This is a genomic window from Vibrio sonorensis, from assembly GCF_001854765.1.
GTDB lineage: Bacteria > Pseudomonadota > Gammaproteobacteria > Enterobacterales > Vibrionaceae > Vibrio > Vibrio sonorensis.
Genome location: NZ_LJJE01000124.1, coordinates 1 through 57,671, shown reverse-complemented (window position 1 = coordinate 57,671; position 57,671 = coordinate 1). Strand labels below are relative to the sequence as shown.

56 protein-coding genes and 6 pseudogenes (1 of these 62 running past the window's edge) are annotated in these 57,671 nt (G+C 44.2%); 28 read left to right on the top strand and 34 right to left on the bottom strand.

Annotated elements, in window-relative coordinates; genetic code table 11:
• The 8 genes and pseudogenes from BLO31_RS22030 to cobA all read left to right on the top strand — a co-directional run.
• Window positions 1–648, top strand: partial view of a TetR/AcrR family transcriptional regulator gene (locus BLO31_RS22030; RefSeq protein WP_070972007.1) — the 3' portion only. It extends 66 nt beyond the left edge of the window; only the last 648 of its 714 coding nucleotides appear in the window; its start codon lies beyond the left edge, outside the window; the stop codon is at window positions 646–648.
• Between the two features lie 2 nt (window positions 649–650).
• Window positions 651–1,907, top strand: a complete 1,257-nt coding sequence (locus BLO31_RS22025) for an ABC1 kinase family protein (protein ID WP_070972005.1) — start codon at window positions 651–653, stop codon at window positions 1,905–1,907.
• Window positions 1,904–2,287, top strand: a complete 384-nt coding sequence (locus BLO31_RS22020) for a hypothetical protein (protein ID WP_245688553.1) — start codon at window positions 1,904–1,906, stop codon at window positions 2,285–2,287. Before BLO31_RS22025 ends, BLO31_RS22020 begins: the two co-directional genes overlap by 4 nt.
• A 26-nt stretch (window positions 2,288–2,313) precedes the next feature.
• Window positions 2,314–2,676, top strand: a complete 363-nt coding sequence (locus tag BLO31_RS22015) for a hypothetical protein (protein WP_070972003.1) — start codon at window positions 2,314–2,316, stop codon at window positions 2,674–2,676.
• A 367-nt stretch (window positions 2,677–3,043) separates the two neighbouring features.
• Window positions 3,044–5,598 (top strand): annotated as a pseudogene (gene nirB / locus BLO31_RS22010) (nitrite reductase large subunit NirB).
• Between the two features lie 14 nt (window positions 5,599–5,612).
• Window positions 5,613–5,936: a nitrite reductase small subunit NirD gene (gene nirD / locus BLO31_RS22005; RefSeq protein ID WP_070972001.1), complete on the top strand. Its 324-nt coding sequence runs from the start codon at window positions 5,613–5,615 to the stop codon at window positions 5,934–5,936.
• A 100-nt stretch (window positions 5,937–6,036) separates the two neighbouring features.
• On the top strand, window positions 6,037–6,882 hold the full coding sequence (locus tag BLO31_RS22000; RefSeq protein ID WP_070971998.1) for a formate/nitrite transporter family protein: 846 nt from the start codon (window positions 6,037–6,039) through the stop codon (window positions 6,880–6,882).
• A gap of 108 nt (window positions 6,883–6,990) precedes the next feature.
• Window positions 6,991–7,746 (top strand): uroporphyrinogen-III C-methyltransferase, encoded by a 756-nt coding sequence (gene cobA / locus BLO31_RS21995; RefSeq protein ID WP_070971995.1) that lies wholly within the window; start codon window positions 6,991–6,993, stop codon window positions 7,744–7,746.
• 77 nt (window positions 7,747–7,823) lie between these two features.
• Here the strand turns inward: cobA and BLO31_RS21990 are convergent, their stop codons facing one another.
• The 5 genes from BLO31_RS21990 to nikA are packed head-to-tail and all read right to left on the bottom strand — an operon-like array spanning window position 7,824 to window position 12,758.
• Window positions 7,824–8,648 carry an ATP-binding cassette domain-containing protein gene (locus BLO31_RS21990; RefSeq protein WP_084659991.1) on the bottom strand — a complete coding sequence of 275 codons (825 nt, stop codon included), beginning with the start codon at window positions 8,646–8,648 and terminating at the stop codon, window positions 7,824–7,826.
• On the bottom strand, window positions 8,641–9,399 hold the full coding sequence (locus BLO31_RS21985) for an ATP-binding cassette domain-containing protein (protein WP_070971992.1): 759 nt from the start codon (window positions 9,397–9,399) through the stop codon (window positions 8,641–8,643). The genes BLO31_RS21990 and BLO31_RS21985 overlap by 8 nt, the downstream gene beginning before the upstream one ends.
• Complete coding sequence (gene nikC, locus BLO31_RS21980; RefSeq protein WP_070971989.1) at window positions 9,399–10,223, bottom strand: nickel ABC transporter permease subunit NikC; 825 nt, start codon at window positions 10,221–10,223, stop codon at window positions 9,399–9,401. Before nikC ends, BLO31_RS21985 begins: the two co-directional genes overlap by 1 nt.
• Window positions 10,214–11,158 carry a nickel ABC transporter permease subunit NikB gene (gene nikB, locus BLO31_RS21975; RefSeq protein WP_070971986.1) on the bottom strand — a complete coding sequence of 315 codons (945 nt, stop codon included), beginning with the start codon at window positions 11,156–11,158 and terminating at the stop codon, window positions 10,214–10,216. Before nikB ends, nikC begins: the two co-directional genes overlap by 10 nt.
• Before the next feature lie 46 nt (window positions 11,159–11,204).
• On the bottom strand, window positions 11,205–12,758 hold the full coding sequence (gene nikA, locus BLO31_RS21970; RefSeq protein ID WP_070971983.1) for a nickel ABC transporter substrate-binding protein: 1,554 nt from the start codon (window positions 12,756–12,758) through the stop codon (window positions 11,205–11,207).
• Window positions 12,759–13,030: 272 nt separating this feature from the next.
• Between nikA and BLO31_RS21965 the strand changes: the two genes are divergently transcribed.
• On the top strand, window positions 13,031–13,660 hold the full coding sequence (locus BLO31_RS21965) for a LysE family translocator (RefSeq protein WP_070972179.1): 630 nt from the start codon (window positions 13,031–13,033) through the stop codon (window positions 13,658–13,660).
• Here BLO31_RS21965 and BLO31_RS21960 read toward each other — a convergent pair.
• Window positions 13,657–14,523: an AraC family transcriptional regulator gene (locus BLO31_RS21960; protein WP_070971980.1), complete on the bottom strand. Its 867-nt coding sequence runs from the start codon at window positions 14,521–14,523 to the stop codon at window positions 13,657–13,659. The two genes, BLO31_RS21965 and BLO31_RS21960, sit on opposite strands and share 4 nt — an antisense overlap.
• Before the next feature lie 139 nt (window positions 14,524–14,662).
• On the opposite strand from BLO31_RS21960, the gene nrtS reads away from it, so the two are divergent.
• Both nrtS and BLO31_RS21950 read left to right on the top strand, forming a co-directional pair.
• Entirely contained in the window at window positions 14,663–14,905 is a 243-nt protein-coding gene (gene nrtS / locus BLO31_RS23355; protein ID WP_084659990.1) for a nitrate/nitrite transporter NrtS, read from the top strand.
• A gap of 9 nt (window positions 14,906–14,914) precedes the next feature.
• Entirely contained in the window at window positions 14,915–15,823 is a 909-nt protein-coding gene (locus tag BLO31_RS21950) for a methyl-accepting chemotaxis protein (protein ID WP_070971975.1), read from the top strand.
• 636 nt (window positions 15,824–16,459) lie between these two features.
• Here BLO31_RS21950 and BLO31_RS21945 read toward each other — a convergent pair.
• From BLO31_RS21945 to BLO31_RS21935, 3 genes are all read right to left on the bottom strand, one after another.
• Window positions 16,460–16,876: a VOC family protein gene (locus BLO31_RS21945; RefSeq protein WP_070971972.1), complete on the bottom strand. Its 417-nt coding sequence runs from the start codon at window positions 16,874–16,876 to the stop codon at window positions 16,460–16,462.
• Between the two features lie 187 nt (window positions 16,877–17,063).
• A complete protein-coding gene (locus tag BLO31_RS21940; protein WP_070971969.1) occupies window positions 17,064–18,287 on the bottom strand; it encodes an HlyD family secretion protein in 1,224 nt (407 codons plus the stop codon).
• Complete coding sequence (locus BLO31_RS21935; RefSeq protein ID WP_070971966.1) at window positions 18,284–18,625, bottom strand: DUF3302 domain-containing protein; 342 nt, start codon at window positions 18,623–18,625, stop codon at window positions 18,284–18,286. Before BLO31_RS21935 ends, BLO31_RS21940 begins: the two co-directional genes overlap by 4 nt.
• A 108-nt stretch (window positions 18,626–18,733) precedes the next feature.
• On the opposite strand from BLO31_RS21935, the gene BLO31_RS21930 reads away from it, so the two are divergent.
• A complete protein-coding gene (locus BLO31_RS21930; protein WP_084659989.1) occupies window positions 18,734–19,723 on the top strand; it encodes an AraC family transcriptional regulator in 990 nt (329 codons plus the stop codon).
• Between the two features lie 158 nt (window positions 19,724–19,881).
• A pseudogene (locus tag BLO31_RS21925) lies at window positions 19,882–20,495 on the top strand (LysE family translocator).
• Window positions 20,496–20,617: 122 nt separating this feature from the next.
• Here BLO31_RS21925 and sbmA read toward each other — a convergent pair.
• From sbmA to yjeH, 3 genes are all read right to left on the bottom strand, one after another.
• Window positions 20,618–21,727 (bottom strand): peptide antibiotic transporter SbmA, encoded by a 1,110-nt coding sequence (sbmA, locus tag BLO31_RS21920; RefSeq protein ID WP_217495156.1) that lies wholly within the window; start codon window positions 21,725–21,727, stop codon window positions 20,618–20,620.
• Window positions 21,679–21,876, bottom strand: a complete 198-nt coding sequence (locus tag BLO31_RS24150) for a hypothetical protein (protein ID WP_217495155.1) — start codon at window positions 21,874–21,876, stop codon at window positions 21,679–21,681. Before BLO31_RS24150 ends, sbmA begins: the two co-directional genes overlap by 49 nt.
• A gap of 223 nt (window positions 21,877–22,099) precedes the next feature.
• On the bottom strand, window positions 22,100–23,359 hold the full coding sequence (gene yjeH / locus BLO31_RS21915) for an L-methionine/branched-chain amino acid transporter (RefSeq protein ID WP_070971959.1): 1,260 nt from the start codon (window positions 23,357–23,359) through the stop codon (window positions 22,100–22,102).
• A 302-nt stretch (window positions 23,360–23,661) separates the two neighbouring features.
• Here yjeH and BLO31_RS21910 point away from each other — a divergent pair, with 302 nt between their 5' ends.
• The 7 genes and pseudogenes from BLO31_RS21910 to yddG all read left to right on the top strand — a co-directional run bounded on the left by BLO31_RS21910 (window position 23,662) and on the right by yddG (window position 28,955).
• Entirely contained in the window at window positions 23,662–24,111 is a 450-nt protein-coding gene (locus tag BLO31_RS21910; RefSeq protein WP_070971956.1) for an Lrp/AsnC family transcriptional regulator, read from the top strand.
• Between the two features lie 21 nt (window positions 24,112–24,132).
• On the top strand, window positions 24,133–25,092 hold the full coding sequence (locus BLO31_RS21905; RefSeq protein ID WP_070971954.1) for a LysR family transcriptional regulator: 960 nt from the start codon (window positions 24,133–24,135) through the stop codon (window positions 25,090–25,092).
• A gap of 47 nt (window positions 25,093–25,139) precedes the next feature.
• The gene (locus tag BLO31_RS21900; protein WP_070971951.1) at window positions 25,140–25,754 is read left to right on the top strand and encodes a LysE family translocator; all 615 of its coding nucleotides are present in this window, start codon (window positions 25,140–25,142) and stop codon (window positions 25,752–25,754) included.
• A gap of 4 nt (window positions 25,755–25,758) precedes the next feature.
• Window positions 25,759–26,744, top strand: a pseudogene (locus BLO31_RS21895) (Gfo/Idh/MocA family protein).
• Window positions 26,745–26,760: 16 nt separating this feature from the next.
• Complete coding sequence (locus BLO31_RS21890; RefSeq protein ID WP_070971948.1) at window positions 26,761–27,159, top strand: OsmC family protein; 399 nt, start codon at window positions 26,761–26,763, stop codon at window positions 27,157–27,159.
• Between the two features lie 143 nt (window positions 27,160–27,302).
• Entirely contained in the window at window positions 27,303–27,905 is a 603-nt protein-coding gene (locus tag BLO31_RS21885) for a hypothetical protein (protein WP_070971945.1), read from the top strand.
• Window positions 27,906–28,101: 196 nt separating this feature from the next.
• Window positions 28,102–28,955, top strand: a pseudogene (yddG, locus tag BLO31_RS21880) (aromatic amino acid DMT transporter YddG).
• Window positions 28,956–28,957: 2 nt separating this feature from the next.
• Here yddG and BLO31_RS21875 read toward each other — a convergent pair.
• Window positions 28,958–29,422: a L,D-transpeptidase family protein gene (locus BLO31_RS21875; protein WP_070972176.1), complete on the bottom strand. Its 465-nt coding sequence runs from the start codon at window positions 29,420–29,422 to the stop codon at window positions 28,958–28,960.
• Between the two features lie 290 nt (window positions 29,423–29,712).
• Between BLO31_RS21875 and BLO31_RS21870 the strand changes: the two are divergent.
• Both BLO31_RS21870 and BLO31_RS21865 read left to right on the top strand, forming a co-directional pair.
• Window positions 29,713–31,844, top strand: a pseudogene (locus BLO31_RS21870) (sensor domain-containing diguanylate cyclase).
• Window positions 31,845–32,157: 313 nt separating this feature from the next.
• Window positions 32,158–32,634, top strand: coding sequence for a DUF2059 domain-containing protein (locus BLO31_RS21865; protein WP_245688561.1), 477 nt, complete (start codon window positions 32,158–32,160; stop codon window positions 32,632–32,634).
• 148 nt (window positions 32,635–32,782) lie between these two features.
• Here the strand turns inward: BLO31_RS21865 and BLO31_RS21860 are convergent, their stop codons facing one another.
• From BLO31_RS21860 to BLO31_RS21830, 10 genes are all read right to left on the bottom strand, one after another.
• Window positions 32,783–33,034, bottom strand: a complete 252-nt coding sequence (locus BLO31_RS21860; protein WP_070971940.1) for a hypothetical protein — start codon at window positions 33,032–33,034, stop codon at window positions 32,783–32,785.
• 330 nt (window positions 33,035–33,364) lie between these two features.
• Entirely contained in the window at window positions 33,365–33,532 is a 168-nt protein-coding gene (locus BLO31_RS23955; RefSeq protein WP_175443273.1) for a hypothetical protein, read from the bottom strand.
• Window positions 33,533–33,582: 50 nt separating this feature from the next.
• Window positions 33,583–34,029 (bottom strand): hypothetical protein, encoded by a 447-nt coding sequence (locus tag BLO31_RS23350; RefSeq protein WP_084659988.1) that lies wholly within the window; start codon window positions 34,027–34,029, stop codon window positions 33,583–33,585.
• A gap of 47 nt (window positions 34,030–34,076) precedes the next feature.
• The gene (locus tag BLO31_RS23345) at window positions 34,077–34,667 is read right to left on the bottom strand and encodes a BatD family protein (protein WP_175443272.1); all 591 of its coding nucleotides are present in this window, start codon (window positions 34,665–34,667) and stop codon (window positions 34,077–34,079) included.
• The gene (locus BLO31_RS23340; protein WP_175443271.1) at window positions 34,637–35,185 is read right to left on the bottom strand and encodes a BatD family protein; all 549 of its coding nucleotides are present in this window, start codon (window positions 35,183–35,185) and stop codon (window positions 34,637–34,639) included. The genes BLO31_RS23345 and BLO31_RS23340 overlap by 31 nt, the downstream gene beginning before the upstream one ends.
• Window positions 35,186–35,193: 8 nt before the next feature.
• Window positions 35,194–37,014 carry a vWA domain-containing protein gene (locus tag BLO31_RS21850; RefSeq protein ID WP_070971937.1) on the bottom strand — a complete coding sequence of 607 codons (1,821 nt, stop codon included), beginning with the start codon at window positions 37,012–37,014 and terminating at the stop codon, window positions 35,194–35,196.
• Window positions 37,007–37,975, bottom strand: a complete 969-nt coding sequence (locus BLO31_RS21845; RefSeq protein WP_070971934.1) for a vWA domain-containing protein — start codon at window positions 37,973–37,975, stop codon at window positions 37,007–37,009. The genes BLO31_RS21850 and BLO31_RS21845 overlap by 8 nt, the downstream gene beginning before the upstream one ends.
• Window positions 37,968–38,444 carry a DUF4381 domain-containing protein gene (locus tag BLO31_RS21840; protein WP_070971930.1) on the bottom strand — a complete coding sequence of 159 codons (477 nt, stop codon included), beginning with the start codon at window positions 38,442–38,444 and terminating at the stop codon, window positions 37,968–37,970. Before BLO31_RS21840 ends, BLO31_RS21845 begins: the two co-directional genes overlap by 8 nt.
• Window positions 38,437–39,378 carry a DUF58 domain-containing protein gene (locus BLO31_RS21835; protein ID WP_070971927.1) on the bottom strand — a complete coding sequence of 314 codons (942 nt, stop codon included), beginning with the start codon at window positions 39,376–39,378 and terminating at the stop codon, window positions 38,437–38,439. Before BLO31_RS21835 ends, BLO31_RS21840 begins: the two co-directional genes overlap by 8 nt.
• A gap of 9 nt (window positions 39,379–39,387) precedes the next feature.
• Window positions 39,388–40,344 (bottom strand): AAA family ATPase, encoded by a 957-nt coding sequence (locus BLO31_RS21830; RefSeq protein WP_070971924.1) that lies wholly within the window; start codon window positions 40,342–40,344, stop codon window positions 39,388–39,390.
• Window positions 40,345–40,739: 395 nt separating this feature from the next.
• On the opposite strand from BLO31_RS21830, the gene BLO31_RS21825 reads away from it, so the two are divergent.
• From BLO31_RS21825 to BLO31_RS21815, 3 genes are all read left to right on the top strand, one after another.
• Window positions 40,740–40,940 (top strand): restriction endonuclease subunit S domain-containing protein, encoded by a 201-nt coding sequence (locus BLO31_RS21825; RefSeq protein ID WP_070971921.1) that lies wholly within the window; start codon window positions 40,740–40,742, stop codon window positions 40,938–40,940.
• Window positions 40,941–41,423: 483 nt separating this feature from the next.
• Window positions 41,424–41,612 carry a type II toxin-antitoxin system HicA family toxin gene (locus tag BLO31_RS21820; protein WP_245688552.1) on the top strand — a complete coding sequence of 63 codons (189 nt, stop codon included), beginning with the start codon at window positions 41,424–41,426 and terminating at the stop codon, window positions 41,610–41,612.
• A gap of 52 nt (window positions 41,613–41,664) precedes the next feature.
• Window positions 41,665–42,081, top strand: a complete 417-nt coding sequence (locus BLO31_RS21815) for a type II toxin-antitoxin system HicB family antitoxin (protein ID WP_070971918.1) — start codon at window positions 41,665–41,667, stop codon at window positions 42,079–42,081.
• 191 nt (window positions 42,082–42,272) lie between these two features.
• Here the strand turns inward: BLO31_RS21815 and BLO31_RS21810 are convergent, their stop codons facing one another.
• From BLO31_RS21810 to BLO31_RS21790, 5 genes are all read right to left on the bottom strand, one after another.
• Window positions 42,273–42,974 carry an ArsR/SmtB family transcription factor gene (locus BLO31_RS21810; RefSeq protein WP_245688551.1) on the bottom strand — a complete coding sequence of 234 codons (702 nt, stop codon included), beginning with the start codon at window positions 42,972–42,974 and terminating at the stop codon, window positions 42,273–42,275.
• Window positions 42,967–43,359 (bottom strand): amino acid-binding protein, encoded by a 393-nt coding sequence (locus BLO31_RS21805; protein ID WP_070971912.1) that lies wholly within the window; start codon window positions 43,357–43,359, stop codon window positions 42,967–42,969. The genes BLO31_RS21810 and BLO31_RS21805 overlap by 8 nt, the downstream gene beginning before the upstream one ends.
• A 9-nt stretch (window positions 43,360–43,368) precedes the next feature.
• Window positions 43,369–43,674: an antibiotic biosynthesis monooxygenase family protein gene (locus tag BLO31_RS21800; protein ID WP_070971909.1), complete on the bottom strand. Its 306-nt coding sequence runs from the start codon at window positions 43,672–43,674 to the stop codon at window positions 43,369–43,371.
• Window positions 43,675–43,813: 139 nt separating this feature from the next.
• On the bottom strand, window positions 43,814–44,593 hold the full coding sequence (locus BLO31_RS21795) for an ion transporter (protein WP_070972169.1): 780 nt from the start codon (window positions 44,591–44,593) through the stop codon (window positions 43,814–43,816).
• A gap of 373 nt (window positions 44,594–44,966) precedes the next feature.
• Entirely contained in the window at window positions 44,967–46,202 is a 1,236-nt protein-coding gene (locus tag BLO31_RS21790) for a GGDEF domain-containing protein (protein WP_070971906.1), read from the bottom strand.
• A 299-nt stretch (window positions 46,203–46,501) separates the two neighbouring features.
• On the opposite strand from BLO31_RS21790, the gene yghU reads away from it, so the two are divergent.
• Window positions 46,502–47,359: a glutathione-dependent disulfide-bond oxidoreductase gene (gene yghU, locus BLO31_RS21785; protein ID WP_070971904.1), complete on the top strand. Its 858-nt coding sequence runs from the start codon at window positions 46,502–46,504 to the stop codon at window positions 47,357–47,359.
• Between the two features lie 192 nt (window positions 47,360–47,551).
• Here the strand turns inward: yghU and BLO31_RS21780 are convergent, their stop codons facing one another.
• From BLO31_RS21780 to BLO31_RS21755, 6 genes are all read right to left on the bottom strand, one after another.
• The gene (locus BLO31_RS21780) at window positions 47,552–47,842 is read right to left on the bottom strand and encodes a ribosomal maturation YjgA family protein (protein WP_245688560.1); all 291 of its coding nucleotides are present in this window, start codon (window positions 47,840–47,842) and stop codon (window positions 47,552–47,554) included.
• A 123-nt stretch (window positions 47,843–47,965) separates the two neighbouring features.
• Window positions 47,966–49,312, bottom strand: coding sequence for a cell envelope integrity protein CreD (gene creD / locus BLO31_RS21775; protein WP_070971901.1), 1,347 nt, complete (start codon window positions 49,310–49,312; stop codon window positions 47,966–47,968).
• Between the two features lie 74 nt (window positions 49,313–49,386).
• The gene (gene creC / locus BLO31_RS21770; RefSeq protein WP_070971898.1) at window positions 49,387–50,829 is read right to left on the bottom strand and encodes a two-component system sensor histidine kinase CreC; all 1,443 of its coding nucleotides are present in this window, start codon (window positions 50,827–50,829) and stop codon (window positions 49,387–49,389) included.
• On the bottom strand, window positions 50,826–51,521 hold the full coding sequence (locus BLO31_RS21765; RefSeq protein ID WP_070971895.1) for a response regulator: 696 nt from the start codon (window positions 51,519–51,521) through the stop codon (window positions 50,826–50,828). The genes creC and BLO31_RS21765 overlap by 4 nt, the downstream gene beginning before the upstream one ends.
• A 222-nt stretch (window positions 51,522–51,743) precedes the next feature.
• Window positions 51,744–52,772, bottom strand: a complete 1,029-nt coding sequence (pyrC, locus tag BLO31_RS21760; RefSeq protein WP_070971892.1) for a dihydroorotase — start codon at window positions 52,770–52,772, stop codon at window positions 51,744–51,746.
• 153 nt (window positions 52,773–52,925) lie between these two features.
• Entirely contained in the window at window positions 52,926–53,090 is a 165-nt protein-coding gene (locus BLO31_RS21755; protein WP_070971890.1) for a YqaE/Pmp3 family membrane protein, read from the bottom strand.
• Between the two features lie 268 nt (window positions 53,091–53,358).
• Between BLO31_RS21755 and BLO31_RS21750 the strand changes: the two are divergent.
• Together BLO31_RS21750 and BLO31_RS21745 are read left to right on the top strand one after the other, a co-directional pair.
• Window positions 53,359–55,178: pseudogene (locus tag BLO31_RS21750) on the top strand (MOSC N-terminal beta barrel domain-containing protein).
• A gap of 1,320 nt (window positions 55,179–56,498) precedes the next feature.
• A partial coding sequence (locus tag BLO31_RS21745; protein ID WP_217495154.1) for a hypothetical protein occupies window positions 56,499–57,671 on the top strand: 1,173 nt, incomplete at its 3' end.

The window sequence follows — 57,671 nt, the reverse complement described above, 5'->3', positions numbered from 1 at the left end:
TCAGACAAGGGATATCAAAAGGTGTCCATGCGCATGATTGCCAAAGCCGCGGAAGTTGGTGATGCAACCATTTACAACTACTTCACCAATAAAGACAAAATCTTAGTTGGTTATTTTGAGCAAGTTTTTGATGAAACGTTGAGTGAAGTCGAACAGATAGATGAGTTTGAGCACTTCTCTTTGCAAGAGAAAGTACAATGTCTGCTAGAGACCAACTTGACAATCTTACTTGCGCATAGAGAGTTTGTTGAAGAAGCCGTCGAAATTGCCTTTATGACGCCTTCGCTACGCTCAAAAGCGATTTCGGGGTTCAGGCAGAAAACCATTGATACGTTTTCTGAGTATTTAGATCACGCAGTTCAAAAAGATGAAATCGAGCCACAAGCAGGAAGTGGTTTTATTGAAACACTTTTTTGGGACTACTACTTGGGCGTAGTCATCTACTGGTTAAAAGACGATTCGGAAGACTTTACCCAAACCACTCAACTCATTGATTTAAGTACCGCTTTGATTGTAACTGTTATGGAAAGCGGAGTGATTAACCGAGCTGGTGATATGCTCACTTTCTTATTCCGCCATCACATGTTCTCAGGTTTCGATTATATGACAAGGGCCCTGACCTCAGTTCGAAAAATCAGTAGGAGATAGGTATGGCTGATATTCCGGTTACCAAGCTAGCACGCAGTGGTGTGATCGCCAAAACCTTGGTTAAAGCGAGCGGGAAAAGCTTAAAAAAGAAACTGAGCGGTCGCCACAATCAAGTGTTAGATGGAGAGATGGGACAACTGATCTTTGAAGCGCTCTCCAAATTAAAAGGTGCAGGTTTGAAAGTGGCGCAAATGTTGAGCAACGAGCACGCCTATCTACCGCCGGATTTTAGAAAGCAGCTAGCAAAGTCTTGTTATCAAGCGCCGGGGATCAATCGAGCGCTGGTAAGAAAGATAATCATCAGTCAGCTAGGGGACAAGCCAGAGAAAGTGTTTGACCGTTTTGATAGCCAACCCTTTGCCGCTGCAAGCCTTGGACAAGTGCATAAAGCGATAAGTAAAGATGGCGAGGAACTAGCGGTCAAGATTCAATACCCGGGCATCGCTCAGACGATAGAAAGCGATCTTGGCATCCTAAAGCAACTGCTAAAAGTTGTTCCTAAGCAATACGAAATTGCTGATACCCTTCCTGAAATTGAATCCCGCTTGCTAGAAGAAGTGGATTACGTTCACGAAATCAAATCTTGCCAATATTTCGATAAGTTAGGTTTAACAGAGATTGGTGTTCAGCGCGTGTTACCTGAGCTTAGCTCCAAGACGGTATTGGTGTCAGAACTGGTCGAGGGAAAACACTTAGATAAATGGTTAGAAAGCAATCCATCCCAACAAGCTCGTAACCAAGTTTGTCAGTCACTGATCGATTTGTTTGTAGAGTCGCTAAAACAAGGCTACCACTTACACGCCGATCCGAACATAGGCAACTTTATCATTGACGATAACAACAAGGTGACACTGATTGATTTCGGCTGTGTTCAACCTGCTAATACCGAAGCTCAGCAGCGTTATCTATCAATGCTCAAGGCGTTTAGAGATAAAGACCTAGAAAAAATTCACCACTACTACAATCACTTCTATTTTCCTGAATCAAACGAATATTGGAGTACCACAACGGATGAGTTGTTTAGCCAGTTCGTGACTTGGAAATCGAGCTTGCTGCAGCAAGTAGGCTTCGACTTTTCGGAGCACGATGAGTACATAGTGCAAGGAATGGAGCTGGCCTATAAAGCTTTCCACGGAGAAAAAGTGCCATTCCGCATAGATCAAAACATCCTCTTTATTGAAAGAGTGCTGTTTGGCTATTTGCAAATATGTCAGACGGCAAAGGCTAAAGTGACGTTTAATTTGGAGGAAAAACTATGACAATAATCAACGGGTGGTGGTTTGTTGCGGGCTTACTTTGTACTTTTACCGCTTTTGTTCACTTGCTTGCAGGGCAAAAAACAATTGTTGAACCTTTTTTAGAAGTGTCGATGGACAAAGGTGTAAAGGGTGTTTTGTTTGCCTGTTGGCACATGGTAAGCATCACGCTGTTTGTCTACGCATTGGCATTGTTATGGGCTGGCTTTGAACCGTTGAATCTAACGCTTATTGGCTTGATTTCAGTCCAGTTTGTACTTTCTGCTCTCACTTTTGTGGCCGTTTGCCGATATTTGTTCCCTCATAAACATTGGTTTGTTTTACCACAATCCATATTGCTAATGCCGATTGGTGTATTGGGGCTAATAGGTTGTCTAGTTTGATTTAACGCCATGCTAAGGAGTGGTTTATGAATGTGTTTAAATGGGTGTGCTTGCTTACCGCGCTACTGTTTGCCTATTTGTTCTCACTGTTATTGTTCTCTCCAGACGCTTTCTTGGCCGATGTAGGGTTAGAAAGCACACTTGAGGCTAACTTTATTGCCAAGAGAACATCAATTTTTATGTTGGGAATGGGGTTACTCTGTCTCTCTGGTATAGGTATCAAAGACAGCTATGGAAAAAGCAGTTTGTCCATGATTATGGTTATTGTCATGCTAGGTTTGGCAATTCTAGGTTTTTACGAGTGGAATAGAGGTGTCGTCAATGAGGGTATCTTTGTAGCTGTAGTAACAGAACTTGTATTGCTGTCGCCTATTTGGGGCTTTTTGTGAAGAACCAAACCATTTGGGTGAGAAAGACCGTCTAAACCCCATAGCCAATGAGAAGGTAACTTGCACTCCACACCGCAGAACACTTCATAGCTTTCCTATGCGTTCCTACTTTCGCTTACAACAGGAAAATATCGTTTTGCGGCCTTGTTCTCACACTTTTCAGGTTATTAATGATGTGATTAATAACATTTCAATAATTAAAGAATGATTAATCCAAGTGTGTAACAAATTTTCAACTTTAACACGAATATCCCCGCGATCTACCCCTTTAGGGTAGTTTATATCTGTAATTGATTTACATCATAAACTCTTTTTCTTTCACAATTAACAATTGGCTCAGATAAGAACCTAACCCTTAGGAAGTATTATGAGCAAGTTGAAGCTGGTCGTTATTGGTAACGGTATGGTAGGACACCGTTACATTGAAGACCTAGTTGAAAAAACAGATGTCTCTCAATATGAGATTACTGTTTTTTGTGAAGAACCAAGAGTCGCCTACGACCGCGTCCACCTCTCCTCTTACTTTTCCCATCACACTGCCGACGAACTGTCACTAGTAAAAGAAGGTTTCTACCAGAAGCATGACATCAATATGCTCATTGGTGAGCGCGCAATCAATGTGAATCGAGAAAAGCACACGGTTTATTCAAGCTCTGGTCGCGAAATTCAATACGACAAACTGATCATGGCGACTGGCTCATATCCTTTTGTTCCTCCTATTAAGGGCCGAGAAAGCAAAGACTGCTTTGTATACAGAACCATTGAAGACCTCAAAGCGATTGAAGCTAGCGCCAAGAAGAGCAAAATAGGTGTGGTTATCGGTGGTGGTCTATTAGGCCTAGAAGCGGCAGGTGCACTAAAAGCTCTGGGTGTGGAAACTCATGTGGTTGAGTTTGCACCAAAACTAATGGCAGAACAGCTTGACCAAGCCGGCGGTAATCAACTCCGCGAAAAAATAGAAAGCATGGGTGTACGAGTTCACACCAGTAAAAACACACTTGAGATTGCACCAGAGGGTACAAATGCACGCAATGTCATGCGTTTCGCAGATGGAACTGAACTAGAGACGGACTTTATTGTTTTCTCTGCTGGTATTCGCCCACAAGACAAACTGGCTCGTCAAATGGAGCTAGAAGTTGCCCCTCGCGGTGGTATTGCGATCAATAATCACTGCCAAACTTCAGACCAAGACATTTACGCGATTGGTGAATGTGCGTCATGGAATGAAACCTTCTATGGGTTGGTAGCGCCAGGCTATAAAATGGCAACCGTTGCGTCGATCACTTGTTGGGTAATGACAGCCAATTTGAAGGCGCGGACATGTCTGCAAAGCTCAAATTGCTCGGCGTTAAAGTGGGCTCGATTGGCGATGCAAACGGGCGCACTCCAGGTTGCAAAAACTACGTTTATCAAAATCAAGAACTGGAAGTATACAAACGCTTAATTGTCTCTCAAGACAACAAAAAACTGCTTGGCGCAGTGATGGTTGGCGATACTTCTGACTATGGTGATCTTCTTCAGCTAATGCTGAATGAAATCGATTTACCTGAACATCCCGATGCATTGATTCTTCCGGCCCACGCAGGCGCTGAAAAACCAACGTTAGGAGCCGATTCTTTGCCAGAAAGTGCAGTAGTCTGCTCTTGCTTTGATGTGACCAAAGGAAAAATTGCAGAAGCAGTTGCGCAAGGTCACCACACTATTGGTGATATTAAAGCGGTTACTGGCGCTGGGACAGGTTGTGGTGGTTGTATTCCACTGGTGACATCAGTACTCAATGCAGAGCTTGCAAAAGCAGGCGTTGAAGTGAAAAACGATGTGTGTGACCACTTCCCGTACTCCCGTCAGGAGTTGTTCCACCTGATCCGTATTGAAGAGATCAAAACGTTCGAAGAACTGCTAGACAAGTATGGTTCAGGATATGGTTGTGAGGTGTGTAAACCTCTGGTCGGTTCTATACTCGCTTCTTGCTGGGGTGAGCATATCCTTAAGCCGCAGTTGGTTAAGCTGCATGACACCAACGACAACTTCTTGGGTAACATTCAAAAAGACGGTACTTACTCAGTAATTCCTAGAATGCCGGGTGGCGAAGTCACACCTCAAGCTCTAAAAGTACTTGCTGAAGTTGCAGATGAATACAAGCTATACACTAAGGTGACGGGCGCTCAACGCATCGGTTTGTTTGGTGCGCAAAAAGACGATTTACCCGCGATTTGGAAAAAATTGATCGCAGTGGGGTACGAAACAGGTCAGGCCTATGCCAAAGCACTTCGCATGGCAAAAACGTGTGTCGGCTCGACTTGGTGTCGCTATGGCGTACAAGATTCGGTAGGGCTAGGTGTCCTGATGGAGAATCGTTACAAAGGCATTCGAACGCCTCATAAAATGAAGTTTGGTGTGTCGGGTTGTACTCGCGAATGTGCAGAAGCTCAGGGCAAAGATTTAGGTATTATTGCGACTGATGCGGGCTGGAATATGTACGTATGTGGTAATGGTGGTATGAAACCTCGCCATGCCGATTTACTAGCAAGCGATCTAGACCAAGAAACGCTAATCAAATATATCGACCGCTTTATGATGTTCTACATTCGCACGGCTGCGCCACTGCAACGCACGTCAGTTTGGATGGAAAACATGGAAGGTGGCGTGGACTACTTAAGAGAAGTGATTGTCGAAGACAAGCTTGGAATCAATGACCAGCTAGAAGCAGATGTTGCTAAGTTAGTAGAAGAGTTCCAATGTGAATGGACTGAGACGGTTAACGACGAAAGTCAGCACAAGCGCTTCTCTCACTTTATTAACTCTAATGAGCGCGATGACAACGTTCAGTTCGTCAATGAACGCGCGCAACACCGTCCGGCGAAGTTTTCTGAAAAACACCCAGAAGCCAAGGGTGACATCCTTCATGTTGAGTTAGTGTAGAGAGGAACTGAGCAATGACATTTAACACAATCTGTAATATCGACGACATCATCCCGGGTACTGGCGTATGTGCTCTGCTAGAAGGCGAGCAAGTAGCGGTTTTTCGACCAAACAAAGAAGAGTCGGTATTTGCTATCAGCAACATGGACCCCTTCTATCAATCGAACGTGTTATCGAGAGGCTTGATCGTCGAACACCAAGATGAGTTATGGGTAGCAAGCCCGCTCAAAAAGCAAAGATTCAATTTGAAGACAGGTGTCTGTTTGGAAGACGAGCAGTTTAGCATCAAGGCGTATCAAACTAGAGTGATCTCTGGCGAGGTTCAGATCTCAGCGTAAGAGATTGAATAGCTTAAAGGCTTGCTGTCTGTATAGGCAGCGAACCTTTCACTATTCGATTTCAACTTTTTAATTTCCACTTTTGAATAGGGACACATTTATGTCTGCATTAAAGCCTGTAGAGTTCGTTCAAACCATGATTGACATCGGTGAAGCGAAAACGAAAACCAGCACACGCGATTTGCTTTTGCGCGGTACAATGGCAGGGATCATCCTTTCGTTGGCTGTTGTTGTGGCCATCACTACTATCGTTCAAACCGGTATCGGTATCGTGGGCGCACTGGTGTTCCCAGTTGGTTTTGTCATTCTAAGCCTAATGGGTTACGACCTAGTAACTGGTGTTTTTGGTCTGGCTCCGCTAGCCAAATTTGAAAACCGTCCGGGTATTACTTGGGGTCGAATTTTCCGCTGTTGGGGACTTGTCGGTTTGGGTAACTTAATCGGTTCGTTAATTGTGGCATTTCTTGTAGCAGTTTCGTTAACCAACAACTTTTCTATCGAACCCAATGCAGTTGTAAACAAGTTTATTGCCGTGACCACAGCCCGCACTGTCGGCTTTGAAAACCTTGGTATGGATGGATGGATCACCTGTTTCGTACGCGGTATTTTCTGTAACTTAATGGTGTGTTTAGCGGTGATTGGCAATATGACCTCAAAAAGTGTATCGGGCAAAGTTGCCGCGATGTGGTTGCCAATCTTTATCTTCTTCGCCCTAGTGTTTGAACATACAGTTGTGAACATGTTCCTGTTCCCACTTGGTATGATTTTAGGTGCTGACTTTGGCCTAGCGACATATTTAAACTACAACCTTGTACCAACCATTTTGGGTAACATTGTTGGTGGTTTGGTGTTCACTTGCATTCCTCTATACCTCACTCACGTAAAAACAGCGCCTTCTATTGATGTAGAAGAAGAAATTGACGCGCAGCCTGTGTTATCTAAGTAAGCAGTTTATCGCCCCATTGCTATCGATGGGGCTCTTCTCTTGGCTATAACAAGTCAGTTTTAGAAAGAATGACTCGTTATATCTAATTTACACTTCATAGGCGTTGTTATGAGCACTCAAGATCTCTCGCAAAATAGGCTCGGTTTTGTTTCTTTGGTAGGGGCTGGCCCCGGCGACCCTGACCTATTAACTGTCAAAGGGCATCGAGTGATACAACAAGCCGAAGTAGTGGTTTACGACCGTTTGGTTTCTGAAGAAATCCTAGCCTTAGCCGCAAAAGATGCCGAGATGATCTACGTTGGTAAGAAACTCGACTATCACTGCGTTCCCCAAGACCAAATCAACCAGCTCTTAGTAGAAAAGGCCAAACAAGGAAAAAATGTCGTGCGCTTAAAGGGTGGCGATTCGTTTATTTTTGGTCGAGGAGGGGAAGAGCTTGAAGAACTTGCCGATAACGGAATTCGTTTTGAAGTGGTTCCCGGTATAACGGCTGCAGCAGGCGCAACCGCTTATGCGGGCATTCCATTGACGCATAGAGATCACGCGCAAAGTGTACAGTTTATTACAGGACACGTGCAAAAAGACGGCCGTGAAATTGAGTGGCGCGCTCTGGCGCAATCAAACAACACTTTGGTTTTTTATATGGGTTTGAAACAGAGCGGTTATATCCGAGACAGACTGTTAGAAACAGGTTTGGATGAAAACATGTCTTGCGCCATTATCGAAAATGGCACGCGTAAAGAGCAGAGAGTGTTTACAGGCCCACTCAAAGATTTGGCGGCTATGGCAAAAGACGCCGTAAGTCCTTCACTCATTGTTGTCGGCAATGTCACCTCTTTACACGACAAACTGAAGTGGTTTTAACGTGAAAAAGCCTCCTATATTCCCTCATTATGGGGGAGAGAGAAATATAAGAGGCTTAAAGTAATACCGCTGTTAGATTAAGCGACCTGAGATTCGGCCTCTTGTTTTACTTCGGGTTTCTTGGGTCTGGCAGGTAAAATCGCAGCATTTAACGTTTTACCCATTTCACTTTGCCAAGGTTCACTGGCATTTGCTTGACGATTTTCGACGATCTTTCCACTGTCGAGTACGATGACGCGCTGACAGAAAAGGTCAACTAACCTCAAGTCATGAGTGACCAGTAGGAAGGAAGTACCAGACTCTTTTTGAATCGATTTCAACAAGGCGATCATTTGCTGTTGCAAGACTAGATCTAAGCTTGATAAAGACTCATCCAGCGCGATTAACTTAGGTTTTGCCGCTAATGCTCTGGCGATACCGACACGTTGCAGTTGTCCACCACTAAGCTGTCCAGCTTTTCGATTGAGCACCTTTTCATCCAATCCCACTTGCTTAAGTAGTAAAGTCGCTTCGTCGAGAATTTGTGTCTTTGAAAGTTTTCTCAAATAGCGAAGGGGTTCGGAGAGTATTTGAAGGATGCTCTGCCTTGGGTTAACCGCAGCAATGGCATCTTGAAACACCAGTTGCACGTTGCCGTGATAATCCACCCAGTCCTCGTCTTTAAAATCGCGCAAGGATTTGCCTTGCCAAATGATATCTCCGCTGGTTGGCGTTTCTAAGCCAAGCATAAGTCGACAAAGAGTACTTTTACCACTGCCGCTTGCGCCTACTAAAGCGACGGATTCACCTTCAGAAATTGTCAGGTTGATATCGCTAAGAACTTGCTTGAGCTTTTGCTTTCGCAACATGCCTTGGCCGCCATAAACCATTTGCAAATTGTTTACTGAAATAAAATCAGCCATTAGTCGCCTCCTTATAGAGTGACAGATGTGCATCGAGCAAAGATTGAGTGACAGGGTGCTGAGGATCGCTAAAGATAGAGTGAACGTCACCGCGCTCAACAATTCGCCCTTCAGACATGACAGCAACTTCGTCTGCTAGACGTGCCACAACGCCAAAGTCGTGAGTAACTAAAAGCACGCCCAAGTTTCTTTCTTTACTGATGGCTTCAATACGCGAGAGAATATGAGATTGCACCACTAAATCAAGATCCGTAGTGGGTTCGTCTGCGACTAGGAAGGGGGCGCCAGTGACAAGTGCAAGAGCGATCATCATGCGCTGAAGCATACCGCCACTCATCTGAAACGGATAGTAATCCAGCAAATCATCGCACTCTTCAAGGCCTGCGTCTTCCATTGCCTTAATTAGATCGGCGCGCTTGTACTCCTTCCCACTGGCTAACATGGTTTCTAAACCGTGCTTTTGCATGGTTTGCAGTGGATTAAATGCACTGGATGGATTTTGCATAATACAGCTAACGGTCTTACCGCGAAGGGCTTTTGCCTCAATTGGTTCGCCATTGAGCAACATTTCACCTTTGGCTTTTAAACCTGCTGGAAGCAGATCAAAAATCGAAGAGCAGGTGACAGATTTACCACTACCACTGGCACCGACAAGAGCCAGAGTTTTTCCCGCTTCTACTGTGAGATTGATATCGCTAACCAAAATCTGTTCGCGAACAGAAACTTCTAGATTTTTAATGTCGAGTCTCATTAGTTGTGCTCCAGATTAGGGTCAAGTTTGTCGCGAAGAGCATCGCCGAGAAGGTTAAATGCCATAACACTGATTAAGATGGCTAACCCCGGCCAAATGACAAGCATTGGGTTGGTCCAGATAAATTGGCGGGCGTCATTGATCATTACTCCCCATTCTGGTGTTGGCGATTCAACCCCTAAACCTAGGAAACTCAGACCGGAAACGTGCAGCATAACGTGGCCGATATCCAGAGTGGCAAGTACCATCAGCTGTACTAAGATGTTGGGCAGAATGTGAACGCGAAATCTGACCGTTGCAGGGGCTCCGGCTAGTCGAGACGCTCGTAGATAATCACTATGTCTGATAGACAAGACTAAGCTGCGAGAAATACGCGCATACCATGCCCAGTGCGTGACTGCGATAGCGATGATGACGTTGGTCATACCCGTACCGAGTAAGGCCACCATAAAGAGCGCCAATACCACAGTAGGGAAGGTCATAAAGACGTCACAAGTACGCATTATCACTTGATCGACACGTCCACCGACAAAGCCCGCTAAGCCGCCCAATCCAACACCGATAACAAGCATTAAAGAGAGTGTGGCGAACACGGCTCCCAAGGATACTGACGTGGCACTCACTAAACGAGAGAACATATCGCGACCAAGGTGATCAGTGCCCAACCAATGCTCGGCACTCATCCCTTGTAAGCGCTGGCTAAGGTCGATGGCGTTAGGGTCATAGGGACTAATCCAAGGAGAAAACAGCGCGACAGCAATAAGGATAATTAGAAAAAATCCACCAATAAGTGCGCTAATTGAGTAACGGTTGATTATTGACATTCTGCGGCCTCCAGTCGAATACGAGGATCAAGCCATGCATAAAGAATATCGATCACCAAGTTACACAGGATAAAAATTGTCGTCATCATAAGTGTGAAACATTGAATAATAGGGTAGTCGTTGTTACTGATTGCTGTGATGGCGTAACGACCGACACCCGGCCAACTAAAGATGCTTTCAACAACCAGCGAACCGCCGATAAGTTCGCCAATGTGCATACCAGCAGCGGTAACAATAGGAAGTAGACTGTTGCGCAAAACGTGGTTGCGTTCCACTTTACGGGCTTTGATACCCCGTATTAACGCATATCGCACATGTCGTTGCCCCTGAACTTCTAACATGCTCGCTCTTAATAAACGGGCATTGATACACAGCGACATAAAGGCGATGGCCACTGCGGGTAAAAGCATGTGGCTAAGTCCGCCGTAGCCCATAGGTGGTAACCATTGCAGGTGAATTGAAAACAGGAGCACCAGTAGGAAACCAAGCCAAAAGTTGGGAATAGAAACACCAATAAACGCCAATCCGCGAATGGTAAAGTCGGGCCACTTATCTCTGTATCGAGCAGCCCAAATGGCCAAAGGAATCGAAAGAACCAAAGTGATCAATAGCGCGAACGAGGCGAGTTTTAACGTCGCAGGTAAGTAATACATGAGATCGTCAATGACGGGGCGGCCAGTCATATACGAGTTGCCAAAATCCATTTGGACGGCACTAGTAAACCAGTCAGTGTATTGCTGCCATAACGGCTTATCTAGTCCTAAGTATTGCTCTGCTTCGGCAATAGAAGCGTCAGTTAGTGGAATGTTGCTGGCGCGCAGATAAGCTAGCGCTGGCTCAGCTCCACTTAGACGGAGAAAGAGAAATATGATCAAAGACACCGCCCAAAGTAAAGGTATTACTAAGAGTAGGCGGCGTACTATAAAGCTTAACATATTGGATCCTGAGCCGGCTCATAGAGCCGGCATCGTTGATTTTTGCTTATTTGCCCATCTGTTCGAAAGGAATATCGAAAACGGTAGCACCCATAGTTACTTTGCCTAGTTTCTCTGACGATACGCCAGTGATGCGCAAGTAAGTAACAGGCAGGTAAACCGCTTCTTCATGAAGAGTAGTCAGTACCTTTTTGTACAGGGCGTGACGTTTTTCTTCATTAGTGCTTACCAAGATGGCGTCGATAGTCTTATCGATTTCTGCTTTAGTTGGTAGACCAGCCTGAGCCATGTAATCCGCATGAGATGGACGACGCATTCCGCTCATAAACGTATGCGGATCATATGGTGCACCCCAAGTGTTGTTGAAGATCAGGTCAAACTCACCGCCTTTTTGACGCTTGTAGAAGCGGCTGCGCTCTTCAGCGACAAGCTTAAGCTCAACACCAATTTTCTTCAGGTTAGCCTGAAGTACTTCGGCAATGGCTTTTTGGTTCGCATCATGGCCGTGATAAACCAGTTCTACCGTTAACGACTTACCGCTTTTTGCGCGGTAACCATTATCTTGAACCTGCCAACCCGCTTGCTCCAAAATGGTTGCCGCTAGCTGTGGGTCATATTGATAAGGTTTAAGGTCAATATCGGCGTAAGGAACGTTCTTAGCGAACAAAGTATCCGCTGGTGTTTCTGTGCCGTAGAAAATGCCTTTTGAGATCGCCGCGCGGTCAAGAGCGTGGTTGATCGCAACGCGAACCGCTTTTTCTTGAGTCGCATTACGCGCCGAGTTCATGGCGATAAGACGAGTAGAGATAGGGTCAGACAGAGAAGTGTGAAGATTCTTTTGCAGAGTAAAACGCTCGAAAGTATCCGGTGAAATCTGACCTTCTAAACCGTAAATGATGTTGATCATGCCGCTTTCAAAGGCAAGAGCACGCGCGTTAGGATCGGCAATCACAGCGACTTCAACCGTCTCGGATTTTGGTTTTTCACCCCAGTAGTAAGGGTTGCGTTCAAAGACGTCTTTTACACCAAGAACCGACTCTTTTAGCATCCAAGGACCAGTACCGATAGGCGCTTTGATACCTTGTCCAGTGTGTCCTTCTTCAGGCATTGCCGACGGCGCCATAAAGCGAACAGGACGAACTAAACTCAGTTCTTGCAGAGCAGGGTAGTAAGCGCTTTTTAGCTTGAGGTCGACCGTGTGCTCATCGATAACCGTGATGGTTTCCATCTGGTTAACAAACTCTAACCAACGGTGCTTATTAATGTTTTTAAGTAACTGTTCAAAGTTGGCTTTTACTGCAGCAGCGTTAAAGTCTTCACCATTTGAGAACTTAACACCCTTGCGGATGTGGAAGCGGTAGCGTGTACCTTCGTCCAGTATTTCCCAAGATTCGGCTAGCCAAGGTCTTAGTGTTCCCCCTTTTTCATAGCGAACAAGCGGTTCATAAACCATAGCTTGAGCGTACATCTGGTTTGGAGAAGTTTGATGCGGGTTGAGTGGCCCCGCGTTAGCACTCCAAGAAAAATTAATCTGAGCTTGAGCAGCAGAAGCGGTAACACCAAAAATCACTGCTAATGCTATTGTTTTTAGAATTTTCATTTTATATCCGTCGAAAAGTTATAACGTTCCAATTGATAATAAATATCATTTAAACAGTGACATAGTCAACAGAATGCATTGAGGGTGGGAGTAATATCTCGATAAGTCTTGTTACAAATGGATACAGAGTGGTGGCGATGTGACCAGAATAATATTCCCTAATAATCAGTAAATTAAGTTTATATAACGTTGAAGTAAGCCGCCGGCTATGTGATCCTTGTCAGCTTGGTGAACTGATGTTGGTTTATCGAAGTATTGAGAAGGGAATCGCTATGTCGTTAGAGTTTTTACTAATGTTCACCTTTACCGTGTTCATTATTTCAATTATCCCGGGGCCAAACATGATTTTGGCACTCACGCACGGGATGTTTTTTGGGGTAAAACGCACACTTGCATCAGCAATGGGCAATACGGTGGTAACCTTAGTTCAAGCTTCGATATCCGTTATTGGTTTGGGGGCCGTACTGGTTGCATCTGAGACTTTGTTCGCAGCTGTAAAGTGGGCCGGTGCTGCATATCTGTTTTATTTAGGGATTACCTTTTTGCTCTCTAAGCAAACACTGGCTGATGCGAACGCGGTAGCCCAAAACAGAGAGCAAACCTCGCTCAAACGTATGTTTATGCAGTCAGCACTTATTGCCGCGGGTAACCCAAAAGCCATTATCTTCTTTACCGCCGTGATGCCCCAATTTATGGATCCAACGCAAAACGTCTATGCGCAGTCTATCGCATTGACGTTGATCTGTGGATTGTCGGCGTTTAGTAGCTTCATGCTATACGCGGTCGGTGGCCAGAAGCTGGTAGGACTGTTTTCTAAGGCGCGTTGGTCAAAAGCGTTTAATCGCGTAATTGGTACCACTTTTATTGGCTCTGGTGTGGCATTAGCCATCAGTAGCCGTTAAGCCAGCTCGGATTTGATTTGCCTTTTTACGTCCTGCGCTGATACTTTAAAGTGACGTGAAAAGGCCCTTGAAAACGCCGCTTCTGAACGATAACCAGAACTCTGGGCAACCTGATAGACTTTGTGCCCCGCTTGGAGTTTTGACCACGCCAATTGCATCCGCCACCAAGTAAGATATTCCATTGGCGTCCAGCCACTTAGCTGTTTAAATAAATTGGCAAACCTCGTACGCGACATTGCAGCGAAAGAGGCCATGGATTCAACAGTCCAACTGGCTTCTGGGGTATTGTGGACTTCGGTGAGGACTTGGTTAATGCCTTGATGTTTATAAAGTGCGAGTAAACCTATTTGCTCAGATTTAGCTTCTAGTTCTTGTCGCAACGCGTAGATAAACACAAGTTCTGATAGGCGATTAAGGATAACGTCTGTGCCAAAGCTCGTTTGGGTGTTTTCGCTCAGCAACATAGATTGTATCGCTTCTACCCACTGATGGTTGCTCTCGCTCCTGACGACAAACACTTTAGGCAGAGCATTGAGGATCATCTTACTGCCAACATGGCTAAAGTTGACGTTGGCACAGAGAAGACCAGTATCGGAGGCAGGTACCTGAGGACAAGCGTAAAGCTGGTGTTCCACTTCCGCGGTAAAGATCACTAGATCACCATACTCAAGGGTGGTATTTATCTCATCCCCTACCGAAAGGTGGCAACAGCCATGTGTGATCATATGGAACCCACATCGACCGTTACCTAGCTTGTGCACGTTCCAATCACCACTGAGTCGAGAGTTATTGTAAACACTGGCTTCGAGGTTAAAATGTTGCATTAGTGTTGAGAAGGCGTCCATATTTGTACGATCGGGCATGTTTTAAGTACTCATAGTTATTTATCGTACGAAAATATTCAGTTAGTGTATAGATAGTTATTCAAACCGCTTCAATGTGAATCACTTGTAGGTGTGATCATGTTGAGCTTTACACTTAGTCACAACATGGGAAACCAATATGGACTCGGGGAACTCGTATATACGGTCGTTTATCTCTAACTTATCCATATCGATAGCTAAACGTTCACTTAAGGTGGCGCTGGTGGTAGGTACAATACTGATGTTCATCAACCACGGTGATGCGATATTGGCAGCAGAACTAGATGCAACAAGAATAAGCAAGATACTTTTGACGTATATGGTGCCTTTCTGTGTGTCAACTTTTGCTGGTGTTACTGCCAAAATGGAATCTAATTGCTAAGAGACGATTATGTTAAAACTGTTTAAACCAAGTATCGCTGATGATCAGGTGATTATTTCAAAAGAGCGTCTAGCTCAGTTAGAAGAAGTAGAGCGCAGGTATCAAACACTACTTGCAGATAATCCAAAAGACCAAGCCAACACCATATACAACAATGCGAAGAACGTGCATTCGGCGTCATCAAGCCGCTTAGAAGCGATTTCGCATAGTTCACAGCTGATAGAAGATTTTATCAGTCAGTCTACCAGTATAGACGCGTTGTCCACTGAGTCTTTTGAAGCAGCAAAATCGACGGCAGAAACTGCCACCAACACAATTGCTAAGCTAAGAGAGCTTACAGACCAGATTCAAGGAAGTAAGCAGCAGATTGCTGAATTTACCGAACTTTTGGCGTCATTAGACAAGAATAATCACAATATTGGTCAGTTGGTTGATGCAATCAAGGGCATTGCAGAGCAGACCAACCTACTGGCACTTAATGCAGCAATCGAAGCGGCGCGTGCCGGAGAGCATGGCCGAGGCTTTGCAGTGGTAGCGGATGAAGTGAGAGTGCTTGCAACTACAGCAACGGATTCAGCAGATAAAATCACCAATGAAATCAATGGCATCATGGGAGTATCTGCTCAGATTCTCGATAAGCAAAAGGACATTGAAGAAGTGATCAACTTTGGTGCGGACATCGCCGTTGAAACTGCGGCCAATATGGAAGACTTAGTTGAGATGGCGGGTACCAGTCAGGCGTCTGTCGAGAATGTGATTCAAAGTGTTCAATCTCAGTTAAGTGATTCGAATCAAATTCAGAACAATATGGCTCAACTGGTAGAAGACACAAAAACGGCAGTTGCACTGTCTTCGGCGAACCATGAGTTAGCAAGAGAAATCACTGACAAGTTAGAAACCCTTCAATCAGTGAGTTAGTGCAACGGGCTAGATTAGCTGAAACTAACGGCTAATCTAGCTGAAATAATACCCAACCATGACGCCAGGTGCGAAAATAATAAAGATATAAAGTAAAATAAGTGCTCTGCTTTGTGGCTTTTTATTGTCCATGAATTTGAAATACTTCTTATATTAACTCCACTTAGAATTATTCTAAATTTTCTATAGTTTTCTGTCTATATTTTGCTGTTCGTTTGATTGTTATTTAACCGGAATAATTGTTTCGTTATATTTTTATTGTATGGACTCAATAATAATTCTTATTTATATTTTTGTGTGAGTGTTTCTTAGCACGCAGTGTTCCTTGTGGCCTAGTTTTACCTGTCGATATCTTGCAAACGGAATGTAAGTCTGGATATCTCAATAGGAAAATATTATCTGTCATATTTAATTCATAATTAGTTCATATTAAATAAAACTAACTTCGATTTCTAATAGGGAAGTTTATCGTCATATTTGATCTAGGTTAATAAAAAATGATGAGTTTTAATTGAGTAGACATACGCTTGTGATAATCTTGTTATTTCTTCTATTTGGTTATTTTCAAGTTAGGGCGATGAGATTAAGGAAACGAACCACTGGCAAGGTATCTCCAATGGTTCGAAACGCTGTATTCTACTGCTTGATGTATCCGCTGTTATAGTCATCAGTTGCGTCGATGGCTTGAGCTATATCAACGTATAGGCCATTAGGATCTTGAACGACAAAGTGGCGTTGCCCCCAATCCTCGTCTCTCAGTGTTAGTTGAATATTTAAATCATTTTTTGTGGCGTATTGATAAGCGAGCTTAGCGTCTTCCACGTCAATGCTATAGATAACACCGTCACCCGTATGTTTGGCCTGGAAAAAGTTGGGTTGCGTTGGTTGGTTAGGCAACATAAAAGCAATCTGAATACCACTCTGACTGGCGAGGTGCAGATACCATTCGTTTTCAAACACAGGTTGAAAACCAAAGTGCGTTTGATAGAAGGTTTTTGCATCCTTAAGATCTTCTATGATAAATACCTGAAAAACACTGTTTACTTGAATCATCGTCTGTCCTCCATTTTCGGATGTAGCAACAATGCGCCCCAAACGCGATTTTCACAGGCTTGGATTAAAACGAGTCGTTCAAGAAGACGAGCAATCTCGGCTGGCTCATGGGCAAAAATCACAATAGGGCCCTTTATTAAACAAGGTTAACAAAGGGCCCTGTCAGCTTGTGTCAGCAGTGCTAAGACTATATCGAATAAAAGAAGTAGAGCTGAGATTTCATGCGAATAATAATTCCGCGAATAACGTCGAGAAAAGAGAGAAAACCTACAGGTTTTTCTCCACTTACCCACGCTAAGCCGACTGAGCCCACGGGTATGTCATAGCCTTCGGGTTCGTTAATTTTTAGTCGCACAAAATGGTGTTTGTTCTGCAGGTTTTTTCCGGTTGTACTCCTAACAGATTGGTCGATGCCCAATAGGTTAGATTGCGCTTCACCGGTGGCTTCTACTATACCTTCTACTTGCGATGAGAAAATTTTTCCAGGATAAACTGAAGAAGCGAACTCAGCGGTTTGCCCTTCTTTCACGTTGCGTATTGCTTGGTGATTGACTCGCATAAGCACGTATTTCTCTTCGGTGTACATTTGCAATCTAGGCACCATAGATACGCGCTGACCCTCACGAAGTATAAAGTTTGTCACAAACCCATCCGCCGGAGCGTTAACTAACGTGCTGTCTAACTCCCACTGCGCCTTGGCAAGCTTTTGTTCAGCACTGCCAAATTCGGCTATTTTGCTCTCTACTAAGGTCTTCGAACGGCTTACGGCGAGCTGGGCCTTATCCGCTTCCAATCTTGCCGATTCGAGCTGAGATTCAAGGGTTGCTACTTGGTGCTTAGCATTAGCAACTGCCGTGGATTGCTTGTCTATGTCGCTTTCCGTAATCGTGTTCTTAACCACCGTGTTCTGCTTTTTGAAACGAGCGAGCATTTTTGTTTCATGGGCTAGGTTTGTTTTAGCGTTGGCTAACTTGGCTCGCAGAGTCACAATGTCTTGTAAACGCGTCGCGTGGGTAGACTCGGCAATAGAGACTTCTTCATTGGCGACCCGAATAGCGCTTTCGGCGGTGGCTAAAGCCGTACTCGCTTGTTGCAGTGCGATATCGTACTGAGTGGCATCTATACGATACATAGGTTGCCCTTTTACCACGCTTTGATTGGGCTGAATAAAGATTTCTTCTACTTTGCCTTTCACGTTTGGAGAATCGGGACGCACTTGGATATGAGGTGACTGCACAACAGAACCACCAGACATATCCATCGGCGTGAAGTTGATAAGTCCAACCCATACAAATAACAGCCAAGCCACTCCGCCTAAATAAGAGAATGCTTGTGTAAACTTGTTCCAAGGCATACCTACCAAGCGAAGAAGATAGATAAACAGTGCCCAAATCGCTAAACCTTCGATCATTGTGCTTTCTCCTCTTGGTTGCCGTGTTGAGATGGATTTGACTGAGGCGCGTGGCGCCATGTATCCCTTAAGTTGATGATCGCTTTATCTATGTCGACAAAAGCCAATATCACGGCGAGAACCCATACCCAATGCCACACAAAGCCGATCCAAGTGAGTGCTGTAATTAACCCCAATTGATGATGGTCGCGACTATGGGCCCTATTGATTGGCAACTCATGAACACGCCAGAAGCCAAAAGCAGCAGATGCGACCACCGCGATTAAAATTACAGTAGCGGCAATGTGTAAACCAGTGTCTGCGGCAGTGCCGACAAACGGGGTGCTTAATAAACTCATTTGGTTCTCCGAAGAAAATGCGAGGCATGTATTGTTTCGTGCAATTGAATTATTGGTAGCTTTATGACAGATTTAGTCAATATTCGATGTGATTTGACAGGATCTGTAATGTCAGGAATGCGGTTTATGCGAGTGCTCGGTATTAGAAATGCCCATTACCGAGCAAGAAGTCTCTATGATTTACCTGATAATTCTCTAGTTGTTCCAGAAACGGTGTTTGAAAACCCAATGACACTGATACCGCTTGGTGAAGTTATTCAATGGTATCGCGCGCTAGAAGAAAAAACAGGGGATGAAGATGCCATTATAAATCTTACTCGAGATGTCGCGATTGATAAGCTGGGCCCAGTGAGTCGATGGATTTTTTCTGGTATCGATCTGGCTTCAACTATTCGAAGGCTTAATCACAGTTTTCAGTTTTTACATTCCGGTGCCTATCTCGCCGGTACGCAATCTGGAAATATAATCAAGTGGACGTATCGAAACCCATTGTTACCGCCGGATGCACAGGCGCACGATAGCATTCGGGTCGCTATGTTTATGCTTAAGGTTCTCAGAATATACTTGGGAGATGCCTATACACCGCTGCGAGTCCAATTGTCTGGCAAGCGAGAGCGCCAGAAACTATATGAGGACTATTTTGGATGTGAAGTGGAGTGGCACCAACCACAGACAGAGGTTTGGCTGAAAGTAACAGACAGATTGGCACTTAAAAAAGAGGGTACGAGCGCGGCGTTAGCAATGAACTTGAATGAGCTCGATGATTTTCTCAATATGCCCGATGCAGAAGATGAGATTAAAGTGGTGTACGAGCTGGTCAATTACAGCAGGCACTATGGCTTACCGACAGTGGACAAAGTGGCAAGCTTACAAGGACTTTCATCTCAGCAATTTCAAAGAAGGCTACAAAAACTGGGGCTTAACTTTAGTACCGTGAGCGGTTTTGTGCTGAGTAATGTAGCGGTCTCTTTAATGAGCAAAGGCTTAGAACTCGACGATATTGCTAATCGATTAGGCTACTCGAACTTGGCGAGCTTCAACCGCATGTTCAAAAAACATCGCGGTATCACCCCCGTTCAATTTGCCCAGCGATTTTAGTTGTTGCCAAACGTCCTTTTGTTTGGCGACAACGATAGTGTTCGAGGCCAGTAAAACTGGCCCGAGCCTTTCTCGATGGAGACGCTTCTACTCTGTTGTTTTCCTATATGCTATTGTCCGACTCATTAGGTTTTTCCTATGCAGTAAACGGAGAATAGATGGAACTGTTGAAATTATTGTTGTTTATACCCGCGTGCTTTGCGTTGAATATGACGCCAGGTCCGAACAACTTACTGTCGCTCAATAACGCAAGATGTTACGGCTTTTACTCGGCGTTTATTGCTGGATTGGGGCGCGTATTGGCTTTTGCTGGAATGATAGCTTGGCTGCTTCAGGTTTGGCTGTTGTGCTGTATGCATCAGAAACTCTATTCTTGGTGATAAAGTTAGCTGGCGCGGCGTATCTGCTTTGGATTGCGTACCAGTTGTGGGGCTCTGAGAGCAGTCCAGTTACGGAAATTGGCCGCAATAAAAGTTTGTTGACGATGGCTCGTGAAGAGTTTGCTTTAGCGGCTGGCAATCCCAAGGCGATTCTTATTTTTACCGCTTTTTTGCCTCAGTTTGTCGACGTCAGTACCAACGTGAATACTCAGTTTCTTGCGCTTGGAACGACATTCTTACTTCTAGAGTTAGTGGCGATCGCCTTGTATGCGCTGTTTGGACTCTATCTAAGACATTGGTTTTCCAAACCTAAAATGGCGAAACGGTTTAATAGAGCTTGCGCGGCATTCTTAGCAATATCTGGTGTTAACTTGTTAGTAAGCCGCCAGTAAGTGGTTTGGCGTAAATTATCTTCGCGTTAATATTATCTAACGTTCTTTCCGCTATTGGATTTTTGCAAAAGAGCCTGCATCTCAGCAGGCTCTTTTTAGTTGTGGTGATCTAAGCGTTTGTTTTAAGTGTTGGCTTCTAACTCGGTAAGTTGTTGCTGCTGAGCCATGGCATCGATGGATTGCTCAAACCCTTTCAAACGCTTGTAGATAGACAGCAGTTCAACAATGGTTGTCCAAGAGTTGATCAAGTATTGGAAGGAGTCTTCTACTTTGCTAAATGCATTGAGGATCTGGGTCATTACCCCCAGTGTAAACGCGCCTGCGACAATTGATGGTGCGAGGGCGATCAGAGGGATAAAGTTACCAAACTGAAGGTAACTGTATCGCACTACATTGAAATACGCATAGTGAGCATAAAGCTTAAAGTAGTTTTGCCTTACATCGCCAAACAGCTCGGTCAGTGTCATAGGCTGAGCACGACTCTCGTGATCTTCTCCATAAACCAACTCTTTACGATAAGCTGCTTCTACTTTTTGGTTGTTGAACTCTAACCCCGGTAGTTTGATGCCCGCCATCGCAAGAAGTATGGTGCCAAATACAGACCAAATAATAGCGACAAATACTAAAGCCTGAGGGACTTCACCAATAATAGGCAGTTCTTTAACGTGGCCGGATAACGACCAGAGGATAGGCAAAAAGGCAATTAGTGTCATGACTGACTTGAGTAAATTAACCCCCAAGCTTTCCATAATCGAGGCAAAACGCATGGTATCTTCTTGAATACGCTGGGAAGCACCTTCGATATGGCGAACATATTGCCATTTTTCGGTGTAGTAGTTGGTCATCGCGGTGCGCCAACGGAAAACATAGTGGCTGACAAAAAATGCGTTAAATACCGCAACGACGATAGCAACCATTAGAATAACCATTACGGTCGATAACTCTCCGTAGAAGTCGGCAAGAGAGATGTTACCCGGATTGGTGAGCGCTTCTTGAATCAGGTTATAGAAATTGCCATACCACTGGTTCAAGATGACACTAACTTCTACTTGGAACCAAGTAATAAAGACAATGAGACCAGATCCCCAAACCGACCATTTTGACCAGCCTTGGTTGTCGAGTTTGGTCCACAGTAGAATAAATGCGCCGTAGCAGACCACTAAGTACTGATAAAACCAGACATCTAAAGCGGCATCATAGGCTGAACGTTGTTCTGGTCCAGTGGTATCAATAGCTGGAAATTCAACGCCAAACCAGTGTCCAATACTAAGTGATGGTCCAAGTCACTGACAAGGGTATACCAGCCAATCACACATAAAAGAGCCCAAACGGCAAAACTGATGAAAAACCATTTTGCTTTGGGAAAAAACGAATCAAACACTGAGCTTACCCTCTGATTTTTGTTATCTGTCCTTTTGTACGTGACTGATCTTTAAAGAAGTCAGCACAAGGATGTTATTGATACATTAGAATTCTAAGACTAGCAAGTGACATAAAAATTCACTTTATAACTAAATTAGATAACAAGGCATGTCAGTTTTGACCTTTGGGAGCGTACAAAGTAAAAAAGCCCCGACTCAGCGGGGCAAAACAGGAACACATTATTAAACGGTCGCAGAGGGCGCGCGGCCTATCCATTTTTGCCAAGGCAGCATCAACAGAGCAAATACGCAGACGGCGTAGAGCATAGACCAACCGAGACAAACAAAGACAAATGCGCAGATTATTAAGGAGACAAAGGCCAACGAACGGCTTAGCCCTTGTAGTAGTTTAACTGCCGCAAACATAGCCATTAGGTAGATCAAAACAAAGATCCCGTTGGTTAATCTAAGGAAGAACTCCAGATCAAGCCCCATTAACTCACCAATAACACAGGAGAGCATTAACACCGCTCCTACCGCTAACGTAGCGTTGGCGGGAACACCGCGATGAGAAACTTTGGCAATAGCGCCCTGTGGTCGGTAGTCGCGAGCCTGTGACCAAACCATTCTCGACAGACTTTGGGTATAGAGGTTAGTACTGGCAAAACACGCTGAAAATCCAATGACACTGATAAGTACTTTAAATTCCGGACCAAAAAGGCGTGCGCTAAGCCACGGAATGGCAGAGGTATCGAACTCAGCGCTACCGTATGCTGAAAACTTTAGAATAACGACGGAGCACGCCCAGTACACAACACCAGCAAGCAAACATCCCAATACGATGGCAATAGGGAAATCACGGCGAGGATTTTTAAACTCTTCTCCCATATGAGCAAAGGCTTCGATACCGACAAAACACCAAAACATAACGCCCAGCGCACTGCCGATCAGTGCCCAACTGTTATCCGTCAACTCTGGCATACTGATGTCTGAGCCTGTTACCCCACCTTGCCACCACATTGAACCGACTAAGGCGATAATTCCAAGGGCAATCAAGGTTTGCAATTGACCCGAAGATTTAGCCCCGAGTAGATTAACCCCTACCAATAAGCAAACTGTAATAATTTGAGCAATTAGGCTGGTATTTAGAGGAGAAGGCAATAACTGCTGTAAAAAACCAGCAGCGAGAGCGACAGCCGCGGGAACACCAACAGGAATACAACTTAAAAACAGCCATGCCATGTTTTTTTCTAAGCGGGTGTTAAACGCTTTGCGTACAAAGTAGGCAGTGCCACCAGCGTTTGGATAGTGTTTGCCAAGTTGAGCAAAGGTGAGTGCTATTGGGCAAATAGCAATAAACAGAACGACCCAAGCCCACAGAGAAAATGCGCCAGCGATCCCCGCCGCTATGGCAGGAACCATAAACAATCCCGTACCTAACAAGGTGGTCGACAGTTGACCAATTCCAGAAAGTAGGGTGATCTCTTTTTTCAACTGACTCATTACAACCTCCAAATCCATATGACACTGCTGTCCCAGTTTTTATTAACCTTCGACTGGGATTGATTTCGCTATACAGATTAATCAATTAATCAATGAGACACAGCTAGCAATTCGACTTAAAGCACCGTCAAAATGTCGGAAATCAACCAATTTGATGACACATTGTCGGTTTTCTACAAGGGATTTTTATGTCACATTACTGAAAAATATAATCATTTGGGCGTCGAACAAGATTAGCCCAGTGAAGAAGTAACAAAACAGTAGTAAGGGTTATCGCACCAGATAATCAGAGTGAGCGAGTTATGGATAAGTTTGACCAACGGATTTTGGATATTTTGCACTGCGATGCGCGTAAAAGCGTTAGCGATATTGCCCGAGAGGTGAATCTTTCTCGTTCGGCGGTGACGGCGCGAATCAAAAAGTTGGAAGACGATAAAGTCATATTGGGTTACCACGCCAACATAGCCAAAAAAGAAGAGGTGAAAAATGTGTGTGCTTACCTCGCATTAAAATATGACACCTCTAAATCGCAAAGACATTGTGAAAAGTATTCCCAGCGCATTTATGAAATAGACGGCGTAAAGTGGTGCCACGCCATCAGCGGAGAAACTGACATGATGTTATATGTGGAAGTGGACTCAATGGCGCGTTTGAATGAAATCCGAGATGAGCTACACACATTGCCAGAACTTAGACATTTGATGACACATACGGTGCTCACCGAGTTCTTTAATACGACTCGACAAGATTAAGCGCATGGTCGCAGGCCAGTTATGAAGAGTAATACCAATTTAAACCTGTTAAGAACGTTACAAGTATTACTCACCGAGTGTCATGTGAGTCGTACGGCGCAGCAGTTGAACCTTACTCAATCAGCGGTTAGCAGGCAGTTGGCCCAGCTGAGAGACATGTATGGTGACCCCCTTTTGGTTAGGGAGGGCAACGTACTAAGGGCAACACCCAAAGCCCTTTCCCTAAAATCTAGGTTAGACGAGCTGCTCAATCAATTTGATTCACTACTAGGAGAACAATCGTTTGACCCCAAAGAGTGGCAAACCGAGTTTGTTCTCTCGTCGAGTGATTATCTCGCTCAATATATTTTGCCAGACTTTGCTTCACACGTTACCCGAGAAGCGCCAAATCTCTCGTTGACCTTTCGTCTATGGCAGCCTGATTTCTTAGGCCATTTCCACAGTACAGGTATTGATCTAGCCTCTACTATGCTACCGCAAAAACCAGAGTATCTTTCCTCAATACAATTTGGTGAGGACGGTTCAGTCTGCTTGATGAAGGAAACCCACCCACTGGCAGCCAAGCTATCTCTATCCCGCGAAGATTTGGTTAAGTTCGGCCATATCAAAGTAACAGGGGGAGGGGATAAAGACTCGGGGGTAGATAGAGCCTTGGAGGAAAAGGGGTTAAAGCGGCATATCGCGTTTCGAATCCCTTTCTTTTCGGCGGCGGTTAACACCTTGATGCAAAGCCACAATTTGATGGTGGTGCCAGAGCATATCGCTATTAACTTGTCTGTTGATAATGGCCTAACACATCGACCACTTAACTTTGACACCCCTTCGCAGCTGTATTGGTTAATGTGGCATCCGAAATACGACCACGACCCCGCTCATCAATGGGTTCGAGAGCGGGCGCTGAAGTTTATGCGTCAATCCCAATTTTCTGAGGGTATGATTATTGAGAATACCATGATGAATAATGGTGATTTCATATCATAAGATGAAGGGTTTAAGGTAAAAGCAACAAGAGATATGGAGATTAAACAATGACTTTTACCATTTGGCTTTCGTTGGCCGCCGTTTGTTTACTGGGAGCTATGTCTCCGGGACCAAGTTTAGCCGTGGTGGCCAAGCACAGTTTAGCTGGTGGACGGTCTAATGGGTTGGCAACGGCATGGGCACACGCCTTTGGTATCGGGATCTACGCGTTTGTGAGCCTCATTGGTCTTGCGGTTGTTTTACAGGAATCGCCAGTGCTGTTTAAAGTGATTACTTACGCCGGAGCTGCTTATTTGGCGTATCTTGGCTTTAACGCCTTGCGTTCAAAAGGTGGTATAGCTGCAAAGCTTAACTCTGGTAGTAAAGTCAGCGTTGCTGCATCGGCAAGAGAAGGCTTTCTTATCTCTATTTTGAGCCCAAAGATCGCACTGTTTTTTATCGCCCTGTTTAGTCAGTTTGTCGCCTTAAACGTGGGAATAAGCGGAAAGGCTATTATTGTATTGACCCCCTTTTTAATCGATGGTCTCTGGTACACTTTAGTGACGTTTTTATTGTCTACTCCCAAGGTGTTAGACGCCGTGCGCAATCGCGCTCAACTTATAGACCGACTCTCAGGCGTAGTACTTATACTGTTGGCCGCGAGAGTGGTATTTACGGTGTAATACTATGATCAAACTCGCTGTTATCGGTACTAACTGGATCACTGCCCAATTTGTTGATGCTGCTTTGGAAACCGAACGTTACCAACTTAAAGCTGTCTACTCGCGCAAAAAGGAGACGGCAAAAGCGTTCGCCAACAAGTACTCAAGTTCCATTGTTCTTTTTGATGATTTAACGCTACTTAGCCAAGACCAAGGTATTGACGCGGTATACATAGCGAGTCCAAACTCGTTTCACGCGCCACAAGCGATCGAGTTGATGAAAGCAGGTAAGCACGTGATTTGTGAAAAGCCTGTCGCAGCGAACGCCACTTTAGCAAAAGAGATGTACGACGTAGCCAAGCAAAACGGTGTGTATCTATTTGAAGCGTTTATGAGCCCTCACTTACCTAATTTTTCTGTTTTGAAAAGTGCACTAGGTAAAATTGGCTCGCTTCGAAAAGCGACAATCAGCTACTGCCAGTATTCCTCTCGCTATCCAAAATATCTTGCTGGAGAAAATCCAAACACTTTTAATCCCGCTTTTGCTAACGGTTCCATGATGGATATCGGATTCTATTGCTTAGGCGCGGCGGTTGAACTATTTGGACGCCCGCAAGAGGTGAAAGCGACGGCCTCTATGTTGGAGTCTGGTGTGGATGGCAACGGCAGTGTGATTTTGCAATACACCGATTTTGAAGTTGTTCTAAATCACTCAAAAACTAGCGACTCCTTTATCCCCAGCGAGTTCCAAGGCGAAAAAGGGGTTATCGAAGTGGATATGATCTCTATTTGTAATCGGGTTTGGAAAGTCACACGTGAAGAAAAGTGCGAGCTTAGTGTCGCGCAACGAGATAATCGCATGTACTATGAAGCGCAGTTCTTCGCAGATCAATTATCGGCGAAGCAGAGAGAGCAAGATTGTGAGAAGCGCTCGCTAATCGTTGCCGAAGTACTCACGGAAATTCGTCGACAGATGGGGTAGTTTACCCACAGGACAGCGACGAAAATTAGTAAAAGAGAGAAAGATATGCAAGCTGAAGTGAAGTGGATTGAAGATTTTAAATTTTTGGGACAATCTCACTCTGGTCACTCCATTGTCATGGATGGAAACGGTGGTTCAACCGCGCCAAGCCCAATGGAAATGGTTTTAATGGCGGCTGGCGGATGCAGTTCTGTCGACGTCGTTGATGGCCTAAAAGAAGCGGGTCAAAAAGTGACTGGCTGTGTGGCGAAACTGAGTGCGCAACGCAGAGAAACCGCACCGCGTATCTTTACCACGGTTAACATTCACTTTGAAGTATCCGGCACCTCGTTAAGTGAAGAAGTGGTAGCAAAAGTGACAGCAGATTCGCTGCAAAAATACTGCTCGGTTTGCTTGATGCTAGCGGAAGGCGTAGAAATGACACACAGCTGGGAAATCGTATAAAAGATTTTTACCGCTTTTCTCGCTGAATCTGAGCTTTTGGCTCAATCAGTTATTGAAAATCTTGCCGACAGAAGTAGTGAAACCGAGCAAAATGCTCGGTTTTTTTCTACGCTTAAAGTGGGGTCTGGCATAGGTGCGGTGCCATGTTTAAGGGTAAGATTTTTGAGTTCGATTCAGAGCTTGGTTACGGCTATATCGTGCCAGAGCTTAGCAAGGTACGCATTCGTTTTTATGCCGATGACTATATCGGCGAAGAGCCTCCAGCGCTTAATCAGCAAGTAGTATTTAGCGTCGATGAAGATCGCAATGGCAACCACAAAGCTGTTAATGTCGAACCCCCTAGAGAATTTGACCTCTTCTTAATCGTTGCCGTTACTTTTTCTCTAATTCTTCTGCTTACCGTCACTCTATTTGGTTACTCCATCTGGATTGGAACTTACTACTCGACTTTGAACCTACTGCTTGTTCTCGTTTGCTATTTGGACAAACGAGCTTTGGAAAAAGGGGACAATGTCACCAGTGCGCCAAGTCATCTCTTTTTGGCGTTTTGCGGCGGATGGGTAGCACAGACCGTGTGTGGGCATATCTGGAAGATGCCTAAACGAGGGCAGATTTATCGAACCTTTATGTTGGTGGCAGTCGCCTGTCACGGTTGGCTGCTCTCATGGGCGTTAACACCTTATGGCGAAATAATGATTAAACACTGGCAGCTTATTTGGTTGCACAACAGCCTGATTATCTCTTGACGATTTACTCAAATAACAGCATGGTAAGCGCCGAGCACGCTCGCTGTTAACTCATCTGCGTCGGTGTAAAAAATCCCTTTCGCTAAAGGTTAAAATAAAACAGGCCCTCTCTACACGTAACAAATAGGAACTAAACGTGAATCACAACAAATTTACCCTTTGCGGTATCGTTGCTATTTTGCTTTGGAGCAGCGTGATGGGTATTGCCAGAAATGTAACCGAACTGCTTGGGCCCGTCGGAGGCGCAGCCATGATCTATTCGGTGGCTGCGATTTTCTTGGTTTCTGTTATGGGGTTACCCAAGGTTAAACACTACTCCAAAACGTATGTTTTAATCGGTGGTTCGCTGTTTGTGGCGTATGAGATATGTTTAGCTCTGGCGCTAGGGATGGCGAATACTCGCCATCAAGCAGTAGAAATGTTAGTGATTAACTATCTGTGGCCGGCGCTAACCGTATTGATGGCTGTAGTGTTGTCGGCGAAGAAAACCAACTGGTTGGTATACCAAGTGTTGCATTGGCCTTTTTTGGGGTTGCGTGGAGTATCACTGGCGATCAAGGTTTGAGCTTGGCTCAAATTAGTATCAATGTGGCTAGTAATCCGGCGACCTATACTATGGCGTTTGTTGGTGCATTTTTGTGGGCCATCTACTGCAATCTTACTAAGCATATTTCTCAGGGCCAAAACGCCATCACTCTGTTTTTTATTCTTACAGCTATAACACTTTGGATTAAGTACGCCTTAAGTGATGAAACCGCCATGCAGTTTGATACCCAATCCATTGGTTTACTGTTAATGAGCGGCATTTTTATGGGAAGCGGATACGCGTTGTGGAACTATGCCATCATTGGCGGAAATATGATGTTATTAGCGGTGATGTCCTACTTTACTCCGATATTATCGACGCTGTTTTCTGCGGTGATCTTAGGGCTTACCCTGTCCAATACTTTCTATCAAGGCGTGTTTTTTGTAACTATAGGCTCATTGATGAGTTGGTGGGTGACACGAGAAAAGGTTGAACCTAGCAAAGATATAGAACAAGAAGCTTAGTCTTACCACTCTATGCGAATGGGTGTGCCCACTTGCACGAGGGACAGAAATTCGTCCATCTCTTCATTGGTAATCGCGATGCAGCCATTGGTCCAGTCAAAGCTTTGGACAAATTGAGCAGGGCGCTGTTCGCCATTTTTTAACCCGTGAACTTTGATATCACCGCCCGGATCAACACCAAGGGCAATCGCATTGTGAGTATCGATGAAATTGGGGTAAGTGATGTGCATTGAGCGATAAAAATTCGACTCGTTGATGACGAAATCCAAGGTGTAATCACCTTCTGGTGTTTTGTTGTCCCCTTCCTGAACCTTGTGACCTTTGGGAGACGCACCGAGCGCGATCCGGTACTCCTTAACGACTTTACTGCCATCCATAAGGTACATACGTCTTTTCGATTTATCGACTTTCACCCAGTCGACAAGCTCTTCACCTCCCCATGCAGAAAAAGTGAATAAAGCAAATATAAATGCGAAAAAACACTTGGACAACACATACCTCGTTTCTATTCCTAACACATTGTTATTGTGTAACTAATTAATAATGGCGTGGTGGCTATTTATGCAGTTTACTCGCACCAAACCCCATTGTAAAAGGTGGAAATAACATCAAAAATTTGCCAACTAACTCAAGTATGAAACAATCAATCTGTAGGATATGCGACCCAGTTAACACAGCCCCGCCATTTCGTTTGAATGCATATCAGCCATTGCTAATTATATAGTAGGTATCATAATAATAAGTCAGGCTGGTTAGCATGCTTTCGCGCGTTTTTCTCAAAGATATAATGTCTGCCAGAAATCATCGATTTTTGGCCAATTCCCTGTTCAGTTTTATGGACGAAATGCTCACCCCTGAATCAATCTCAGTGTTCTATGAGCCCAAACTCAACCAAAGTGATGAACCCCTTTTTAAAACCGGCGATCCTACACCACTTCGCAATTACCCTGACACCTTTTGGAATTGGATAGCCCAATTTGATACCTCGGATGGCATGGTGTCTTTGGCGATGAACCCATGTAAATGGGATTACCAAAAAACCATGGGTGCCCATTGCTACATTTTTATGCTTGATAACCACCCTGAGAAGCGTACCTACATCGTTTTAGAAAGAGTCGACGGTGTTAAACTTCAACAGGCGAATGAAGACAACTCCATTGATATGATGCAGTTGATAGCCTCGCGCTGGCAGTGTGTGCGAGCAGAGACCGAAGCCGCGAGAGAATACAAAAACCGCGATATTAAAGAAGCGCAGCATCTCGATGTGATTAAGCAGCGCGAGCGATTTATCGAGAACATCAAACTGGTACAACAGGCGGCTATCGAAATTTCGAACCCAGAAAACCTAGATGAGTTACACAAGATGGCGGTGGAAGCCGTACGCGACAAGCTAGGGTTTGATAGGGCTGGTTTTCTACTACTGGATATTAAAAAGCGCTGCTTTAACGGTACGTACGGAACGGGAGAGCAAGGCCAGACGGTGAGTGAACACCATACCCAGTTCGATTTACATCAGTTAGAAGAGTCATACATCAACGCGCTATTTGAAGGGAAAGAAAACTTCGTCGTTATCGATAACGCGCCACTCTATACCGCAGGGCAAGTGGTTGGTCAGGGCTGGAACGGAATGTTGATCTTGCGCGATGGACAAGAAACCATCGGTTGGATCGCCATGGATAACTATATCAATCGCAAAGAAATCACCACCTATCAAAAGCAGATGCTAGAGTCATTTGGATCGCTGCTATCTCAAATATACATACGCAAACGCCAAGAGCAAAACGTGCGAATGCTGCACGCGAGCATGGTCGAACTTTCCCGCTGTATGACCGTAAGAGATGTGTGTAAATGCGCCGTTAGCTTTGCGATCAATCGTTTGGGCATCGACCGCCTAGCCGTATTTTTAACCGATAAAAATTGCAGCTATATGCAAGGAACGTGGGGAACGGATATCCAAGGTAACGTGGTAGACGAATCCTACTATCGATCAGAAACCACGGATAGAACAATAGTAAACCTCGCGCGGGCGACCCCGAATGAAGTGGCCTTTGAAGAATCCGTGCCCATCTATCACGATTTTCACATCGTGGGTTTTGGCTGGACAGCGATGACAATGCTGACCAACAGCAATGGTGAACCTATTGCCTTTATCGCCGCTGACAACCTAATTAAACGCACACCTCTCACCCAACAGTTGCGCGATGTGATAAAAATGTTTGCTTCAAACGTGACTGAGGTACTGCTTAGAACCCGAGCGCAGGAAGACATTCAGCTACTCAATGAAAATCTCGAACAGCAAGTACGTTCTCGCACCGCAGATCTACAAAAAGCCAATGAGAAATTAGAGATTATGGCGAAAATGGACCCTTTAACAAGATTGGGTAATCGCCGAATGTTGGAGTCGATGTTAGAAGAACTGTGTGTTGAAAGCAAAAATGAACCAGCCAGCTTTGGGTTAGTGTTAGTCGATATCGACCATTTTGGTTTGTACAACAACCACTATGGACACATGCAAGGTGACATCGCCTTGATGCGGATCGGCAACATACTTTTGCACCATTCAAAGCATGAAAATGAAGTATTCTGCCGCATTGGCGGAGAAGAATTTGCCCTATTGGTGGTTAACAAAACCAAACAAGAAGTGGGGGAAATTGCTGAGTGTATCCGCCAGTGTATCGAGCGCGAAGCGATACCGCATAAACCTAGCGACACCTCGGATAGCCTTACGGTTTCGGTTGGGTACTCACTAGTCACTATCGACCAGACGAGTTTAACTTTGACCAGCTTTACGTCAGCGCCGACAAAGCCCTTTATCAAGCAAAACATCAGGGACGAAACTCAGTGAAATACTACAAGCAAGACAGCAAGTTGCTGGAGAAAGAAAGGTAAGGGGGAGCAAAATACAGTGGTTTTCCCATGAACCGAGTTGCGGCATGTTACCGTAACTCTTCATTGGCCTTGTTAAAACAGCCAACCGCGTAACCACATTTAAGTCAATATTCACTGGGTGGTTTCTAGGGTTAGAAGGACCTATTCTACTCCCCACGCCTCTTTGTTAGAGATTGTTAATCTACATTTGTGTTAATTATAAACCCGAATATATAGATCTTAATCATAATGCGCACGTAACTTATTAATTTATAATGCCCTTTAATATGCCCCTAAGTAGGGTTTCGTCTATAAGGAGTTCATTTTGATTCGAGTGATTGGATTGGTACTGGCTATTATATTTAGCAACAGTGCGTTTGCAGATTTAGGCCAAAGAACAGAGGCAGCAGCAAAGCTGTTCGTGGTCATGGATATGGATAAGCAAATAGCTGGTGGTTTTGAAGCTATGCTACCAACAGTGAATCAAGTGGCAACTAACTTGCAGTTAGATGCTCAAGAAACAGAAGAGCTAAAGTCGATTTATCGAGACTGGTTCTTTAAAGATATTGACCAAGAGAACCTCAAAAACCAAATTGTTGATTTGTACGCTGACACTTTTACCCTCGATGAGCTACAAAACATTACCGAGTTTTTCCAAACACCAACGGGCAAAAAGTTAGCGGCTAAATCACCAGAGCTTGCAAAACTAGGTGCACAGTTCGGTATGGAAGCCGCCCAAGCCAAGCAGCAAGAGCTAATGCAAAGACTGATGCCCTTTATCGAAAAGCACCAGCCACAGCCACAGCAATAATCGTGAAAATGATTTAAGTGATATAAAAGCTTAGTATCAAGGTACTAAGCTTTTTTACTATGTGTGATTCGTTCTGGAATAAATTGACACTTGGGATACTTATTTATGGAGAATTGAAAAGGTTTAGAAATTGAAAGAACACACACTTCTAGCGGTTAGCATAGAGCTTCAGTTCGACTGTTGAAAGGCGTATATCCAGCTTATGATCGCGTTCAAGTGCACTTTTGTCTACCTCCCCAATTTTTTCGAGCATTTCAGTAAACTGTTTTTGTTGTTCATTAAAACGATCAGACTGTTGGATTTGCACTGCGGTAATGGATGATTGGATCCACCATGCAGCGGCGACGATGGTAGTAATAATAAGCATAACCCCACCATTTTCTTTTATGAAAAGTTTCATAAGCCACCTATCTAACCAATCTAATATAGCGAATCATATCAGTTGTAATTCATTTGTGGATTAAGAACGCCGTGTTTGGAACCAAATAGAGAGCACCCTTCAAAATAGAAAATGGCGTATTAAAAGATTGAAAAGGCAAGTATGAAAAAGGAAGAGGCTGGGGAAGAGTTTACCAGCTCTATTTCTTTTTTGGGTTTTCCCAGTCGATTTTAAATGATGAGAGGACAAACGCATCAAACCCTTGATGCTTTGCATAACTTAGCCTCAACCTCTATCGATAAAGCTTTGTTGTCGTTAGCGTGAGCCACTCCGAGCTTTAAAAACAGGTCGTCACGGCTCAATAGAAAATATATCGCCTTCGCCGTAGCCTAACTGTTTAAGAACAGACACCGCTTGTTCTCGGCTCTCTGCTGCGACTTTTAGCTCTGCGATCTGTTCGCCATCAAAGTAGCGAATACGATATTCAATTTCAGGGTTGTCATTTTCTACTGCTGACATCCTCACCTCCCGCTCCTCTGTCGCACATAATATGCGCAGAGTAGGGAGCGCTAGAGCTTGGCTAAGGCTCCCTGCTTGTTACTCGGCTGACGTTCCTGTTCAGCACTTTTAATTAGTTTAAGCAATTTTTTGCCATTCCACTCACTCTTGTGATGATTAAATTGTGCTTGGTTAATCTCTTCCATCGCGGCAAGGATGTCTTGCTTTTGCTCCGCACTAGCCTGATGATTGGCGCTTATCCATTGATTGATAAGATATTGAAGCCTAACAACGTCTTTGCTTTTAACTGCATTGTCTATTTCTGAAGTGTTTTTTACTGCGGCGCTTTTGTTTTTCACTGGCTGTTGCTTGTGTGCTCTAAACCACAGAGTGAGGGTAGCAAGCCACAATATAGCGAACAGTGCGGTTAAGTAAGGCCAGAACCCAGCGCTTGTACTTTCTACGGCTGCTGGCGGTACTACAGGTGCAATGGTTGTGTTGCTGTGTTGTGCTGGCAATACATTTAGTCTGAGTTCGGGAAGAGTTACTGTCTCTTGCCTACCTACTATTGCGTTCCACCAAGCAAATTGAGCCCCTGAATGGTTAAGTCTCCCTCTGTTCCGGGAAGCACGACCTGTTTAATGGTCATGGATATGCTGCCATCGGGGTTAGTCGCGTATTGCGGTTTTTCTGGATAGGAGCGTACTGAACTTGGCACATCTAGGCTTAAATCCGGAAACTGCGTTTGTGTTAAGCCTGAAATAGTTAACACTATGGTACGCGTCAAGGAATCTCCGAGTTTCACTTGGTGGCGTTTGTCACCGCCGAGTGTCACGCCTTCGCTGGTCTCCCACGTTTGATGCATCTGTAGTTTATCAGCAGGTAACCATTGGCCTGAGTAGTTTTCAGGAATCGGTTTTACTTCGATTTGATAGCGTTTGCCTTGCGTGTTTGCATCGACAATTTGGGTGCTACCCGTGCGTCTATCACCGTGAATAAACGTACCTGTAAACGATGGAGCAGTAAGTTCGAATCGTCCGGCGTTAATGGTGCTAATGAGATAGTCTTGGTCCACCACGGTCACTTCAAGTCCATCAAGTACACTTTGATACTGCTTCGGTTCTCCTAATAGCTCGACTGAAAGCCCGTTTGCCACTGGAGGGGCGATTTTAGGTTCTGTAGTCGTCTTGGATCGCCTTTGATGATTAAACGAGAAGATAAACGGGCACTTTGTTGCGGGTAGAGCGTTTTGGTACTTAGCTGGCTTTGAAATTCTACTAAATCATCCGATGTCGGCGCTTGAGCGTTTAAAGCCACTTTGATTTTAATCGGCTGAGTTTTGGAACCATCAATATCGAAAGATGGAATAGTCAGAGTTCCGATTCTCAGTGCCGCGAGGGACACATTCCACTCACTTCGGTTGGTTCGTGTTCCGTTGATAATGTTGATAGAGCTACCAAAGCTCGGGCGACTGACATAAAAATCAGATTCCAACCCGCTAAAGTCGATATCTTCTGAATCTAGTTTTTCATCAGCTACGATTCGCAGTTGAAAGACTTCGTTCTTGGTTACACTTGTTTTGCTCACAGTTGCCGTAATTGTCGCAGCCATGGAAAGTGTGGGTATCAGCCACAAGGTTAAGAGAACGAAGTAATTTTTCAGGTTTCTTTTCATTACGTGGCTTACCATTTTTGTTCGGTTTCTGGCGCAGGTCGCTGCTGCGCTTGCAATAGCAACTGAGCGCGAATCAATGCGCTAGGATCTCTTGCAGTTTCAACTTGTTCGAGCTTTTTAAGTGAAGGGTCCTTATCGGACTTTTCGCTCTGTGCGGTAGCACTTTGCAGCTTTGCTTCATGGTTACTGTTTTCTTCATCGCTCTTTTCTGTAGAACGGGCTAGTTTTTCTATCGCCTCGTCTTCGCTTTGGGGCTCTGCACCTTGCGCTTCAGTCTGGTCTTGACCGGATTGCTGTTCAGGCGATGGCTCTTGATTGGTAGATTGAGCATTTTGTTGCTCATTTTGAGCATCTTGCGCTTGACCTTGTTGGTTCTGGTTCGAAGAATTCTGTTGCTGTTGCTGTTGCTGTTGCTGTTGCTGTTGCTGTTGCTGTTGCTGTTGCTGTTGCTGTTGCTGTTGCTGTTGCTGTTGCTGTTGCTGTTGCTGTTTCTGTTGCTTGTTGATTTCCTGAAGCACAATATCCAGATTGCTCTTTGCCGCGCTATCACTAGGATCGCGTTCTAAGACACGTTGGTAGACTTCTGCGGCTTTTTCTAGATTCCCGTTCTGGGCATAGGCATTACCTAAGTTGTACAAACTCTCTACAGAATCTGATTGCTTAAAGGCTTGAATAGCAGACTCATAGTTTCCAGCGCGATAATGCGCAGCGCCTTGCCACTCAGGCGAGCTAAATAGCTCGGCTGCCTCTTGGTACTTCTTTTGTTCAAACAACTGATACGCCTGTTGATCTTGAGTTTTGAACGGGTTGGCATAAGTAGGCTCTGAAGGAACAAACATTGCACCCGCCAACACTAAACTAAATAGCACGCCTTTTCTAAACAAGGTCAGAGCGGGAAGAATAAGCAATCCCAATAGCCAATAGCCTTGATTAATAAATAGTGACGCTTGCTGATTTGCGTCCGTCGCTTCGTTGCGGGCTCGATTGGTAAGATTTGCTAGAGCATCAACGTCACTGTTATCTGGTTGCACCGTAACGAAGCTGCCACCAGTGCTTAGTGCCAAAGATTGCATGGCAGAAAAATCGGTTTTCGCAATGGCGGTAGAACCGTTACTTTGCTTAAGCATCACGCCATTATTCAGTGGTATAGGCGCTCCAGAAGAGGTTCCGATCGCCAAGATAGATAACTTCCAGTTGGTTCCAGAAAGTATGGATTGAATGTCTTTGCTCTCTTGTTGGCTAATATCATCGCTCAGTAAAACAATATGACCATTTTGGCGACCTGACGACGTGAGCAGTTCAATCGCTTGTTGCACTCCCGCAGCGGCATTTGCGCCAGGGTAGGGCATAAGATCTGGTGAGAGAGTAGGCACAATTCCCGCCAATGTATTACTGTCTCTTGTTAGCGGGCTAAGTGAATAGGCGTCAGCAGCATAGACCACCAATCCAGTTTGTCCGTCTTGCCACTGTTTTAAAAGGTCCAGTGACTTGAATTTGAGCTGGGAAAGTCGGTCGGGCTTGATGTCCTGTGCATACATTGATAGGGACATATCAAGAACCAGAACACGAGCATTATCACTTTGAAAGAGAGGGATCTCCTGTTTTTGCATACTGGGACCAGCTAAAGCAAACACGGCAACAAAAGCAATAACGCATTGGAATAGTGTTAGTCGCTGACTAACTTCCTTGCTTTTCAACCCCAACTGCTGACGGATATGGGGTGCTATCAAACCCTGCCCCCGACGGCTGCGGTTAACCCAAAGTAGTATTAAAATGGCGGCGGGCAAAGCCCACCACCAATTCGGGTACATAAAATGAAAGTCAGCCATTGTTCCTCCTGACGATCACAAGTATCAACACAGATATAAAACTGATGGATAACGGCCAATAAAACCATTCAAAGCGCGGTCGCCAAACCTGAGTCGATTTTGAGATTGGCTCCAATTGATTAATGGTTTGATAAATTTGCTCTAGTTGCTGTGGATCTCTTGCCCGAAAATACTGTCCACCTGTCATTTCAGCAATGGCGGTGAGCGTCTTTTCGTCAAGGTCTTTGGCCGTGTTGACCGTGCGGGTTGAAAAGAAACTGCGCACTTGCATTTCCCCCGCACCTAAGCCAACCGTATAAATCGTCGTACCGTGTTCAGATGCGATTTTGGCCGCTTCCAAGGGCTCCAAAACACCAGAGGTATTAGAGCCGTCACTGAGCAAAATCATCACTCTTTGTGGCGCATCACTATCGATAAACGTTTTTGTGGCTAGGCCAATACCTTCACCTATTGCCGTGCGCGATCCAATCAACTCCAACACGGTGCGGTTGAGTTGTGCAGAAACCGCGTTGAGATCCGTGGTAAGCGGTGTTTGCAGATAGGCGTGGTCAGCAAAGAGAACAAGGCCAAGCCTGTCTCCCTGTCGCTCGGAGATAAAGTCACCGACTACCTTTTTTACCGCGGTTAACCTGTCGGTATAGTCATCGCCAACTTTCATATCTTCTTGGGCCATCGAGCCGGAAAGGTCGACAACAAGCATCATGTCGCGGTGCATTGTCGGCTCAATAATTGGGTCACCATAAGAAACCGGTCGCGCTATCGCCGCGATTAGCCCCAGCCAAACAATAATGGCCAATACGCGTGGCAATTTGTTCGACGGCGGGTGGTTTACCTCCTCATCGGGGAGATAAGGTAAATATAGTGCTTGGTCTGATTTTTCTGCTGGTAGCAGAAAGTAAGCCAGCAGAGGCAGTGGAATAAGAAAAAACGCCCACCACCAGACAAAAGTGAAATCAGGCAACCTTCCTTCTCCGACGACGTTTAGGCGGTAAAGCTTGTTCTACCCAAAGAGCGCAATGTTCAACTAACTCTTCACCATTATGCGGTTTAGTTTTGCTGTAAAGAACCTGATGCCAGCTATCTGCATTAGGTTGAAACAGTGGTTCGCCATATTGATCGTCTAAGAACGCGTACCACCTTTCACCAGTTAACCCAGCGATCTGCTCGCGCGGGAAGTAACAAAGGGCGGCCTGACGAACAAGCTCTATCGCACCAGCAGGTTGCTCGTTGCTACGTAATAAACGCAACGCCGTTTTCTTTGCCGCTTGTTTTTTCTTATGACGTTTAATGAGGAACACTACCAACAGTAGGGCAACGACTACTCCACCTGCAGACGCCCACCATCCCCATGCTAAGGGAAGCCAAGAGGGCAGTTCCGGCAGCTGTATATCTAAAATAGGCAATAGACCTGACGTATTTTGTTCACTCATTATTCATTCCGTTTAATTGTTTTATCAACGTTTGACCACAAGAAAGACTTGCCCATGCAATTGCATGATCCATGGCCAACTGTTCGAGATTATTCTGGTGAGAGGTAAATTCTTGTTTGATCCGTTTCCTACTTGATGAGGAGCCAAAGTTAAACCAACGGGTAGATTCGCCATTGCTGACTTTTTCTGTGCCGCGATAGTCTGTTTGTCCTAGTTCAAGGGGATCGGAAATATGCGCCATTTTCACCCGATTATGCTGGCTAAGTTGGTGCAGCCAAACACTGTGAGCGTTGCTGATGTCTAGGAAGTCACTGATCAACACTAGATCACTGCCCTTTGGGCATAATTGGCAAAGCGTTTGCAGCGCTTCTTCATTGGTGATGACATCCTTTGATTCAGCGCCAGTGAAAAGGGAATTGTGTTGTTCTACCAATTGCTGAATCAGTTTTAATGCGCCGCGATTTCCACCCGTTGGCTTAAGGTCGATAAGTTTTTGCCCCGTATTGATCACTGCGCCAACGCGGTCGCCTTGCTTCACCGCTACCCAACAGAGCATGGCTGCAAGGTGAGACGCTTGCACCGATTTTAAAAGTAAAGACGAGCCAAAACGCATGCTCTTTCTAAAGTCGATATAAACCAAAACAGGAGACTGCTTCTCTTCACTAAACAATTTGGTGTGAGGTTTACCAGTTCTGGCCGTCACGCGCCAATCGATTGAGCGAACGTCGTCTCCGGCTTGGTATTGACGAACTTCCGAAAAATCCATGCCTTTACCTAAGCGACGGCTTTGATGCCGACCACTCAATGATGACCATACATTTCCCGCAGGTGGCATCCAAGGGATCGACTGCTGTTTGTAGGCGATAAGCTCATTAAGTGACAATGTCACGCCGTTAGCGTTAAGGGGCAGTGCTGAATCCGTCATTACAGTCATGATGATTCTTTACGCGCTACCGACCAAAGTAAGCAGTCGGTCAATGACTTGGCTTGATGTAATACCCTGTGCTTGCGCTTGGTAACTCAATAAAAGGCGATGACGCATCACTGGAAAAATCATCTTTTGAATGTCGTCAGGGCTAACATAATCTCTACCTTCGAGCCAAGCGTGAGCGCGGGCGCATCGGTCTAATGCAATTGTTGCACGAGGGCTAACACCCATAGCGAGCCATTGTGCCAATTCGCTATCGTAGTCTTGTGGGGCACGCGTCGCCATGATAAGCCTAACCAAGTACTGCTCGATTGGCTCGGCCATATGTACATTGAGTACCTCTTGGCGCGCTGCGAAAATCTCTTTTTGGCTAATAGTAATGGGTTGTTGAGTTTGATGGCCCTGAGCTTCCCCTCTATTTAAACGCAAAATAGCAAGTTCGCTTTGCTCGTCAGGGTAGTCCACATCCAAGTGCAGTAAAAAACGGTCTAACTGAGCTTCTGGAAGAGGGTAAGTACCTTCTTGCTCAATGGGGTTTTGTGTTGCCATGACTAAAAACAGCTCAGGCAGTGGATAGGTATGACGACCCGCGGTGATTTGCTTTTCAGCCATAGCTTCCAGCATTGCAGCTTGAACTTTAGCCGGAGCGCGGTTGATTTCGTCAGCAAGCAATAGAGAGTGAAAAATAGGTCCAGCCTGAAATTGAAACTCGCCCGTTTCAGGGCGGTAAATATCGGTGCCAGTGAGATCAGCGGGCAGTAGATCAGGAGTAAATTGAACACGGTGGAACTCCCCCTCTATGCAATCGGCTAGGGATTTAACCGCTCTAGTCTTGGCTAACCCGGGTGGACCTTCTACCAATATATGCCCATCGGCCAATAGGGCCACCAGTAACTGTTTAACCAACTCTTGCTGGCCGATTACCTGACTTTCTAAATGTGTTTGTAACTGTTTAAAAACCTGAGAGGTCATCTAACTTATCCGCTATTTTTTGTCTGCTTGCTAAATTGCACTCGTTAATTGGTGCAATCCAAGCCTTTGCCACAACTCGTGTTTACTCGAATACCTAGTTGTGTATCTGAATGCTAGAAATATGGAGCAGTGAAAATCGACTTGCAAGAGGCACGTAGCGGTTTTTTTAGGGAGAATGCAAAATTTACGAAAAATCTTAGATTGCGCTTTGATTTTATTGACGTTGTGGTTAAAAGTTAGCCGTCAAAAGCCAAGGTGTAATCGATAGAATTTGGCTATTTAGTGCGGTTATCAAGTTAAACATCGCGGAGAAACAAACCTACTTTGACAGTGGTATAACGGCAAGGAACTAGGTAAACTTAGCCGCAGATTGTTATATTTAGGTGAGTTGTATTATGAGCGATTTCGAAAAAGAACTGGAAATCTTGTCACAAGAAGCTGGCGATGAGCCAGAAGTTGCCCTGCCTTCAATTGAAGAGCAAAAAGCGATTGCCGCAGAGCTTAAAAAGTTGGAAGCAGAAGGGAAACTAACTCCAGAAATACTAGAGCAGTACTTTGGCAAGTTCTACGCAAAAACGGATGCGCCAATTCACTAATCTCTAGAGTCTTAGCTGCGCTACAGTTTTATATGAAGGTTGGTTTGTCCAACCTTTTTTATTGCCCAATTTTCAACGGTAGTGACTAAGTGTCGATCTGTCATACAGTAACGCGACGGATAAATGTTCCACATAAGGCAGTTTTTGTCACTTAGCCGTTTAATATCCGAGTGCTTCTCTCAATACTAATATGGTTCATAACATCCGTTTTGGACACCAAGTCTAATTAGTACAATCATTGTTATGTCAGCTGATGACAAGAAAGCACACATCCTCTATTTATTCCCTTTGAAATAAGCTAGAGCAAGTTGAAGATCCATTGAAACCTTGAATAAGCCAACATGCATAAAACATGTTTCCAGCTAATGTGTCATAAGAAACGATGCAGGAAAGCTCAGTTTATAGCTTGTTTGGAATTATTGGAGTTGGACTTCTTGCGCAATTGGAATTTAAAGGGTTATTATAACTCCGAAAAGAGTGGCAGTGAGTGAAGTGAAAAGTGCAGAATTAATTAAGCAGCTAAAAAAGAAAGGTTGGGAGCAAGTAAGTAGCCGAGGTAGCCACCACAAGTTCAGGCATCTAAACTCTGAAGAAACCCTAATCATTCCCCACCCGAAAAAGGATTTACCGAAAGGATTGGTGCTGAAAATTAAGAAACAGGCAGGGCTTTAAACCCGTATTAACACACGTCACCATACCAAACATGAAAAAAGGGCAAGCAAGTATGTTGTATCCAATTGCGATAGAAACCGGAGAAGGCCACGAAGCCTATGGCGTCGTATTCCCCGATTTACCGGGCTGTTTTTCAGCTGGAGATTCATTAGACGAGGCGTTAATCAACGCTCAAGAAGCCGCTAATTTTTATTTGGAAGATCTGGCAGAAAGCGGGAAACTCCCTCCCGAAGCCAGTTCATTGGCCGACTGTCAGCAGATGAAAGAATACCAAGGATGGGCGTGGGCCGTCATTGTGGTAGATATTGAACCATATATGGGCAAAGCCAGTAAAATTAACGTAACTTTACCTAATTTGCTTACTAAGCAAATAGATAACTGTGTCGAGGTAAGCACAGAATACAAAAGCCGTTCACATTTTTTGCAAGTTGCAGCCCTTCACGAGTTAAGCAAAGCCTCCGGCGTGTAATAGACTAAGGTTTCTCATATGCCCTTTTCCCCAAAACAACAATGAGAAAGCACGTATTCATAAAGGCTACACCGACAATGTGAACGTGTATTTCTATAGAATCAAAAGGCATACGGTTTGCAAACAAATTAGACAAACACTCACCGCAGCTGTGTTAATTCAATTTATAGTGTGACTGAAAATATTGGCCGTTAAATCAAAAAGTGTTTGCTTAATGCCTCGTAGCCTTCTTTGGTAATAACAACTTCCCGGTATCCCGATATTCGGTTAATCCAGCGCTTGTTTTCAAAGTAGTTAAGCAAAGCGGCTCCTAAGTTACCACCTATGTGATATTGCCGTTCGCTCCAATCTAAACAAGGACAACATACTTTGCGCTTGGTTTTGTTTTCTAAACTAATACCAAGTTGCAAAAACTTCTCTTTTCCTAGTGTTGTAAGGTTGTGGCCATCCTTATTAATCCAGTTGTTTTGCACAAAAGAGTCATATAGCTTTACGGCGACTTCCCCAGCCAAGTGGTCATAACATGTTCGCGCTTGGCGTAGTTCTTTCGGTACTTTTGAACGAGACGAATTGTTTACCTGAAAGGTTACTCCCATCATATTCTCTAACAATGACGCAATCCTATGGTCGTATAGGCGAAAATATCGATGACGTCCTTGAGATATGCAGGTCACTAAATTCGCTTTTAACAAGCGAGATAGATGCGAGCTGGTTGTGGATGCGGCAACTTCAGCTATTGCGCTGAGTTCGGTGGCTGTCCACGCTTTGCCGTCCATCAATGCGCATAGTATTTTCATTCTAGAAGAGTCTGACATGGCAGCCGCTAAGGCCGCCATCTCGTTTTCCTGATTATAGGATTGTGACTCTAAAGAAGCTTTGTTTTGCTTACTCAACTTTGACTGCCCAATCAGAAGTGGCTAGGTCAGCTAATCTATAGTTATCTGTTACCAGTATCAACTGATTATCGTGGTCACTGTATTGAACAATAATGTTCACCCCTTGTTCTGCTAACGCTTTGGCAATCGCGCCTAACTGGCCAAGTTGATCTTGTTTCAGTTTTCGTATCAGTGGAGTACTTACACTTTGCACTTCAAAGCTATGGCTGCTTAGAACTTTTCGCGCTTTTTCTCCGTCCTTGACCAAAAAGTGTGCATGGCTTTGATTGTTATAAGTAAATACGCCACCACCTTCGAGTCCTATTCCATTTTTCCCCAATACTTCTCCGAACCGAGCCAACTCTCCGGGGGTATTATCTAAAATTACATTTATGTCGTACATGTACTTTCCCTATGATTGTGAACGATATTCGCGAGTAGAAGTTAAAACGTTAATCTTGTACCAAGAAAAAATAGATTTTTTTCCTTCGTTCTGTGCAAGCATATGATGTACATTTTCTTTCCAGACTTTTATCGCTTTCTCATCACTCCACCAAGATAACGAGATAAATTTATTTGGGTCCGTTGTGCTCTGGAACCGTTCGATTGATACAAAACCATCAACTGTGATAAGAAGCGGCTTTAGCTGTTCTGCCAACTGAAAATAGCGATCTTTTTTATCTGCTACGGCCATTGCCTCAAATAATACGGCTATCATTTTTGTCCTTTCTATCTGACTTAACTTCGAAAGGGACTATAGCTAATAGCAAAAACCGATACTTCGCTTGAAGCCGAAATATGGATGCCGAATGACGTTAGGTCGGCGTTAGCACGACAAGCTTAATAAGCCCGAATGCCTAGTTTATTTGCTTTTGTAAAAGCGTCTTTAAATCGGAAATCTCTTGTTTGAGTTCGCTTACTTCGTCTTTTAGTTCAGATACCAGAGGTTTGCCCTTGTGGCTTTTTTCATCTTCTACAAACCAAGTGGAAACAAAACCGGTAAAGGTCCCGAATAGACCAACTCCGGCAGTCATTAGAATGACCGCAATAATTCGGCCTTCATAAGTGACGGGATATAAGTCGCCATAACCGACAGTAGTAATGGTGACAAATGCCCACCAGAGCGCATCATGTGCGTTGTGGATATTAGAGCCATCGACGCCCCTCTCAAACTGCAAAACGGCAATAGCGCCAAAAATCGCGATAAGTATGGAAACAATCGAGACGAGAGAAAACGTGCCATACATACGTTTCTCAAACACATAAGAGAGGATGATTTTTATTGAGCGCAGAGCGCGCAAGATCCGCAGCACTTTGATAACTCTTACAATTCGGCTATAGCGGAAATTGTCGAGAAGCGGAATACTAGAGATTAGGTCGATCCAACCCCATTTCATAAACTGAAGCTTATTGTCTGCTTGCTTGAAACGTATGCAAAAATCCGTGAGAAACACCATACATACGAGGGTGTCGACGATATGCAGTACTTCCACTACCTCTGGAGATAAGTCGAAAATACTTTCCACCAACAGTGCCACCAATACGTAGATTGAAAGCACTAAAGTAAAGAGTTGAAAAGGCCCAAACGACTCTAGAGATTCGCTCTGCCCGGTGTTAGTGACAAGTGAAGTATCCATGATAACAATGCGCATAGTAATAGGTTAGGAACCGCCAAATACGGTTAAATTGGCGTGCTTGAATAGAAAGGTATGATATTTCAATTAATTAAAGATTAATGAAATCTAAGATTTATCTAGTAAAACTGAGTCTTTGCCACCCCAGAACGATTTGCGAGCTTATCTTGCGCTTTACGCCTTTTAACAATCATTAATTTGCTTAACATCTAAAAATACATACACTGCTGGAGCACGATATGGAGTGGATATGTTGATAGTAAAAAAACTTGTTAAGCTGGTGGTCATCACCGCAATCTTTTTCACCATCTTTGACTTAATTGCCTATGGCGAGATTAACTGGTACCTGCGTTTGCTCAGTTAACAATCGCTAACTTTACTTGTGCTGAGTGAGACCGTCGGGTGGTATCTCAGTAGATTTAGGCGCTTGGCTTCCAATGGTTTGAGTCTTACCTTTGAGCAGTGCGTCGGTGTAGATACTCACCGTATTCCTACCGGTCATTTTTGCGTTGTATAGCGCTTTGTCGGCTTTCTCTACCAGTTCCTGCCAATTTGTCTCGTTGGTATAACTGGCAACACCAAAACTCGCGGTGCAATCCTGAGAAGAGGTCGGTAGGATGTTAGAGCGCTTGATCGTTTTGCGTAGCTTCTCTGCTACAACGACCGCTTGTTCAGTATTGGTTGTGGGCAGCAATACCAAAAACTCTTCTCCGCCGTATCTAAAGCAGGAATCTTCCTTACGAGTTTCGTGGCGGACAATTCGAGCAATGGTTTTTAGCACGCTATCACCTACCTGATGGCCGTATGTATCGTTGATGGCTTTAAAGTTGTCGATGTCTAACAACACAACAGACAAATTTTCTCGGTGACGTATTGCTCGTGCCATATCTTTGGGAACAAACTCTTCCATAGCCCTTCGGTTGTAGAGCCGTGTCAGCGTATCTTCAATAGAGGTGTTGTATATAGTAGTAACAAGGCGCGAGGTAATAATCCAAGTGATGGAAAAACCGATTAATACGATCATTAAAATGATAGCGATAAACGCGAGTTGCTGAACAATACCCGCTTGCATAAAGTCGGGAATGCCGGGGGTTCCCATGGTCCACGCTATTCGATAGAGCATATACAGACCTTGAATAAACAGACCGACAGTAAGGATCATCAAAGCGATAGTATTGTCTTTTTGTTGACCGCGGCTGTTGATCAAAACGCAAAGCGCCAAACAAAGAACGATATGACCGCTAATCAAAATAATGCGAATGTCGGTGGATACGTGGAAAAAGGTGAAGTAACAAAGGCCAACGATTGTCGCGATAAGGGAAATATAAGCGATGTGGTGATAACGCACTGCACACCGTCTGAACTGACCTAACCCTTGAACCAATAAAACAAAACCATAGGCGATGAGTCCGTTGGCGAGCACTTTAGAAACCCAAAGGGAGATAGTGTTTCCAAAGGCGAGCACAAGGAAGCCAATGCCGAGTACAGACAGCGAAGCCGATAGGATCAATAAACCGGAATAATTTTTGTTAATAAAGTGCAATAGCATCAAACCTAACGAATAGGTAAATGCCAAGATAACTGAAATTATCGATAGGGTCGCTATATCCATTGGTACTTCCATAGAGCGCCTCGCTCAGTGTCACTTCACTAAGTCTAGGACAGTGCAGAGTATTCTGTTTAATAAAAGTATCATTAGTGGAATTTATCCAGTCCCGAGCGTATTTATTTAAACATAGCTTCTGGGAAGAACGGTTTCTGTCTAGGCCTTATACAAAAGTTAGTGTGCTACATAACCATTGGTTCTAACAAAAATTGAGTTTTGACCTTTTAAGTGAAATTTTTCGCCTAAATATCTGGTTATGTTGCTATCCAGTAATGTTGGCACTAATTAGAAAAAGGAAAAACAGGATGACGAACGAATACGTACCACCAAAAGTTTGGACTATGGATGAAGAGAATGGCGGCCAATGGGCGAGCATTAACCGTCCGGATTCAGGCGCTCGACATCAACAAGAGTTACCGGTCGGTGAGCATCCGATCCAATTGTATTCACTTGCTACACCAAACGGTCAAAAAGTAACAATCATGCTAGAGGAGCTTTTGGCTCTTGGCGTAACAGAAGCAGAATACGACGCTCACTTGATTAAAATTGGTGAAGGGGATCAATTTTCCAGTGGTTTTGTCGAAGTAAACCCAAACTCCAAGATCCCAGCCCTGTCTGACCATTCTCAGGAAACGCCACAACGCGTGTTTGAGTCGGGCAATATTTTGTTTTACTTGGCTGAAAAGTTCGGTCACTTCCTCCCTTCAGACGTGGCCAAGAAGACCGAAGTTATGAACTGGCTATTCTGGTTGCAAGGTTCAGCACCATATCTCGGTGGTGGCTTTGGTCATTTCTATGCTTATGCGCCGGAGAAGTTTGAATATCCGATTAACCGCTTTGCCATGGAAGCAAAACGACAGTTAGATGTACTCGACAAGCAGCTAGCTAATAACACCTATATCGCCGGTGAAGAGTACACTATTGCAGATATGGCTATTTGGCCTTGGTACGGTAATCTCGCGCTTGGCCTTGCCTATGATGCTGCAGAATTCTTAGATACCGGGAGTTACAAACACGTTCAACGTTGGGCTAAGGCAATCTTTGAACGTGAAGCTGTGCAACGAGGTCGTGTGGTTAACCGAACCTGGGGAGAAGATTGGGAACAAGTTCCTAATCGACATAGTGCAGAAGACATAGATAAGGTGTTAGCGCTAAAACCTTAAGCGGAAACTCGTTATAGATAAAGCCGGATGTAAAATCCGGCTTGTTTCACTTTGTAGGATGATGTGTTCGTTTGTTTGATATTGACCATAGGAATACGCGTTCTAACAATCCCTTTCTTATCCTTTTTCTCAAGTAACGACGGCAACTATTTTTACAGTATTCGTCTTTGGGTATCACTTTGCGTTGAAGCATCATTGCCTTTCTACTCCCCAGCAAAATAGACCGCCAATTGAATAAGCGATGAGGTCTAGCCAATCGAACGTCGCGCCTAAAACAACATACAGTAGTGACTGCGCTTCAACCCCAAGTAACTGAGTTAGCTGAAAGTATTGGCTTAGTTCTACTAAGTATGCGATCGCGACCGCTGCGATGATCAAATATAGCCTGTTAATAGAGACCAAAGTGGCCAAGGTGTAAAAGAGCCAGATGACAACTAGAACGTCTCCAAAAAATGGCCGTATGAAACTATCATTAACAAACATGGCAATGAATATTAGCCGCATAAGCACACAAGACTTTTGATTAAGTTAGATGAAGAAAACTTAAACCAAGTTGAAGACGGACGTTTCTGACTTTCGCCTTGGAGCCCGAACAAATTGAGATCTTTACTGATGTTCATTTTCAACCTCGTCTGTCTCAACGGTTTGCTGGGTTTTATTTCTGTCATACCAATTGACGCGACGGGTTAACGTCATCACTAGGCTCAGAATTGCGAAGCACAGTAGTGTCCCCATCAATAGGGCATAGCTTTCTGCTTGAAGGAGCCCAAACAAGATGGCGTAAAGTGTCATAAGGCTTATACCGAAAATAGCACCTTGTTTTGTACTGCTTAACATACCACCCACATAAGTGCTTAGAAGGAGCGTTGAAGAAATGGCCGATAAGGAATATGCCCAGTTAAAACCTATATGCTCGCTCATAGAAATTAGCATAAGGTAAAAAAGCGCTAATGCTATGCCGACAAAACCGTATTGCACTGGGTGCACCGGACGGGCTTGAAACAGTTCCAAGAAAAAGAAACTAGCAAACACGAGAGTAATGACCAAAAGTGAATAATTGATTGCTCGGTGAGACTTTAAATAGTGGTCTACTGGTTCAATCAGCGTGACGCCCATTTGTCTTTCATCATGGTGAAAACAGGAGCTTTCATTGGATAAACAGCTTTGAACATGGGACGAGATATTGGTGGAGAAATTATTGCTAGACCATTTAGCTACAAAGCCTGACTCATTTACTTCCGTTGAAATAGGGAGGTAGTCCCCGACAAAACTTGGATGAGGCCAAGAAGATGAAATTTCAACACTGGTGCGGTCACCAATAGGGGTAACATTCAGTCGGCCCATGCCCTGTAGCAAAAAGTTAAGGTTAAAATGTACTGGTTGGGTCGAATCAAAGTTCTCGATTTGGATTTTGCTGTGGAAACCCTGTGGCAGTGGTGTTAGGCCTGTACCGGGAGAGAGTACGAGCTTTTTTCCGTTTAAGGTCATTTCATCAAGTCTAATTAACCCTCGGCTATCTTGTATACCAACAATCAGACTCACCTCTTCAATATCAAAATCCTTGAGGAACCCAAGCTCGCTAAGGTCAAATGAACCGGATAGCGATGTTTGCGCCTTGTACAACCTAGCGTGATAAATTCCTCGGTATTTTTCGAAACTGTCTAAATGCGCTTTTGCTCCAAATGTTTTAGGTAAGAAGAATCGGCGATAGTCTTTGCGAACGTCTTTTCCGTCTTCAATTTTTGTCTCTGAGTAGTGTGCAATGAGAATAGGGCCAACAATGCGTTGCTCCCCACTGCTACTGCGGGCGATATCTTCGATCACGCTCTCTTGTCGATAGGAGCGCTCGGAGATCAAATCGCTAATCATAGCAGTGGGTATTTGTAGCAGTACAAATAGGAAAAGTACAAAAGCGAACTTTACGCCCAGCCGGTTTTTTAACAGTTTTTTCATTTTGATTCTCCATAATCTGATTCGGTTAATTTAAATCAGCAATTTGGAGAACAAATGGAGCTAATGTGGAGTTTTTATGGAGCAGGCAAAGTTAGGGTTACTTTTACACCATTTTTAAGGTTTTCGATGCCTAATGAACCATTGTGAAGTTTGACAACTTGCTCGACGAAGTTAAGTCCAAGACCCGTGCTTTTGACGCCATTTTCTCTTCCTAAAGAATAGAACCGCTCTGTTAATCTAGGCATCGCATAATCCGGTATCGAAGGGCCAGTATTAAAAATGGATATTAGAGTAGTCTCCCCCGAGACTTCCACTAGCCATTGGATTTCCCCTTGGGGATAAACAAAGTCCAAAGCGTTGTCCATCAAGTTAAATAGCCCTTGTTTTAGCAAAAACGCATCGCCAAGTACGACGTGGTTGTCATTGGACTGCAGACGACATAACACGTCTTTGGCGACCAACCTAGAATCGGAAGCCTGAATCACTTGGTTGATAATGGCGTCGACAGAAACCTTCTCAAGTACTTCCAGTTCTAGCCGTTTTTCCAATCTGGCAAGTTGTAAGAGTTTATCGATGAGTGACTGCATGCGATCGCTTTCCCGCTCGATATTACTAGCAAATCGAGTTACTTTTTCTTCGGGCAAAGGCATTTGCAAAATTTCACTCGCGCCTTTTATGGCCGATAGGGGACTTTTGAGCTCATGAGTTAAAGTCTGTACGTATTCTTCGACGTACTGTTTACCGTCGAGCTGATTGCGCATTTTTTCGAGGGCATCGCTAAGAGTCCCATATTCATAGAAGATTCGAAAAGTGGGCTTAACGACCTTTTCACCTTCACCCATTTTAGTGGCGTAGTTTTCTAACTTGTGTAGTGCTGAGTGTATCCGCCAAGCAAAAAGAGCGCCGGCGATCAAAACAAGGCCACTCATTAAAATCATCCAGAAGATAACATTGCGCTTGGATAGGTCGATAAAAGGCTGAACGGAGCGGTTAGACTTGGCAACGGTGACACTGCCAATAATTTCGCCTTGATGGTAAATAGGGGCGGCAACGTGCATTACGGTGGACAACGGATCGTTTGGGTCTTCGGTAGTACTTCTCGCGCCGTATTGACCGCGCAACGTTAGGTACACGTCATTCCATTGAGAGTAGTCAGCACCAATGTCTTTTTGCCAAGAGTCGGCCACGACAATCCCGTTTTTGTCGGCGATGTAGATTCGATGGTTTATGGACTTTTTGCCAATTTCATAAATCCGTGCTTGTGGCTCGCGTTGACCGTAAGACGTTAATATTTGCTGAAAGCGACTTTCGGAAATCTGCCCTTTGAGCACTTCCTCTTCGGCTAATACGGCTAGCAGGTTTGCCATATCAACTAAGGTTTCTTCGGTGGTTTGCCTAACCGTCGGTTTTAGCTCTTGGACAACGGTTCTACTCACCATGTAAGCCGTCATTCCAACTAATACTGAGTAGAGGAAAAACAGTCTTAAGCCGAGAGGTATTTTAGGCCAACGATTCATTGGTCCGCCTTAGCGTCGTAGAAGTATCCGAAGCCGCGCTTAGTGCATACTCTTTCGGACAAACCAAAAGGTTTTAATTTGTTGCGAATGGCTTTGATATGAGAGTCGATATTGCGTTCATAGACAGCTTCAATCGCCATGTCTGCAGCGCACATTAATTGCTCACGGCTCAGAACTTGAGATGAAGCAGAAATCAGCTTTTGAAGGATCTTAAATTCAACCGCTGTTAACCCTAATTCTTGACCATCAAAGCTGTAATCAAAGTTCTGAGCGACTAACACATTTTCGGCGTAACAATTTGCTGGGGAGTGGGTTTGAGTTACCGGGCGAGATTTAATGCGCAGTTTTACCCTTGCCAACATTTCACGAGGACTAAATGGCTTGGTCACGTAGTCGTCTGCGCCTATTTCTAATCCGACCACGCGATCAATTTCATCGCTGCGGGCAGTTAGAAAGATAATAGGAATGGTGGAAAACTCACGAATCGTCTTGCATAACTCAAAACCATTGCCGTCAGGCAGGCCTATATCTAAAATCAATAGGGCAACGGGATGTTGTTGTAGATAAGCGAGCCCCTCCCCTGCGGTGGTAAACCACTCAACATGAAAGCCACCCACTTCCAGTACATGAATAAGGTTTTCGGCTATTGCCGGCTCATCTTCAATAACAGCTATGGTTACTTTTTCGCTCACGGTTAAATTCTCTTAAATTCGCGTAGTCACACCAGATTAATGGCTTGGGCAAACCCATTACATAGGCTAACGAATTGAGTAGGTATTGGCAAAGCTAACCAGTGATAATTGGTGCTATCTCTATAACATTCATAGGTTTATTAAAAAAGTTGAGTGCTATATAACAAGGGACAAAAAAGCCGCTGATATCAGCGGCTGTAGAATACGATTTTAAAACAGTGGTTATTTTACTTTCCACGCAACGGTTTCACCGGCACGGATTGGCACAACAATGTCAGAACCGAATGGCATGGTTTCTGGTACAGACCACTCTTCTTTGTACAGTGTTACCGTTTCTTCATTGCGCGGTAAACCGTAGAAATCTGGTCCATTGTGAGAAGCAAAGGCTTCTAAGTTTTCCAGTTTACCTTCTAGGTCGAAGACTTCAGCGTACAGCTCTAGTGAAGCGTGCGCAGTATATGAACCAGCACAACCACATGCCGACTCTTTTGCACCTTTTGCGTGAGGCGCAGAATCCGTGCCTAAGAAGAACTTCTTACTACCGCTCGTTGCCGCGCCAATTAACGCTTGTTGGTGTGAACCGCGCTTAAGGATTGGTAGGCAGTAGAAGTGAGGTTTGATACCGCCAACCAACATATGGTTGCGGTTGTAAAGTAAGTGGTGAACAGTGATGGTCGCCGCCACGTTTTCACCGCAGCTATTTACAAACTCAACAGCGTCACTAGTGGTGATGTGTTCCATGACGATCTTGAGATCTGGGAAATCAGACACGATAGGCTTCATTACTGTATTAAGGAACTTTTTCTCACGGTCAAAGATGTCAACGTCGTGCGTTGTTACTTCACCGTGGATTAAAAGCAGTAGCCCTTCTTCCTGCATAGCTTTGAGAGCAGGGTATACCTTTTGAACCGAAGTGACACCGGAATCAGAGTTGGTTGTCGCACCAGCAGGGTAAAGTTTTGCTGCAACGACTTTGCCAGAAGCCTTGGCTTTGCGAATTTCTTCCGGAGTTGTATTGTCGGTCAGGTAAAGAGCCATCTGTGGAGCAAAACCTTCGCGAGGCTTAGCTGCCATAATGCGATCGTAATAGTCAAGAGCAAGCTCTGTAGTGGTGACCGGTGGAACCGTGTTTGGCATGATTAGTGCGCGGCCGTTGTAGCGGCTGATATCGCGAACAGTGTCGGTTAGTACTTCACCATCGCGAAGATGAACGTGCCAGTCGTCAGGACGAGTGATATTAAGAGTTGTCATTGCAGGCTCCCACCATAGTTACAATCTGATTGGAGCCTAAGCGAGAAGGTTTACTTTCGCGCAAACGCTTACGCTTAGGCGACAGGATGATAGTAGAAAACCCGTTTACTTTCATCCCTTTTTTCTCTATTTAGTCAGGAATGAGTGACTTAGTTATTTTTTAAGCGTGACGTATAGCGCGTGCACCATTCCCGGTAAAAAGAAAATCAAGGTGAGTATCAAGTTGATGATAAAGTCCCGACCTAGACCTTTATCCAAAAATACAGCGACGGGCGGGATAAAGATGCTTAGTAGAATAAGTATGAGTTTATTGTCCATATTTAAAAGTTTCCTCGCGGTTAAAACCTTAAAAGTTATCTAAAAACAGTATCCGTTTCTAAGGCATACAGAATAAACGACAGTTTAATTAACTTTGTTCTATGACAAACAAGGTTTATCATAGTTTCGCTTCCATTGAACTGTTAGAGACAAAACGAAAACCTATCTTCAAAGATAGCCAATTATAAGTCTCACTTATCTATTTCCTACACTAAACTCAGTTCGGTGGGACAGAAGTCGATACTTCAAATTATAAAAAGGAATAGCAATGTCATCCCCGAAACTGTCGCAAATTAATGTCTATCCGGTGAAATCCGTTGGTGGACTCTCTTTATCTACCAGTTGGGTTGAAAAACAAGGCCTAACATTTGACCGTCGTTTTATGTTGGCTCTGGCCGACGGCTCTATGATCACTGCTCGAAAATACCCGCAAATGGTGAAGGTTAAGTCTAGTCTTATGCCTGATGGTGTGATGTTTACAGCGGAAGGCTTACCTGCGCTGCGAATCCGTTATGCTGACTTCAAAATGCAAGAAACACCTGCTCAGGTCTGGAAAGACAACTTTGCCGCTTACACTACCACCGATGATGCCGATGATTGGTTTAGTCGCGTGTTAGGGAAACGAGTAGAACTGCTGTATTCCGGAGAACAATCCAATCGAATTCGCAAGAAAGTGGGAAGCAATGTGAGCTTTGCCGATGGGTATCCCGTACTGGTGATAAGTGAAGCGTCATTACAAGAACTGAATCGACGCAGCAGTGAAACACATTCTATGGATCAGTTTCGAACCAATTTGGTTGTAAGCGGTACTGAACCATTTGGTGAAGACAGTTGGAAACGTATTCGTATTGGTGAAGTAGAGTTTGAAGCCGTAAAGCCGTGTGAAAGATGTATTTTGACGACGGTTGATGTGGAAAAGGGCGCTTTCAGACCAAGCAAAGAGCCATTGAAAACCTTATCTGAATTTAGGGCCAACGAGCGAGGTGGTGTTTTCTTTGGACAAAACCTTATTGCACGTAACGAAGGTATGATTCGACAAGGGGACAAAGTTGAAGTACTGGAATACAAAGAAAAAGAGTTTTACGTCGATAACTCTCCTCAAGCGCTAGCGCTTACATGTGTAGAGCGCGAAGAGATAGCACGAGATTTTGTTACTTTTTGGTTTGAGCCAGTTAAAGGAGAGCTGCCAAGCTATTTGCCGGGTCAGCACTTACCGATAAGCGTAGATATTGATGGAGAGGAAGTCGCGCGCCGCTATACACTTTCCTCTAGTCCTAGCCGACCGGGAAGATTGGCAATTTCTGTTAAGCAGATTAATGGTGGTCGAGTTTCCAACTGGTTAAACAGCCATTTGCAGATTGGCGATACACTAGCGGCCACATACCCCGATGGCAGTTTTCATTTGGTCGATTGTGATGAACAGCCAATCTTACTGATGTCAGCAGGCAGCGGTGTTACGCCTATGCTCTCTATGCTTCGCTATCTTTCAGATCACGACCAAATCAAGGATGTTGTTTTTTATCACCAGTGTCGCACTGAGCTGATATTCCATGCCGAGAAGAAATAGAGCGACTCAACGACCAACACAAAGGCCTAAAAGTCATATATTCATTGACGGACGCGCCGCTAGATTGGTTTGGATTACAAGGCAGAGTGTCACTTTCTCACCTTAAGCAAATACAAGATTTAGATAAGCGAATGGTATTTGTGTGTGGCCCAGATGGCTTCATGAAAAAGGCCAAAAATCTTATGCTGAAAATGGGGTTACCTGAATCCTGTTATCATCAAGAAGCATTTGGTGTAGGTGTGATTAGTGTTGATCCTCATAAAGCATTGCAACTTAGCGTGAATGGCCAAGTGTTCGAAGGTGACAATCAAAGCACCTTACTAGAGCAAGCCGAAAATGCGGGTGTTGCGATTGCCAATAGTTGCCGCGCAGGACTATGTGGTGCTTGTAAGGTCACGGTTGAATCAGGAGTAGTACATCAGCCTGATGTACCCGCACTGACGGATGAAGAGCAAAACATGGGCGTTGTGCTCGCTTGCTGTTGTGTACCTAAAACTGATCTGGATGTGGTAGCCCAATAAACCTTTAGACTAAAAAGTAGCGAAAGTTTAGAACTTTGCGGGGACAAGTGATGCTAGATATCGGTAAGTAACTTTTATGATGGAGCCTTACCGACTACCTAGTGTTTCTTTTCGTATCATTATTCATACATCACATGCATATGATGTTCATTCTGTTTTATGCGTCTGGTATAGCTTTTGGTGTTTCACTTGAAACGAGCGACTTGCACGCTCGAAGTTCCACCAAGTGACTATGATGCCTACAGCATTGTCGGATATTCTGATGTTAGACTGAACATTTTGCAACGAGGATAGGGCTAAAGTGGTTTAGCCCTATTTTTATGTCGTAAAGTCACCCATAATTGATTTCTATATCCACTACCAAGGTACGATTATAGTTTTTGGTGTTGATGCGACTATGTTAGATCATTATCGGACAAGAGTGAAATGCAGCTTTCACTCAAACTGATTTGCATGAGTTTGGAATCAGTATGTTGAAACCTATACTGTTGATATAAACTCTAGGCTAGTCCTACAGCCTGTGTACTCTCCCCGGGTTCAATATCAGCGTCTCGACGAAGTACCCAATGTTTGAACGGTCCCCATTGTTAGTGCCATCAAAAATGATATGGGTAGTTATACTTTCCATTACCTTTTACCATGCCCATTGGAAAATTTGCTCTCCCTTAGCATTGAAAGTAGCCCGATTTAAGACATCACATAACAAAAATTAAACATCCTTCTATTTAGGCTAATTTTAATTTAATCATTTCTGACTGAAATTATTCCAATTTTGTTATAGATAAAGACTATATTATCAAGTTATTTCCTAATTAAGTTGATGTTAAATCACTGTTTATTTTAATTGTTGTGATGGTTTGATTGCAATTTAATTGTGTATGGGTGAAATTAAATTGATCACTGTTCAATTTTTGACGAGGTTCGTGTCTATTTAATTTATGTATAGTGTTTTTCGAATGAGAAAATATTTTATTAAAATTAGTATTTTTTGCTTTTTATTTGTTTTTCTTAAAACTTTGTTTACTTTATCTTCGTTATTATTATTCGTTTTCTATATTTATTATTTACAATTATTTGTAATTTTAGGCTTACTAGATCTTCTGTATAAAATTCTGTTATGAGAATTTATTTTATATGGATATAGCATGATTAGTGGATTGTCTGGCTGTTTTCTTATCCATTGCAAATAGAACCTGTTTTGACTTTTTATTTCGCTTTTATTCGACTTATTAATTTTACAAAACAGCTGGATATTGAATGTTGGATGGAGAAGCGGCCGATTAACTCTGGCATAAAACACAATAACTGGATTGCTATATTATGAAGAAGAACAAACTAGCGGTATTAATTTCCGCGGTTTTGACCATTGGCGTAACGGGGTGTAATGACGATGGCTCGGATGTTTTTAGCGCACAAGCTAATACCCCATTTACTGATGATCAACCGATAACAAATAATTATCAAACCCTCTATACGCAGACAACAGAACCTGTACTTTCAGAAACGGGAAGCTTGATCAAAGACGTAATCGGCAACGTCTTAGTAAAAATACTAGATAACGGTGTCTTTACTAATGAGTATGGGATGTTGTTAGTTGATGACGAAAACAACCCAATCACTAATGAAAACGGAGAATATGACCTTTTCCCTGTAAGTTTTCCGTTATTTGATAAAGATGGCTATTTAGTCAACCTTGATGGCAGCCGAATTACGACCAACGCAGGTAAATTGACCAAACCATCTCTCGATTCTAATGATGACCTGATATTCGATACAGATGGCGCGTTAGTCGTAGATATTTATAATCTCGACGGTACGCTCTTTAGTGAAAGACTTAATACATATAGTCAAGAATCAGGGTTTTCCGGAAAGCCACCCAGCTTTTTAATCTCGCCAGACGAGATGATATTTGGCGGTGATGGAAAACTGATCACCGATGAAAATGGCAACGCACTGGTTCCATTGGTAGACGAGAATGATAACAACGTCAGTTCGCCGGACGGCAATATCATTGTAGATATCGTTGATCCGGACACCAGCGATAAGACTGGTGAAAAAGGCGAACTCATCATCAACCCGGACGGTAGCGTCACCGTAGAACCACTACCTCCGGTGTTGATTGATGAAAATGGCTACGTCGTAGATGGAAATGGTGAACTGGTTTTCACTGGTAACGGAGAGCTGCTTAAACCCCATGTCGATGAGAATGGCGGCGTAACGACGGATATTGTAGGAAACGTGATTGTTGACGTGTACACACCTGACGGTAATGACACTGAACGCGACCTTACAGTGAGTGTTGACGAAAATGGCAACGTGACCATAAATGAAGACATCCCTCAAATTGGAATTAACCCTGACGGTATTCTCGTTGTCCCTGATTCTGGAGAAGCTATTACTGATGACAATGACAATGGTGGTAAGCCACTGACGGATCCGGACGGTGGAAACATCACCACGCCAGATGGCAACCTTGTAGTAGAGGTTGTCGAT

Excerpts from the sequence above, each read along its gene's own strand:
- BLO31_RS22020 (WP_245688553.1), top strand. The coding sequence starts at position 1,904 with ATGACAATAATCAACGGGTGGTGGTTTGTTGCGGGCTTACTTTGTACT.
- BLO31_RS21780 (WP_245688560.1), bottom strand. The coding sequence starts at position 47,842 with ATGTTTGTTAATGATAGTTTCATACGGCCATTTTTTGGAGACGTTCTA.
- BLO31_RS21850 (WP_070971937.1), bottom strand. The coding sequence starts at position 37,014 with ATGGCTGACTTTCATTTTATGTACCCGAATTGGTGGTGGGCTTTGCCC.
- nikC (WP_070971989.1), bottom strand. The coding sequence starts at position 10,223 with ATGTCAATAATCAACCGTTACTCAATTAGCGCACTTATTGGTGGATTT.
- BLO31_RS21935 (WP_070971966.1), bottom strand. The coding sequence starts at position 18,625 with ATGAGTTTATTAAGCACCCCGTTTGTCGGCACTGCCGCAGACACTGGT.
- BLO31_RS21910 (WP_070971956.1), top strand. The coding sequence starts at position 23,662 with ATGGATAAGTTTGACCAACGGATTTTGGATATTTTGCACTGCGATGCG.
- BLO31_RS21930 (WP_084659989.1), top strand. The coding sequence starts at position 18,734 with ATGTCAGGAATGCGGTTTATGCGAGTGCTCGGTATTAGAAATGCCCAT.
- nrtS (WP_084659990.1), top strand. The coding sequence starts at position 14,663 with ATGGACTCGGGGAACTCGTATATACGGTCGTTTATCTCTAACTTATCC.
- BLO31_RS21825 (WP_070971921.1), top strand. The coding sequence starts at position 40,740 with ATGAGCGATTTCGAAAAAGAACTGGAAATCTTGTCACAAGAAGCTGGC.
- BLO31_RS23340 (WP_175443271.1), bottom strand. The coding sequence starts at position 35,185 with ATGAAAAGAAACCTGAAAAATTACTTCGTTCTCTTAACCTTGTGGCTG.
- BLO31_RS21795 (WP_070972169.1), bottom strand. The coding sequence starts at position 44,593 with ATGGATACTTCACTTGTCACTAACACCGGGCAGAGCGAATCTCTAGAG.
- BLO31_RS21945 (WP_070971972.1), bottom strand. The coding sequence starts at position 16,876 with ATGATTCAAGTAAACAGTGTTTTTCAGGTATTTATCATAGAAGATCTT.
- BLO31_RS21890 (WP_070971948.1), top strand. The coding sequence starts at position 26,761 with ATGCAAGCTGAAGTGAAGTGGATTGAAGATTTTAAATTTTTGGGACAA.
- pyrC (WP_070971892.1), bottom strand. The coding sequence starts at position 52,772 with ATGACAACTCTTAATATCACTCGTCCTGACGACTGGCACGTTCATCTT.
- BLO31_RS21805 (WP_070971912.1), bottom strand. The coding sequence starts at position 43,359 with ATGTACGACATAAATGTAATTTTAGATAATACCCCCGGAGAGTTGGCT.
- BLO31_RS23955 (WP_175443273.1), bottom strand. The coding sequence starts at position 33,532 with ATGTCAGCAGTAGAAAATGACAACCCTGAAATTGAATATCGTATTCGC.
- yghU (WP_070971904.1), top strand. The coding sequence starts at position 46,502 with ATGACGAACGAATACGTACCACCAAAAGTTTGGACTATGGATGAAGAG.
- BLO31_RS21815 (WP_070971918.1), top strand. The coding sequence starts at position 41,665 with ATGTTGTATCCAATTGCGATAGAAACCGGAGAAGGCCACGAAGCCTAT.
- BLO31_RS21990 (WP_084659991.1), bottom strand. The coding sequence starts at position 8,648 with ATGGCTGATTTTATTTCAGTAAACAATTTGCAAATGGTTTATGGCGGC.
- BLO31_RS21860 (WP_070971940.1), bottom strand. The coding sequence starts at position 33,034 with ATGAAACTTTTCATAAAAGAAAATGGTGGGGTTATGCTTATTATTACT.
- nikB (WP_070971986.1), bottom strand. The coding sequence starts at position 11,158 with ATGTTAAGCTTTATAGTACGCCGCCTACTCTTAGTAATACCTTTACTT.
- BLO31_RS21790 (WP_070971906.1), bottom strand. The coding sequence starts at position 46,202 with ATGGATATAGCGACCCTATCGATAATTTCAGTTATCTTGGCATTTACC.
- creD (WP_070971901.1), bottom strand. The coding sequence starts at position 49,312 with ATGAAAAAACTGTTAAAAAACCGGCTGGGCGTAAAGTTCGCTTTTGTA.
- BLO31_RS21885 (WP_070971945.1), top strand. The coding sequence starts at position 27,303 with ATGTTTAAGGGTAAGATTTTTGAGTTCGATTCAGAGCTTGGTTACGGC.
- creC (WP_070971898.1), bottom strand. The coding sequence starts at position 50,829 with ATGAATCGTTGGCCTAAAATACCTCTCGGCTTAAGACTGTTTTTCCTC.
- BLO31_RS22025 (WP_070972005.1), top strand. The coding sequence starts at position 651 with ATGGCTGATATTCCGGTTACCAAGCTAGCACGCAGTGGTGTGATCGCC.
- BLO31_RS22000 (WP_070971998.1), top strand. The coding sequence starts at position 6,037 with ATGTCTGCATTAAAGCCTGTAGAGTTCGTTCAAACCATGATTGACATC.
- BLO31_RS21830 (WP_070971924.1), bottom strand. The coding sequence starts at position 40,344 with ATGACCTCTCAGGTTTTTAAACAGTTACAAACACATTTAGAAAGTCAG.
- BLO31_RS21800 (WP_070971909.1), bottom strand. The coding sequence starts at position 43,674 with ATGATAGCCGTATTATTTGAGGCAATGGCCGTAGCAGATAAAAAAGAT.
- BLO31_RS21835 (WP_070971927.1), bottom strand. The coding sequence starts at position 39,378 with ATGACTGTAATGACGGATTCAGCACTGCCCCTTAACGCTAACGGCGTG.
- cobA (WP_070971995.1), top strand. The coding sequence starts at position 6,991 with ATGAGCACTCAAGATCTCTCGCAAAATAGGCTCGGTTTTGTTTCTTTG.
- BLO31_RS21840 (WP_070971930.1), bottom strand. The coding sequence starts at position 38,444 with ATGAGTGAACAAAATACGTCAGGTCTATTGCCTATTTTAGATATACAG.
- BLO31_RS21985 (WP_070971992.1), bottom strand. The coding sequence starts at position 9,399 with ATGAGACTCGACATTAAAAATCTAGAAGTTTCTGTTCGCGAACAGATT.
- BLO31_RS21940 (WP_070971969.1), bottom strand. The coding sequence starts at position 18,287 with ATGATCGAAGGTTTAGCGATTTGGGCACTGTTTATCTATCTTCTTCGC.
- BLO31_RS21900 (WP_070971951.1), top strand. The coding sequence starts at position 25,140 with ATGACTTTTACCATTTGGCTTTCGTTGGCCGCCGTTTGTTTACTGGGA.
- BLO31_RS21950 (WP_070971975.1), top strand. The coding sequence starts at position 14,915 with ATGTTAAAACTGTTTAAACCAAGTATCGCTGATGATCAGGTGATTATT.
- BLO31_RS21755 (WP_070971890.1), bottom strand. The coding sequence starts at position 53,090 with ATGGACAATAAACTCATACTTATTCTACTAAGCATCTTTATCCCGCCC.
- yjeH (WP_070971959.1), bottom strand. The coding sequence starts at position 23,359 with ATGAGTCAGTTGAAAAAAGAGATCACCCTACTTTCTGGAATTGGTCAA.
- BLO31_RS22015 (WP_070972003.1), top strand. The coding sequence starts at position 2,314 with ATGAATGTGTTTAAATGGGTGTGCTTGCTTACCGCGCTACTGTTTGCC.
- BLO31_RS21960 (WP_070971980.1), bottom strand. The coding sequence starts at position 14,523 with ATGCCCGATCGTACAAATATGGACGCCTTCTCAACACTAATGCAACAT.
- nikA (WP_070971983.1), bottom strand. The coding sequence starts at position 12,758 with ATGAAAATTCTAAAAACAATAGCATTAGCAGTGATTTTTGGTGTTACC.
- BLO31_RS21905 (WP_070971954.1), top strand. The coding sequence starts at position 24,133 with ATGAAGAGTAATACCAATTTAAACCTGTTAAGAACGTTACAAGTATTA.
- BLO31_RS21965 (WP_070972179.1), top strand. The coding sequence starts at position 13,031 with ATGTCGTTAGAGTTTTTACTAATGTTCACCTTTACCGTGTTCATTATT.
- nirD (WP_070972001.1), top strand. The coding sequence starts at position 5,613 with ATGACATTTAACACAATCTGTAATATCGACGACATCATCCCGGGTACT.